The organism is Varibaculum sp. GTC20041, assembly GCF_055387755.1.
Map to the genome: position 1 here is coordinate 1958350 of NZ_AP041144.1, position 57671 is coordinate 2016020.

The 57671-nt window shown below is 51.3% G+C and carries 58 protein-coding genes (2 of these 58 only partly in view); 31 read left to right on the forward strand and 27 right to left on the reverse strand.

From position 1 onward, the window contains the following. The 10 genes from rplE to ACZ5BI_RS08565 all read right to left on the reverse strand — a co-directional run. Window positions 1-546, reverse strand: partial view of a 50S ribosomal protein L5 gene (rplE, locus tag ACZ5BI_RS08520; protein ID WP_425304310.1) — the 5' portion only. The gene continues 3 nt to the left of window position 1, outside the view; only the first 546 of its 549 coding nucleotides appear in the window; it begins with the start codon at window positions 544-546; its stop codon lies beyond the left edge, outside the window. A 17-nt stretch (window positions 547-563) separates the two neighbouring features. Continuing rightward, window positions 564-983 (reverse strand): 50S ribosomal protein L24, encoded by a 420-nt coding sequence (gene rplX / locus ACZ5BI_RS08525; protein WP_022864702.1) that lies wholly within the window; start codon window positions 981-983, stop codon window positions 564-566. Further along, on the reverse strand, window positions 984-1352 hold the full coding sequence (gene rplN, locus ACZ5BI_RS08530; RefSeq protein WP_122820090.1) for a 50S ribosomal protein L14: 369 nt from the start codon (window positions 1350-1352) through the stop codon (window positions 984-986). It lies immediately after the preceding gene. Between the two features lie 359 nt (window positions 1353-1711). Next, a complete protein-coding gene (locus ACZ5BI_RS08535; protein WP_278619239.1) occupies window positions 1712-1978 on the reverse strand; it encodes a type II toxin-antitoxin system RelE family toxin in 267 nt (88 codons plus the stop codon). Continuing rightward, window positions 1962-2171, reverse strand: coding sequence for a type II toxin-antitoxin system RelB family antitoxin (gene relB, locus ACZ5BI_RS08540; RefSeq protein WP_238128093.1), 210 nt, complete (start codon window positions 2169-2171; stop codon window positions 1962-1964). The genes ACZ5BI_RS08535 and relB overlap by 17 nt, the downstream gene beginning before the upstream one ends. Window positions 2172-2319: 148 nt before the next feature. After that, the gene (locus tag ACZ5BI_RS08545; RefSeq protein WP_316085863.1) at window positions 2320-3048 is read right to left on the reverse strand and encodes a sortase; all 729 of its coding nucleotides are present in this window, start codon (window positions 3046-3048) and stop codon (window positions 2320-2322) included. Beyond that, entirely contained in the window at window positions 3017-9670 is a 6654-nt protein-coding gene (locus ACZ5BI_RS08550; protein ID WP_412585277.1) for a prealbumin-like fold domain-containing protein, read from the reverse strand. Before ACZ5BI_RS08550 ends, ACZ5BI_RS08545 begins: the two co-directional genes overlap by 32 nt. Then, on the reverse strand, window positions 9670-10809 hold the full coding sequence (locus ACZ5BI_RS08555) for a Cna B-type domain-containing protein (protein ID WP_316087153.1): 1140 nt from the start codon (window positions 10807-10809) through the stop codon (window positions 9670-9672). The genes ACZ5BI_RS08550 and ACZ5BI_RS08555 overlap by 1 nt, the downstream gene beginning before the upstream one ends. Beyond that, window positions 10806-11819, reverse strand: a complete 1014-nt coding sequence (locus ACZ5BI_RS08560) for a class C sortase (RefSeq protein WP_464896172.1) — start codon at window positions 11817-11819, stop codon at window positions 10806-10808. Before ACZ5BI_RS08560 ends, ACZ5BI_RS08555 begins: the two co-directional genes overlap by 4 nt. 143 nt (window positions 11820-11962) lie before the next feature. Continuing rightward, on the reverse strand, window positions 11963-13558 hold the full coding sequence (locus ACZ5BI_RS08565) for an isopeptide-forming domain-containing fimbrial protein (protein ID WP_464896173.1): 1596 nt from the start codon (window positions 13556-13558) through the stop codon (window positions 11963-11965). A 425-nt stretch (window positions 13559-13983) separates the two neighbouring features. On the opposite strand from ACZ5BI_RS08565, the gene lepB reads away from it, so the two are divergent. The 4 genes from lepB to ACZ5BI_RS08585 all read left to right on the forward strand — a co-directional run bounded on the left by lepB (window position 13984) and on the right by ACZ5BI_RS08585 (window position 17933). Beyond that, window positions 13984-14913 (forward strand): signal peptidase I, encoded by a 930-nt coding sequence (gene lepB / locus ACZ5BI_RS08570; RefSeq protein ID WP_464896174.1) that lies wholly within the window; start codon window positions 13984-13986, stop codon window positions 14911-14913. Window positions 14914-15227: 314 nt separating this feature from the next. After that, on the forward strand, window positions 15228-16013 hold the full coding sequence (locus tag ACZ5BI_RS08575; protein ID WP_464896175.1) for an NYN domain-containing protein: 786 nt from the start codon (window positions 15228-15230) through the stop codon (window positions 16011-16013). A 233-nt stretch (window positions 16014-16246) separates the two neighbouring features. Then, window positions 16247-17116, forward strand: a complete 870-nt coding sequence (locus ACZ5BI_RS08580) for a DNA-processing protein DprA (RefSeq protein WP_464896176.1) — start codon at window positions 16247-16249, stop codon at window positions 17114-17116. 205 nt (window positions 17117-17321) lie between these two features. Continuing rightward, window positions 17322-17933, forward strand: a complete 612-nt coding sequence (locus ACZ5BI_RS08585) for a hypothetical protein (protein WP_464896177.1) — start codon at window positions 17322-17324, stop codon at window positions 17931-17933. Window positions 17934-18304: 371 nt separating this feature from the next. Here the strand turns inward: ACZ5BI_RS08585 and ACZ5BI_RS08590 are convergent, their stop codons facing one another. After that, window positions 18305-18520 carry a hypothetical protein gene (locus ACZ5BI_RS08590; RefSeq protein ID WP_464896178.1) on the reverse strand — a complete coding sequence of 72 codons (216 nt, stop codon included), beginning with the start codon at window positions 18518-18520 and terminating at the stop codon, window positions 18305-18307. 959 nt (window positions 18521-19479) lie between these two features. Here ACZ5BI_RS08590 and ACZ5BI_RS08595 point away from each other — a divergent pair. Then, window positions 19480-20337: a hypothetical protein gene (locus ACZ5BI_RS08595; protein WP_464896179.1), complete on the forward strand. Its 858-nt coding sequence runs from the start codon at window positions 19480-19482 to the stop codon at window positions 20335-20337. 173 nt (window positions 20338-20510) lie between these two features. Here ACZ5BI_RS08595 and ACZ5BI_RS08600 read toward each other — a convergent pair whose 3' ends face one another. Both ACZ5BI_RS08600 and ACZ5BI_RS08605 read right to left on the reverse strand, forming a co-directional pair. Continuing rightward, window positions 20511-20774, reverse strand: coding sequence for a Txe/YoeB family addiction module toxin (locus ACZ5BI_RS08600; RefSeq protein ID WP_464896180.1), 264 nt, complete (start codon window positions 20772-20774; stop codon window positions 20511-20513). Between the two features lie 4 nt (window positions 20775-20778). Continuing rightward, entirely contained in the window at window positions 20779-21045 is a 267-nt protein-coding gene (locus ACZ5BI_RS08605; protein WP_464896181.1) for a type II toxin-antitoxin system RelB/DinJ family antitoxin, read from the reverse strand. A 268-nt stretch (window positions 21046-21313) separates the two neighbouring features. Here ACZ5BI_RS08605 and ACZ5BI_RS08610 point away from each other — a divergent pair, with 268 nt between their 5' ends. Continuing rightward, window positions 21314-21496: a hypothetical protein gene (locus tag ACZ5BI_RS08610; protein ID WP_464896182.1), complete on the forward strand. Its 183-nt coding sequence runs from the start codon at window positions 21314-21316 to the stop codon at window positions 21494-21496. 26 nt (window positions 21497-21522) lie between these two features. On the opposite strand, the gene ACZ5BI_RS08615 is transcribed toward ACZ5BI_RS08610, so the two are convergent. Further along, window positions 21523-25497 (reverse strand): ZmpA/ZmpB/ZmpC family metallo-endopeptidase, encoded by a 3975-nt coding sequence (locus ACZ5BI_RS08615; RefSeq protein ID WP_464896183.1) that lies wholly within the window; start codon window positions 25495-25497, stop codon window positions 21523-21525. 549 nt (window positions 25498-26046) lie between these two features. Between ACZ5BI_RS08615 and ACZ5BI_RS08620 the strand changes: the two genes are divergently transcribed. The 10 genes from ACZ5BI_RS08620 to ACZ5BI_RS08665 all read left to right on the forward strand — a co-directional run bounded on the left by ACZ5BI_RS08620 (window position 26047) and on the right by ACZ5BI_RS08665 (window position 34460). Continuing rightward, entirely contained in the window at window positions 26047-26898 is an 852-nt protein-coding gene (locus ACZ5BI_RS08620) for a tyrosine-type recombinase/integrase (RefSeq protein WP_316690516.1), read from the forward strand. Beyond that, window positions 26895-27215, forward strand: a complete 321-nt coding sequence (locus tag ACZ5BI_RS08625) for a hypothetical protein (RefSeq protein ID WP_464896184.1) — start codon at window positions 26895-26897, stop codon at window positions 27213-27215. Before ACZ5BI_RS08620 ends, ACZ5BI_RS08625 begins: the two co-directional genes overlap by 4 nt. After that, window positions 27205-27561: a hypothetical protein gene (locus ACZ5BI_RS08630; protein WP_238128295.1), complete on the forward strand. Its 357-nt coding sequence runs from the start codon at window positions 27205-27207 to the stop codon at window positions 27559-27561. The genes ACZ5BI_RS08625 and ACZ5BI_RS08630 overlap by 11 nt, the downstream gene beginning before the upstream one ends. Next, the gene (locus ACZ5BI_RS08635) at window positions 27561-28352 is read left to right on the forward strand and encodes a ParA family protein (protein WP_464896185.1); all 792 of its coding nucleotides are present in this window, start codon (window positions 27561-27563) and stop codon (window positions 28350-28352) included. The genes ACZ5BI_RS08630 and ACZ5BI_RS08635 overlap by 1 nt, the downstream gene beginning before the upstream one ends. Beyond that, window positions 28345-28680 carry a hypothetical protein gene (locus ACZ5BI_RS08640; protein ID WP_024059775.1) on the forward strand — a complete coding sequence of 112 codons (336 nt, stop codon included), beginning with the start codon at window positions 28345-28347 and terminating at the stop codon, window positions 28678-28680. Before ACZ5BI_RS08635 ends, ACZ5BI_RS08640 begins: the two co-directional genes overlap by 8 nt. 17 nt (window positions 28681-28697) lie before the next feature. Next, window positions 28698-29210, forward strand: coding sequence for a hypothetical protein (locus ACZ5BI_RS08645; RefSeq protein WP_464896186.1), 513 nt, complete (start codon window positions 28698-28700; stop codon window positions 29208-29210). A 113-nt stretch (window positions 29211-29323) separates the two neighbouring features. Further along, window positions 29324-29797, forward strand: coding sequence for a hypothetical protein (locus ACZ5BI_RS08650; protein ID WP_464896187.1), 474 nt, complete (start codon window positions 29324-29326; stop codon window positions 29795-29797). Window positions 29798-29823: 26 nt separating this feature from the next. Then, on the forward strand, window positions 29824-30315 hold the full coding sequence (locus ACZ5BI_RS08655) for a hypothetical protein (protein ID WP_464896188.1): 492 nt from the start codon (window positions 29824-29826) through the stop codon (window positions 30313-30315). 375 nt (window positions 30316-30690) lie between these two features. Next, a complete protein-coding gene (locus ACZ5BI_RS08660; RefSeq protein WP_464896189.1) occupies window positions 30691-33522 on the forward strand; it encodes a VaFE repeat-containing surface-anchored protein in 2832 nt (943 codons plus the stop codon). A gap of 80 nt (window positions 33523-33602) precedes the next feature. Beyond that, window positions 33603-34460 carry a class E sortase gene (locus ACZ5BI_RS08665; RefSeq protein WP_464896190.1) on the forward strand — a complete coding sequence of 286 codons (858 nt, stop codon included), beginning with the start codon at window positions 33603-33605 and terminating at the stop codon, window positions 34458-34460. A gap of 47 nt (window positions 34461-34507) precedes the next feature. Here the strand turns inward: ACZ5BI_RS08665 and ACZ5BI_RS08670 are convergent, their stop codons facing one another. Continuing rightward, window positions 34508-34639, reverse strand: coding sequence for a hypothetical protein (locus ACZ5BI_RS08670; protein WP_464896191.1), 132 nt, complete (start codon window positions 34637-34639; stop codon window positions 34508-34510). 180 nt (window positions 34640-34819) lie between these two features. On the opposite strand from ACZ5BI_RS08670, the gene ACZ5BI_RS08675 reads away from it, so the two are divergent. The 10 genes from ACZ5BI_RS08675 to ACZ5BI_RS08720 all read left to right on the forward strand — a co-directional run bounded on the left by ACZ5BI_RS08675 (window position 34820) and on the right by ACZ5BI_RS08720 (window position 42238). Then, window positions 34820-36370 carry a peptidoglycan DD-metalloendopeptidase family protein gene (locus ACZ5BI_RS08675; RefSeq protein ID WP_464896192.1) on the forward strand — a complete coding sequence of 517 codons (1551 nt, stop codon included), beginning with the start codon at window positions 34820-34822 and terminating at the stop codon, window positions 36368-36370. Then, window positions 36370-37284: an RCC1 domain-containing protein gene (locus ACZ5BI_RS08680; RefSeq protein ID WP_464896193.1), complete on the forward strand. Its 915-nt coding sequence runs from the start codon at window positions 36370-36372 to the stop codon at window positions 37282-37284. Before ACZ5BI_RS08675 ends, ACZ5BI_RS08680 begins: the two co-directional genes overlap by 1 nt. 2 nt (window positions 37285-37286) lie before the next feature. After that, window positions 37287-37565 carry a hypothetical protein gene (locus ACZ5BI_RS08685; RefSeq protein WP_464896194.1) on the forward strand — a complete coding sequence of 93 codons (279 nt, stop codon included), beginning with the start codon at window positions 37287-37289 and terminating at the stop codon, window positions 37563-37565. A 103-nt stretch (window positions 37566-37668) separates the two neighbouring features. After that, a complete protein-coding gene (locus ACZ5BI_RS08690) occupies window positions 37669-38217 on the forward strand; it encodes a hypothetical protein (protein ID WP_464896195.1) in 549 nt (182 codons plus the stop codon). Window positions 38218-38225: 8 nt separating this feature from the next. Further along, on the forward strand, window positions 38226-38561 hold the full coding sequence (locus ACZ5BI_RS08695; RefSeq protein WP_464896196.1) for a helix-turn-helix domain-containing protein: 336 nt from the start codon (window positions 38226-38228) through the stop codon (window positions 38559-38561). Window positions 38562-38665: 104 nt separating this feature from the next. Next, the gene (locus ACZ5BI_RS08700) at window positions 38666-38926 is read left to right on the forward strand and encodes a hypothetical protein (protein WP_464896197.1); all 261 of its coding nucleotides are present in this window, start codon (window positions 38666-38668) and stop codon (window positions 38924-38926) included. Continuing rightward, window positions 38919-39752: a Fic/DOC family protein gene (locus ACZ5BI_RS08705; protein ID WP_464896198.1), complete on the forward strand. Its 834-nt coding sequence runs from the start codon at window positions 38919-38921 to the stop codon at window positions 39750-39752. Before ACZ5BI_RS08700 ends, ACZ5BI_RS08705 begins: the two co-directional genes overlap by 8 nt. Window positions 39753-40344: 592 nt before the next feature. Continuing rightward, window positions 40345-41211 (forward strand): hypothetical protein, encoded by an 867-nt coding sequence (locus tag ACZ5BI_RS08710; RefSeq protein WP_464896199.1) that lies wholly within the window; start codon window positions 40345-40347, stop codon window positions 41209-41211. A gap of 108 nt (window positions 41212-41319) precedes the next feature. Further along, entirely contained in the window at window positions 41320-41703 is a 384-nt protein-coding gene (locus tag ACZ5BI_RS08715; protein WP_464896200.1) for a single-stranded DNA-binding protein, read from the forward strand. A 55-nt stretch (window positions 41704-41758) separates the two neighbouring features. Continuing rightward, window positions 41759-42238 (forward strand): hypothetical protein, encoded by a 480-nt coding sequence (locus ACZ5BI_RS08720; protein ID WP_464896201.1) that lies wholly within the window; start codon window positions 41759-41761, stop codon window positions 42236-42238. Between the two features lie 231 nt (window positions 42239-42469). Here ACZ5BI_RS08720 and ACZ5BI_RS08725 read toward each other — a convergent pair whose 3' ends face one another. Together ACZ5BI_RS08725 and ACZ5BI_RS08730 are read right to left on the reverse strand one after the other, a co-directional pair. Beyond that, a complete protein-coding gene (locus tag ACZ5BI_RS08725) occupies window positions 42470-43030 on the reverse strand; it encodes a hypothetical protein (protein WP_464896202.1) in 561 nt (186 codons plus the stop codon). Window positions 43031-43043: 13 nt separating this feature from the next. Continuing rightward, entirely contained in the window at window positions 43044-43433 is a 390-nt protein-coding gene (locus ACZ5BI_RS08730; protein ID WP_464896203.1) for a hypothetical protein, read from the reverse strand. A gap of 763 nt (window positions 43434-44196) precedes the next feature. Here ACZ5BI_RS08730 and ACZ5BI_RS08735 point away from each other — a divergent pair. The 5 genes from ACZ5BI_RS08735 to ACZ5BI_RS08755 are packed head-to-tail and all read left to right on the forward strand — an operon-like array spanning window position 44197 to window position 48118. Further along, a complete protein-coding gene (locus tag ACZ5BI_RS08735) occupies window positions 44197-44577 on the forward strand; it encodes a plasmid mobilization protein (RefSeq protein WP_464896204.1) in 381 nt (126 codons plus the stop codon). After that, window positions 44574-46286 (forward strand): relaxase/mobilization nuclease domain-containing protein, encoded by a 1713-nt coding sequence (locus ACZ5BI_RS08740; protein ID WP_464896205.1) that lies wholly within the window; start codon window positions 44574-44576, stop codon window positions 46284-46286. Before ACZ5BI_RS08735 ends, ACZ5BI_RS08740 begins: the two co-directional genes overlap by 4 nt. A gap of 14 nt (window positions 46287-46300) precedes the next feature. Continuing rightward, window positions 46301-46672, forward strand: a complete 372-nt coding sequence (locus ACZ5BI_RS08745; protein ID WP_316690489.1) for a DUF4913 domain-containing protein — start codon at window positions 46301-46303, stop codon at window positions 46670-46672. A gap of 14 nt (window positions 46673-46686) precedes the next feature. Then, window positions 46687-46827, forward strand: coding sequence for a hypothetical protein (locus tag ACZ5BI_RS08750; RefSeq protein WP_316690487.1), 141 nt, complete (start codon window positions 46687-46689; stop codon window positions 46825-46827). Continuing rightward, window positions 46820-48118 (forward strand): hypothetical protein, encoded by a 1299-nt coding sequence (locus ACZ5BI_RS08755; protein WP_464896206.1) that lies wholly within the window; start codon window positions 46820-46822, stop codon window positions 48116-48118. The genes ACZ5BI_RS08750 and ACZ5BI_RS08755 overlap by 8 nt, the downstream gene beginning before the upstream one ends. Before the next feature lie 53 nt (window positions 48119-48171). On the opposite strand, the gene ACZ5BI_RS08760 is transcribed toward ACZ5BI_RS08755, so the two are convergent. The 10 genes from ACZ5BI_RS08760 to ACZ5BI_RS08805 form a co-directional block, all read right to left on the reverse strand. Further along, a complete protein-coding gene (locus ACZ5BI_RS08760) occupies window positions 48172-48870 on the reverse strand; it encodes a glutaredoxin domain-containing protein (protein WP_464896207.1) in 699 nt (232 codons plus the stop codon). A 13-nt stretch (window positions 48871-48883) separates the two neighbouring features. Beyond that, complete coding sequence (locus ACZ5BI_RS08765; protein WP_464896208.1) at window positions 48884-49405, reverse strand: hypothetical protein; 522 nt, start codon at window positions 49403-49405, stop codon at window positions 48884-48886. A gap of 85 nt (window positions 49406-49490) precedes the next feature. Continuing rightward, window positions 49491-50168: a hypothetical protein gene (locus ACZ5BI_RS08770; protein ID WP_464896209.1), complete on the reverse strand. Its 678-nt coding sequence runs from the start codon at window positions 50166-50168 to the stop codon at window positions 49491-49493. A 5-nt stretch (window positions 50169-50173) separates the two neighbouring features. Further along, on the reverse strand, window positions 50174-52072 hold the full coding sequence (locus tag ACZ5BI_RS08775) for a type IV secretory system conjugative DNA transfer family protein (protein WP_464896210.1): 1899 nt from the start codon (window positions 52070-52072) through the stop codon (window positions 50174-50176). Further along, window positions 52020-53495, reverse strand: a complete 1476-nt coding sequence (locus ACZ5BI_RS08780; protein WP_464896211.1) for an ATP/GTP-binding protein — start codon at window positions 53493-53495, stop codon at window positions 52020-52022. The genes ACZ5BI_RS08775 and ACZ5BI_RS08780 overlap by 53 nt, the downstream gene beginning before the upstream one ends. Before the next feature lie 2 nt (window positions 53496-53497). After that, window positions 53498-54997, reverse strand: a complete 1500-nt coding sequence (locus ACZ5BI_RS08785) for an SCO6880 family protein (protein ID WP_464896212.1) — start codon at window positions 54995-54997, stop codon at window positions 53498-53500. Continuing rightward, window positions 54994-56598, reverse strand: a complete 1605-nt coding sequence (locus tag ACZ5BI_RS08790) for a hypothetical protein (protein ID WP_464896213.1) — start codon at window positions 56596-56598, stop codon at window positions 54994-54996. Before ACZ5BI_RS08790 ends, ACZ5BI_RS08785 begins: the two co-directional genes overlap by 4 nt. Continuing rightward, entirely contained in the window at window positions 56598-57326 is a 729-nt protein-coding gene (locus tag ACZ5BI_RS08795) for a DUF8175 domain-containg protein (RefSeq protein ID WP_464896214.1), read from the reverse strand. The genes ACZ5BI_RS08790 and ACZ5BI_RS08795 overlap by 1 nt, the downstream gene beginning before the upstream one ends. A 10-nt stretch (window positions 57327-57336) precedes the next feature. Then, window positions 57337-57627, reverse strand: coding sequence for a hypothetical protein (locus tag ACZ5BI_RS08800; RefSeq protein WP_464896215.1), 291 nt, complete (start codon window positions 57625-57627; stop codon window positions 57337-57339). Further along, a protein-coding gene (locus ACZ5BI_RS08805; protein ID WP_464896216.1) for a hypothetical protein crosses the window boundary here: on the reverse strand, window positions 57624-57671 show its end. It continues 561 nt past the right edge of the window; only the last 48 of its 609 coding nucleotides appear in the window; its start codon lies off the right edge, out of view; it ends in the stop codon at window positions 57624-57626. The genes ACZ5BI_RS08800 and ACZ5BI_RS08805 overlap by 4 nt, the downstream gene beginning before the upstream one ends.

Consider the following 57671-nt stretch of genomic DNA (forward strand, 5'->3'; position numbering starts at 1 on the left):
ACGTTCCTCCTTAAACGGGAAGCCCAGCGCGCGCAGAAGTGCACGGCCTTCTTCATCACTGTTAGCAGTGGTAACCAGGGTAATATCCATGCCCCGTACGCGATCGATCGAGTCCTGATCGATTTCGTGGAACATGGCCTGTTCGGTTAAACCGAAAGTGTAGTTCCCGCGGCCATCGAACTGTTTGGGGCTTAGTCCCCTAAAGTCACGGATACGCGGCAGAGCGGTCGAGATCAGACGGTCTACAAACTCCCACATCCGGTCTCCGCGAATGGTCACATGTGCACCGATCGGCTGGCCGGCACGCAGTTTGAACTGTGCGATTGATTTGCGTGCCTTGGTGACTACCGGTTTTTGGCCGGTAATCGCGGTCAGGTCACGAATCGCACCCTCCATTAGTTTGGAGTCATGCGAGGCTTCGCCGACACCCATATTCACAACCACTTTTTCGAGGCCGGGAATCTGGTTTACGTTCTTGTATCCGAACTCTTTTTCTAAGGAGCTACGGATTTCTTCCTGGTAGCGCACCTTTAGGCGCGGAGCCACAGTTTTTGCTTCAGCCATTAGATGTCCTCCCCGGAACGCTTCGCGTAACGCACCCGAACCGTACGTAGACGGCCGCCACGTTCTGCCTGTTCCTCACGGAACCCAACTCGCGTAGGCTTCTTAGTCTTGGGGTCAACCAGCGCCACGTTGGAAACGTGAATCGGTGCCTCGCGGTATTCGATACCGCCGGTTACCTGTCCCTGCTGGTTTTGCCCCTGGCGAGAGTGGTGGGTACGAATGTTTACGCCCTCGACCAGTACCCGGTCGCTGGAGCGGTATACCTCTAGTACCCGACCTTGCTTGCCCTTGTCCCCCGGTTTGAGGGCGGGCAGGCCTTTTTCGGCGCGACGCTCGTTGCGCTTGGCCAATTTCTTTTCGTCACTGGTGCGGCCAGCAATGACCTCTACCAGATCGCCTTTCTTTATTTTCGCTCCCATTTACAGCACCTCCGGAGCCAGAGAGATAATGCGCATGAACTTCTTGTCACGCAGTTCCCGGCCGATGGGGCCGAAGATACGCGTGCCACGCGGTTCTCCACTAGGCTGCAAAATAACTGCGGCGTTTTCATCAAAGCGGATGTAGGAACCATCCTGGCGGCGACGCTCTTTACGAGTGCGCACGATTACCGCTTTAACAACTTCGCCTTTCTTGACATTGCCGCCGGGAATAGCGTCTTTTACAGTGGCAACAATGGTGTCACCGATACCTGCAAAACGCCGCCCGGAGCCGCCCAACACGCGAATGCAAAGCAGTTCCTTTGCGCCCGTGTTGTCGGCGACCTTCAGTCGCGACTCTTGTTGAATCATCGTGTTCTCCTAAAACTGGGCACAATGCACCCCTTAGGTTGTTTCTTCCTGTTGCCCGGCGAGGCCGGCTCCCCAGTTGGCCACGAAAGTGGCAGACTCAAAATGCTCTGCTTTTGCAGGTCACCAGGTCTCTGCCGTGACTTTCCAGGGCGGAACGCAACCCCTTCAGCTTAGTGCAAAGATGCAGGCAAATGAAAGTTCGTGCCCCTATTTGTGCTGTAAGTTTCCTCACCTGCCCGGGCGGCGTCCCTCCCTTTTCTTAAAAAATACCGCAGGGACGGGGGTCTCGCGTTTGCTCACAGCCCCTCGCAATACAACGACACTCGGGGCTTTTGCGGTTGCGCTACCTTGGGTTTCTCTTAGAGCTGGTAAATATTTCGGCGGTGCCCAAGATCGATCGCGTATATAGTTAGCTGCTTACTGCGAATATCGCAGATAACGCGATAATCTCCTACCCGATAGCGCCATAATCCTTGGAGGTTTCCCGTTAGCGCTTTGCCTCGACTGCGGGGGTTTTGTAACTGCGCGATTTCCTCTAAGGCACGCACTATATCTCGCGCAGGCTTACGGTCTAATTTCTTGAGGGTTTTCCGAGCCCGGGCGCTGAGCTCAATCTTCCAGGCCAAGTTCCGCCTTCACTTCCTCAAGGGAGTAAGTTTTCGCTTTACCAGCGCGAATTTCTTCGACTTCGTTTAGTAAGGTGTACTCATAGAGCAACTGGTCAATGGAGGATTCAATAGCCTCACGAAGATAATACGACTTTGAGCGTCCAGTTAGGCGCGATAACTTATCAAGCTTTTCTGCAGTCGTATCGCTCATGCGAACCGAAGTAGCGACCATTATTACCCCCCTCCTTCCGCCAGCATAGCAAAATGACTGCAAGTAGTCACCCCTTATTTTCCAGCTCATACCGAGGTAGCGTCCGGATATGCCCTTATCTAAGTTAACGTCCAGAGTTCGCAGTGGCCTAGTTATTTTCGGCTTTTACAAGGCGGGTTACTATTTGGTTGCGACCTGAAAAGTTGGGGGTAATGATTGCCGCGTCCCATCTTTCCCGGTGGCGGGAAATTGCGGATAACTTGCCGCTGGGAACAGTTTCTACGGTTGCTATTTGGTAGCGATATTCGCGTCCGGAAATATCGGTAAACACTACTTCGGATCCGTCAGGCAGATCCTTGAGCCGCGCAAACTGCTGGTTGTCGGCACCATCGGCAATCACCAGATCCCCGCTGGCGGGATTGCCCCCATAGATGCTCGGGATTTTCGCAGTCTTAGCCGCATCGCCGCTAGCGATAATCGGCCAGCTACGGTTCAGGTCAGGAATCTGCAGGATTCCGGTCACCTCGTACCCAGACAGATTCGCCGTCTCCAGGTAGGGGCTGGCACTGTCCGGGGCAGAGGTATCGGCAGTACCGCCCTGCCCCTTACCAGCCGCTTTCCCCGAGGACGCCCCGGATTCTTTCGCATTTTGCGGGGTTTGGGTAGCGATTACTCCCACCTGGCGGGAACTGGGGATAACCTCCTGGGTTTTAGTCAGGAGGTTATCTATTTCGCTATCACCGGTACGCCCCTGCCACCAGGAGTACCCCAGCAGCGCCACCAGCAGCAAGCTCAGCGCGATGCAAATGACTTGTATCCACCGCACCCAGCGAGCCCGGCGGGTTTTACCCGCGGCGGCGATACCGCATCCAGCCATATACTGCTGCCCCACAAATCATTAGACCGAACAGGGTGAAGGGCAGGGTACCGACGCCTCCCGCCTTCGGCAGTTCGTAGGGCTGATAGTTCTTGACCGTGACCGGATGCTCGGCACTGCCTGGCTGTTCACCAGCCACGCCGGGAGCCGGCTTTTGGAATAGCTGTCCGTTCCAGGTGGCGGTGTAGTTGTCGGGAGTTTTCAGTTCCTTTACGAAGTATTCCGCTTCACTTAAGTCCGGGAACACAACTTTGCCGTTGTCAGTAGTCTTAACTACGCGCGACAGGTAATAGGTCTTCTCTCCCTGCTTGACCGTCTTATCACTGTCAGCTAGGTCACCGAGGCCGGCCTCCTGCAGCTTGTCGGCGCTGATCTGCTGGGACTGATCCGGGGAATACAACCCGAATACCGCTCCAGCCAGCCCGCTTGTGCAGGCACCATCTTCGCCGCAGTTATCTCCATCTGCTTTAAACAGGTTGATTTCCCACTTGCTGCGGATGTTTATACCGGTAACGGTAAGGTTTTCGCCAGAGTTATAGCTGAAGGAATATTCTCCCTCGTGCTCAACCGGGTTCTCAGTGCTGCCCGTGGCCACCTGGTACTTAGAGAACTTCGTTCCATCGGTGGGAGGAAGCTCTGCCAGGGTGTAGCGCTCCCCGTCCTTCCACGTCCAGGTTCCCGAGGGACTGGCGGGTTTGCCTGCCAGGGAGGTCAGGGAAATCTTTTCCGAGGACGAGGCGCCTTTGGCTACCGGTACCTTCACCTCAATATAGCTACGTCCAGATTTCTTGAGGTTTTCGATCAAGGTTTTCTCGGTCATTTCTTCGGGGGTGAGTTTTTCCCCGGTGTAGACCACGAAGTTATATACCGTTGCCTTGCCTAGTTTCAAAGGCTCCTTATTTTCGTCCTGTACCTGCTTTAGCAATTGCATTTCGGCTGGTACTTTCACCCCTACTTTGAGCGGGATGGCCTCTAAGTCCAAGTCTCCGGCTCCGGGTGCACGGTAGTTGTAGCCGAAAGTGTTCCAGGCAATGTCGCCCGGCTTGGGGTTTGCCCCACCGGCGATCTTGGCGTCAAAGCGTACCCGCAGGGAAGCGCCTCCCTTGAGGATATCGGTGCTGTCCTTCAAATTAACGCGCAGGGAACGGGAACTTGCCTTTCGTTCAGTTCCCCAATCGCTAGTGGCACTACCGTTCCAATCTTTTTCGGTGAACCCGATAGCTTTATCGGAGTATTCCACCGTGTATTTACTGGGATCTACTGCTGTCCAGGTTCCATTCGCGTCCTTAACCTCTACCGTCAGATTGGGCTCATCCGCAAAACCTACCTTAAACTGTGATCCCCGCTCGGGGGCACCCGTAAAGGTGTAGTTATCGTTAGTTTGCGGCAGGTTATCGATCAGGGTGATACGCGGTATGGCGTCATCCGTATTGTTCTTCACCTCTAAGGTATAGGTGAATAATGAGCTTTGACCGGGCAGCGAAATATAGTTCTTCTCGTCCGTGGAAGTAACTTTGTTATCCGGCTTCGCCTTTTCTTCTACGCTCTTTATTGAGGAGGTATAGGCGTCTTGGGCAATCGGCACGAACGCGTCAGCCTGTACGCTGGGGAGATTAGTCTTGTTCTCGTTAGCGCACACGTAACTAATATCATTACTCTTCCAGCAATAATAGGGATTAACCGTAGAATCCGGCTGTCCGGCACTATTCTTGTTCGTACCTGTAGTAGTCGATAGCACCAAATCTTGGGTGGCGTTAGAGCCATGTTTGAGAGCGCGCTGATCGAAAGATTCGCCAATCGGAGTCACGTAGGCGTTGTTGAACACCATCCGATAATCACCGTTTTGCTTCGGATTCTTGCTAGAAAGCTGCAAGGTGGCGGTGCCTTCTGGCATTAGGGGATTGCCTGGAACTGCATAGCCCTGCCCGGGAGCCTTTTTCCCATCGGTACCGGGAACAGCCCGCACGTTAAGCTGCAGCTTGTCCTCGTTTAAAGTGAGGGACACGTGGAACACGGTTCTTCCCCCCAACACCGCCAAAGGCTGACCATTAACTTCCAAAGAGGTCGTGCTATTGAAATAAGCAGGATTCTTGTATGTTACAGTCACGCTCTGCGGTTTACCCTTCGCGTCATATTTCCAAGATCCATCGTCAAATTTGAGCAGTTGGTAGCGTGAACCGCCCCCGTCTGCCTGCTTTGGAGGATGCGAAACGTAGGTAACTGTCCCGGTAAAGACATAGTTGGGATCCAGACGGTCGCTGATTACATAGTCGGTGATCGGTTGCTTTCCGTCATTGTGGGCGGTTACTTCCCAAGTTAAAGTATCCGGGTATCCGGCGGCCTTGGGATCTTTAGTAGTGGTACCAGCCGCGTTCTTTTTAGCGACTAACTTCTTTGAGACTCCCGGCAAGATTGCTCCGCGAGTCAGATCCACTTGGGAAGATAGCCACTGGGTATTATCGTCTCCACCAACAAAACCCTTTTGGTTAGCGTTGTTGGTGTCAATTATCTGGCGATCCCCGTCATTTGCTGGTGCCTGCCCTAGGGGCTTTGAGGTAATCTCAATGTCGGGATTGACTTGTATTTTTTGCCCCTGCTGATTGTCATAGGGCATAGCGATCTGGTTACGACTTAAATCCTCAGTTTTGATTTTTTCGCCGACTGCTACCAGGTAGCTATACCCTACGGTTTCCCCGGGGTTCAAATAGTATTTATCCCGCTCGGCGTCATATCCCAGATTGGAACCTGCCTTAGAGTTATCCAGGCGGAAAGTTACATGGCGCGGGTTTTGCGCATCTACTATCGCCTGTAAAGAGGCTACTTTGGGTTTTTCTCCCGGGAAATCCACGGGAGTGTTTTCGGCACTGGATCGCCACATCTTCCGTACCGGTAACGTGCCTCCGCGAGCAGTATCCCCGGGAAAAACACCGTCATAATAGGTGTCGTCCCAGCTGTCCACCTGGATACCGATCCCTTCTGGTGCCGGTTTACCCGTATTAGGATCGTTACGAGTGGTGCAGATCTTTTTATCTCCATCTTGGTGGCACTGATTATTTTTCAAATTTGATTGATCATCAATGCCGGCGATGAAATGGAAGCCTTTAGGCAAGATATCTTGAATGTCATTAATATACAGGCGCGACTCGCCATCGTTATGCAAAACGTTGTAATAACGCACATACCTATAGTTCTTGGCACGATCGTCTTCCGCAGAGTTCGAGTATACGACCCTGCCGCTGGCGGTGTCATCTGGTCGCAGCACGGTGTAATCCTCTGTTGAGCTGCTGCTACCTTCGCCACCCCACGAATATATGGTTTTGGTTTCTACCTTGTAGGTTTCTTTCGCAACTACCCCGGTGTCAGCTACGCCTTTTTGCAGGGTAGCTCCCGCTTTTCCGCCCAGGTAGTGGCTTACCGAATAGGAGTCATTCTTTACATGCCAAGTGTTAAATAGGGTGTCTGACTGGTATTTCTTGCGATAGTTATCCCAGTCGGCTCCCTCAGGTAGCTGCCAGGTTACATACATATATACCGAGCCGGATACTTCCAGTTGCAGATCCTGATCCCAAACCAGGTATTGCTGGGTGTCACTGGAAGAGGCATCGGCCGGGTTCGTATCGGTAATCTTCCAGTTCTTGAGGTCGCCGGCAGTGACCTTTAGCCCGTTTTGCCCCTCTGGAATCTCCAGGGATAACTGGTCTTTGGTCCAGGGTTTACCCGGCAAACTGGGGGGCAGCGCATCATATATGTCCTTGCCAGTTACTATAAAAGGATCATCCCCAAACACTGACAGAGCCAGGCGATAGGTAACCTTCTTCCCGGCATTCAGGGGGCTTTGGCTTAGTAAAGAGTCTTCATCAAAAGTAGCGCCCCGCTTGGTGACTATCCGCTTGTCTGCCCCCAGCTTGGAGATACTCATCTCGGTCTTATCGGTAATGCTGTATTTCGGCGACTCGACTCCCCCAATATTTAGCGCATCGGGGTGCCCGTCTTTAACCTTGGTATATCCGGTCTTTTCCGGATCGGTGAGGGTCAGGTAGTCCACGCTAACCTTAGACGGGTTGGCAAAATCTTGGCTGGCCATATACCAATAGGTCGAGGTGGCGATACCCGCCCCGTTATCAAGTTTCTTCACTTCGATGCGGTCGGCAATGAAGTCTTTGCTTGAAGAGGAATCGCCTACCTTTTCGGTAGCACTGAAATGAACATTTTTATAAGTCCCTGGTTTATCTAACAGGTAATAATCTTGTCCGTCATAGTTGTATTTCTTCAGCCCTTGCAGATCCGGGTTAGTTGCGTTATCCCCTTTAACTGGCACTAACAGTACTTGCGCTCCCGAGAGCTTATCGGTAAAGGGCAGGGCGTTATATTCGGCTTTCCCGCCTTTACGTTCTAGGGAGAGTTGATATTTAACCACGGTTCCCACTGGAATTGGCTTTCCGTTTTGTTCTACCTTCTCATTTTTCACATAGGCGGCTTTTTTAACCTCGAAAGAGTTGACCGTAGTTACCGTATCTGGAACGTCTTGATCGTTCAGATTCACTTTGTTAGTGGTTTGCTGCTCGGTAAAATCTTTCCCGGCCATAAAGTCATCTTTAACGGTCGCCCTTACCACGTGTTTAATGCTGTCTCCACCGTAAATCACGTGGTTCGGTACTTCCCAAGCCACTTGATAGCGAGTAGCTTGCACTACTATCAAGTCTTTTAGGGCATCCTGCAAGGCGGCCGCAGTGCTATCAACTGTCTTAGTCGCTCCCGCCTGGGTAATCGCTATCTTCCCATCGGCTTGTTTCTCTAGTTTCAAATCTGCGGGCTTAGCCTTAGCGCAATCTAGATGCACCTGCCCCGTACCCTCTTTACCGCTGGTAGTGGTGTGTTTTGCGGGTACATAGTTTTCACAGATCTGGGCGCCGGTGATGTTAATCGTGAGGCCATCCCCGTCCTCACTAAACATTTTGGCCATTTGCGCGGGGGCAAGGTAGTAGGCTTCGGGCAGGTGATCGGCAATAATGCCTTCGTCATCCTTACCTTCTTTAATCTTCCAGGGGCCAGATCCCTTGTTAGTGGCAGTAATCGTAAAGTCAATGGGGTCGCCCCGATAGAAGCTTTGCCCTTTTCCGCCTTCGTGGGTCTTAGTTACCTCGGGAACCGGGCCTTGCATGGTCACCGGGTTGGTGACTGCTGCCTTAGATGAAGCGCGATCAGTGTGGGTGTACTCGGTGGTTGCCGCAAACTCATTGTGCAAATTGTAGGTTTGATTCGGCTTTGGATCCTTCACCAGCAAGAAGTTGTCACCAAACCGAATTTTTACATTTCGATCAACCAGATTTGGTTTATTCTGTCTTGCCCCCACATCGTAGGTAATTTTTAGAGTGCGCTTCGCAGGATCGAACTGGTAACTAAGGGAACTTAGGTAAATATTGGAACCGCGCAGGGCGAATAACGGGACTGTTTCACCATTATTATCAATATTTAAGGTTATATATTGGCCGTTGCTATCTTTGTCCCCTGGTCTGATTGTCCACCCTGGGATCTGGGTATACCAATCGCGAATTGAGCCAGTGTTCCCCACCTTCTTTAGGTATTCGGGGTTAAACTCCACCCCTTCGGGCAGGGTAAAAGTATCTACATAGGTAGAATCAACAGCGGGATCCTGACCAACTTTGGCTTTGGGCATTCCCTCGGTGGTTACCGGGGTATTGCGGAAAGTGTAACGCAGGTTCTTAATATAATAGTTTCCGCTTTGCTGGTCATAGGCAATACTGGGGTCAGTCGCCGATCCCCAAACCACGTCTGGTATCGGTTTATCCAACCAATCAAGCGGGTCTTTGTTGAGCAGCTCTTTCTTAGCTTCATATTTTTGCCGAATAGTATCCCAAGTACTTTCCTGTACCTGGCAGCTGGGTTCTTGGCCTTTCTTGCCCAGTGCTGCTTTATCCTCGGGAGTAAGTTCCTCGATCCAAACTTTCAGATCCCCACCGGCGGAAGTGGGAGAATCATGCTTGGCTTTCACCGGAAGTAAGAAAGCATCCCCGATATCGGAACCGGCAATCTCGATGTAATAGTAGCCGGGAATATCTTTACCGGTACTATCTTGTACCTGGTTAAAGGTGTAGGGGTTCTTATTTCCCTCCGCCTGATAGTAGGTCTTTCCTGCCTCCAGTTTGGCGGAGGCCTTCCCACCTAAAACATAGCCGGGAGCGGCAGGAGTTTTGTCGGTAAAGCGGAAATATACCCGATAAACTTTCGCTTTAGCGGCTGCCGTGTTGGAGATCCCGATGTTTTGGCTAAAGGCTTCCCCGGTCCAACGCTGGCTAATATTGCCCTTGTTAATCGCCTCGGCCTTTTCAGTCTCGGGATTTTCGGTCCCGGGCTGGGGATTTACTATCGCTACCTGTCCATCGCCGGCTTTTAACAGTTCAGTAGTTACCGTACCGGGTTCAACCTGGCAGGAGGTTGGCGCCCGCATCGGCCGCGAAACATTAGTTGCCCCCAGATTATTGGCCTCTTTAATCCCTAAAGAGTAGGAAGGAATCGCCAGAAGCAGCGTGGTTACCAGGAAAGAAAGCGCCGCCAGGATAGCTAGCAGCCGAGTGCGGTCTTTATAGAGTTGATTAAACACTATTTCGCCTCCCTATCTGCGCGGTTTTGCCTAGAGTTGGTCGCGCTTTCCGATTTGAAATCACTGCTGCCTGCCGTCGCTACTTGCCGGCGCCGCGCAGCAATCCCGCCTGCCCCTAAAACCATCAGCACGGGGGCTAGCCATAAGTAATTTAGATTCGCGCCCGTCCTTGATAACGGAGGACGCTTGGGGGGATTCTTGGGAACTAAAGTATTAGTCACGGTGAAAGCCTGGCCAACCTTTTCGTAGCTAACCGTGTAGGGGCTGTTGTCCAGCTGTTCGGCTACTGCCCAACGGTGTCCCTCACTGTCCTCCCAACGGTAGGTCCAGTTATTTGCGCTGTTTAACTCGATGGTTTGGAATAGTTTTTCGTCCCGTAGAATCTGTATTTTGACTGACTGCAGACGCGCGGTTTGGTTTCCGCCGTCCTGCCAGTGTTTAACCACCTGGTATTGCGCCGGCTTGGGAAGCACTTTTTCTAGCTTCGCCACTGCGTTTACGCCGTATTGCAGTTTTCCGTCAACTAGGCTCGGCACAGTAACTAGCGAGGGATTAAAAACATAGGTTTCCCCGCTGGCAGCCGTACTGGTAAAGGGATCAGTCAGCAGCAGATACACCCCTACCTTCAGGTTATTAAAGGTCGCTTTCCCATTGCTATCCGAGGTCGCCGTCGCCTCTGGCGCTACCTGATCGGCCTGGATATGGTTAGCGAGGTTGCCCGCGAAGTCCGCCCATTTACTGGCGTCAACGCTGCCCGCGGGAATCGCCCCGCTTTTATCTTGGAAGTCATTCCACTTTAATGCTTGTAAATACTGCTGATAGGCCGGCAGTGCAGGGAAATGCCGCTTCGCCTGCGCTATCCGATAGGCGGAGACTTTCACCCCCGCTAAAGGCGCGCCCTCGTAGTGAAAATCGAGAGTGATAGTGCCTTTCGCGTTTTGATCAATCTTTTCTAGATTTACTAAATCTAAAGAGGTAGTGCCAGAGGGCGCACTGGTTTCGCCAGGGGTCTGCGGGGAGTCAGCCGGGGGTGCGGCGTGCGCGGCGGCGGGAGTGAGCATCCCGATTCCCAGCAGCGTGGCCAAAATCGTCGCAGCCAGCGTCCCTAATAAGCGGTTGAAACTAATTGCTTTGCTCATAGTGCTTCCGTCTTTCCTCCCGCTTGATTTCGGCGACGCCGCAGATGCGTCACGGTGATCGCCACAATGATTCCTAACACCGGCACCGAGATGGCTAGCGAAACCATCACCGGATCCATAGCGACTGCATCGGCGGCCACATAGCCGGCGTCCCCTCCGTAGGGAACCCGGTGACCGCGTACCAGCAGCCGGTGGGTGTTAATCGCATAGGGCGTGCAGGTTACTAAAGTCGCGTAGTCTTGCCCAGGAATAATTTTTAGATTCGATAGTTCTTTAGGTTCGACTACCCGGATTTGGTCAACTTGATAAGCCAGGTCACGATCTAGTACGTGTAACACGAAGCGATCGCCCTCCTCTAGCTCGTCAAGATTGGTAAATAGTTTGGCGCTGGGCAATCCGCGATGCCCAGACAAAATCGTGTGGGTGCCTTCCCCGCCGGTAGGTAGCGAACTGCCGGGCACATGCCCTGCCCCTACCTGCAGTACCGAGTCCTCGGTGCCGTGGTAGATGGGTAGATCTACCCCTAGTTTTTCGATTTCGATATGCCCCATCATCCCGGTTTTCCCGATATCAAGTAAGGAAAGGTATCGCTGCATTTGCGAGTGGGACAGATGGTAGCGCGCCGGGTTGGACAGCAGTTCCTGGTTATAGGCTTCGGCCTCATCCCAGGTCTGCTGGAGTTCTCCGGGGCGCATCTTATTTACGGTTTGCGTGTATTCCGCGATTGCGCGGCCTTGTTGCAGGGTGTTCCAGTAGTTACTGATAGTGGGGTAAAAGAACACCAACATGCCGCCCACGAATACTGCTATGAAGGCAAGATCGGGGATTCTTGACCGCCTAGCGCCCGGCGCGCCGGTTGCTTGGCCAGATGCGGAGGCCGAGTCCTGGCGGCGCGAAGTTCCCTGATCATCCAGGTTCTGTTCTTTGGGGTCAGAATCGGATTTTAGGTGCCGCTGATCCAGGTCATCAGCGGCCGAAGCCACTTGCTGATCTACCGGGAGCGGTTGCACTTATTTTTCCTTTCCTAGCCCTGCCGGGGAGCCTTGGATGGGTTACGCACTAAAAAATGGAATTGGCGGTGGTCGTGTGACCAGAGAAAAGATTCTCTGGTCACACGACCATGCTTGCCTTCATGATCGGATGATTATGCTATTTAGCTGTTTTGCTTGCGCCGCCAGACGAATGCGCCTGCCGCGCCGGCCATAACTAGCAAACCAACTACCGTAAAGATGGCAGTACCGATACCGCCGGTTTCAGGCAGAGTGGAACCGGAGGTGTTAGTAATGTTCATCTCGACTTTACCGGTGGGAATATCACCATCGGCAGCCTGTCCTTTACCGGGGGTGATGGTCAGAGACTCGATCTTGCCTTTACCATCATCGCCCACAGTCAGGTTGGCAGCGATAACGAACTTGAAGTAGGCATCGTCCCCTGTCGGCAGGTTGTAGCCCGCAGGAGCCTTGATCTCTTTCAAGTAGTAGGTGTCGGCATCCAGACCAGCGATATTGAAGACGCCACCTTCGGGGGTGGTGATTACCGTGCCCGCGTCGCCGTCAACCCACTTAACAATCTTGTTATCCTTGATCTCGGCGCTCTTGGTCTTGTCGGAGTTGTACAGACGGAACTGCGCATCCTTTAGCTTGGTTTCGGGATTAGCAGAGTCAACCTTGGTGGTATCCAGCTGGTAGGTGAAAGCCCAAACTTCGTCTTCCGGGGTTTCTCCCAAGCCATCACCATCGGTAACGTCCTTTTGATAAACAACCAAGGACTTGTTGGGGTTACCCTTACCACCAATCACGGCCTGTTCGTTAACCTTCGCGGTGTATTCCACGGTGACTTCCGAGCTTGCGGTTAGGTCAACACCCGCGGCTTTCGCTGTGGCTTTCAGATCGGTGAACATAATTTCGATCTGCTTACCGCCGTTGTATTCAGCGCCGTGGGTATCATCGGTGATATCAGTTACCGTTACCGTATCCGGAGTTATTTCTTTATCTCCGATTTTTACGGTGAGATCTTTAGCGGCAAAGCCCTCGGGCAAAGTAAAGCCCTTAGAAATGAAGTCTTTAAAACCATATTTATAGGTAGTGAAGTCCGCAATGTTGCTGGGCATAGTACCGGTCAGTTTGAAGGGAGCTTCCTGTCCCACATCGAGATCAGCGGTATCGCCCCATTGATCAGTGGAGTCTTCCTTAATCTTCTTAGTAGAAGTAGGAACCGAGCCCTTAGCCTCAACGTTGACAGTACAACCCGCGACCTTCAGAATCGGGGAAGTGAGCGCTGCAGCCTTATTATCGGTATCTTTCACCAGGTAGTAGCCGTGATCAGCTTCGCCCAAGGTCGCTTTGTAGGAGAAAGGAGCAGCCTCACCAGATTTGGTAAAGGTTTTTGCAGTCCCCGTAACATGCTTCGTGGCGATCTTGGAGAACGCGATAACCTTGGAGCTCTCCAGCTTCGATAGCTTCTCTGCTAACTGCGGAGCAGTAGTTACCGCCTTCAGCTCGTCAATGGTGCTGGTTTTTAGCTCAGCCAGCAGGGCAGCAGAATCAATCCCGGTGCCCCATTTAATATCGGTTAGTTTTCCGCCGGAAACATTACCATCAAATAGTTGATAAGCGCCGTAAGTATGGTCGCCTTCTTGTGCGGTAATAGTAATTTCCGGGGCGCAGGTCTTATCAAGGTTTTTGCCGGCAGGACGCAGAGGAGATGCCGACGCTAACTGAGCAAAGGACAGCGACAACGCTGCAATCATGCCCAGTAGCAGGAAGAGGCCAGCAAAAAGTCTACTGAACCCCCCCCCCACGTGAATAATTTCTAATAGGAGTGCCCATTATTCCTCACTTCCCGTGCTTTCTGCACTTAAAATTTTCAAACAGGGACACAGCTGCATTAACCCTCTTAAATTAAAGCAACATGAACATGGTATCAGTTTAATATTTTTTTCGCATAGGAACCGAAGTCCCATTTGCGTGCCTCCCGCAATCTGCCAGGCTGCGCTGAACACGAATCAACTCTTGCAAGTAACTGTCAGGCTGTAAACTAAGAAATTCCTGCCCCCGCGACTAGCAATCCTTAAGTTTTAGGGGATATTGCAGAGGCAGCAGTAAAGATGCCATAGCATTACAGAAATAAGCGTTACAGTACACTAAGAGGCAGCAAAGCAAGCGGAGGTAATTAATGGGCGATTTTCAACCCGCTTCTGGCCTGCCAAAACGATCTGAACGCCGGAAACGTAGCGAAACTAGCGACATCGTTTCCTCCTACCTTAAAATCCCGACCGAGAACCCAGAGGAGAATCAAAGAGAGCCGCTGATAGAGGCAGAACCCCCAGCCAAACCCCGGCATTTTGAGCCGCGTCGCACCCTTAAGGAGGATCCCCGCAAGCTCTCAGATAGTGAGACTGCGGCGGTGAATCATAGCCGGAAGGGGCAGGAAAATAGCGAGGAAAAGGAATTATCTCCCGCCCCTCGTCCTCCTCAGGAAGATAAAGCCTCCCCGCAGACTGAGGCTAAGTCGACTGCTGCAAACCAGGGTCAGAGCGAAAAAATCGCCAACGCCACCTCTAAAATTAAAACCCAGTGGGAAAAGCTGCGTGCCCGCCCCGCCTTCCGGCTGCTGGTGCGGATAGCGGAAGTGATCATAGTCGTGAGCGCCATCGGGATCCTGGTCGCGACTTTCTTTATGTCGGTGCTGCAAATCCGGGGCGAATCCATGACCCCTACCCTGCGAGATGGGGATTTGGTGGTCGCCAGTCGCCATTCCAGCTTCCAAAGCGGCGACATTATCGCTTTTTACTACAACAACAAGGTGCTGTTGAAACGGGTAATCGGGCAACCCGGTGACTGGATAGATATGCGCGAGGACGGCACCATCGTGGTCAACAAGAAGCCCCTGCGGGAAAACTATGTCAAGGGCAGCAAAATCGGGAAAACCGATATTAAATTCCCTTACCAAGTTCCCGAACACCGCTACTTCGTGTTGGGCGATCACCGCTCCATTTCACTGGATTCCCGCACCAAAGCCATCGGTACCGTCTCCGAAGATCAGGTTGTTGGTAAAGCCATGCTAATCGTCTGGCCCCTATCCCACTTCGGCGGGGTTCGTTAGGGGTTCTGATCCAAAGACTGCCCGGCAAAAGAAACACAAAATGTTACTTAGCCCCGAAATAGCCCTTGGGGGCGTGCTTTAGGAATTGAAAAACCCCGTCACCGCTGGATCGCAACGAGGACGGGGTTTGACGCGCTCAAACTAAATGAGGCACCGAAAAACTTTCGCGCTCAAAATATGTAAGGTACGCCGCGTGGTTGACCTCAACCAAAAATGGCCATAAAATATCTACCAGATGCTCTGGCCGTTGACGCTCCGCTTATAAGGATGACGCCGATGACCAGAGCTTTATTTCAACATACAAAAGGAAAACCATGAACACTCGAAGCCGGAGAAATATCGAGCCAAAACCAAGCAAGCCTCAGATTGCGCGCCGTCCCATCGTCACCGCTATCCTCATAGACGGTGGTTTCTACAGAAAACGTTCCTACGCCCTGTTCGGTGATAAAACCTCCAAACAAAGAGCCGATGAATTACTCGAATATTGCCGAAGGCACATAATAAAATCCCAATCCAGCTTGTATCGAATTTTCTACTACGATTGTCCGCCATCAGAAAAAGTCCTGTATCACCCCTTGCTACAGCAGCAGATTAATCTAGCGAAGAGCGATCAATTCAAGTGGACGAACGAGTTCTTTAAACATCTGCTCAAGAAAAGAAAAGTCGCGCTACGCCGAGGGGAAGAACTAGAGACACAGCAAGGCTATGTTCTAAAGCAAGATCCACTAAAAAAACTTCTAGCCGGAACAATCAAGCTCCAAGATTTATGTGAAAACGATTTCCATCTTGACATTACACAAAAAGGCGTTGATATGCGGCTTGGTTTAGATATTTCAACCCTCGCTGAACGAAACCTAGTGAACCAAATTGTGATGATTTCTGGAGATTCCGACTTCGTACCGGCAGCAAAATATGCACGTCGAGCCGGGATTGATTTCATCCTCGATCCAATGTGGGCAAAAATAACCGATTCGTTAAGCGAACACATTGACGGAATTCGCGAATGTGTACTCCAACCGCCAGATAATCTCAACGATCCACTTCACGTGAATAATCTTCGGCAACAAAATGCTGATATTCAAGATGAAGAAGATCTTTAAAATTCCAGTTAATGTAATTTCAATACACAATATAGTTAACTGAACATAATAGCCACCCGGGACTAAAAGGTTCCAGGGTGTTTAGATTATGTTTTGTGCACCCTAGTACGCCCGATTGCAGATTAATTTATCAGCCCGAAATTCGTTTATCGAAATCTGGATACCTACCCTCTAAGTTGAGACGGTGTGCTAACGTCTTGATAACATTGGGATAAGGAAGGGGAGGTGATTGGATGTCTAATTCTGAGGAACTTGTCGCCTTGGTAGCTCTCCTGCGTTACGGATCTTTCCGAACTTCGCACATGGCATTAAGACAACGATTAATCGACGGTGATTCTCCCAGCCTAATTCTTGCCGAAGATCCCGATTCTGAGCTTATCTACAATAGAGCTGTCAGCGATGTCGATCAGTGGATCACCAGTGGTGAACGCCCACTATCCTGGCTAGACAGTGATTACCCCCAGCAACTGCGTGAGGTTCATGACTTCCCCCCCGTGATTTTCGTGCGCGGTAAACTTGCTCAGCCAGATAATGGCATATGCATAGTTGGCTCACGCAAAGCCGGTCAAGCCGCACTCGAAGCAGCAGCACAAATCGCACACCTCATTGTCGATAAAAACTGGACTGTTGTCAGCGGCCTGGCTGAAGGAATAGACACTGCCGCACATGTAGAAACCTTGAAACTTGGCGGGCGAACGGTTGCGGTAATCGGTAACGGCATCAATTATTACTATCCCCCCCAGAACCGGGGGCTTCAACACGCAATCGAAGATCGCGGGTTAGTTATTTCCCAGTTCTGGCCGGGCACTTCCCCAAAGAAGTACTCCTTCCCGATGCGTAATGCCGTAATGTCGGCATATGCGAGCGCCACCATCATCGTCTCAGCAAAAGAAAACTCAGGAACCCGACACCAAGCAAAGCAAGCAGCTGCACACGGTCGCCCGCTGGTTGTCTCCCGCGCTGTATATGAGAACACTACCTGGGCACGCAAGCTGGTTGACGATCCCAATGTTCTAGCGCGCGTTGCATATAGTGCCGAGGAATCAGTCTCCCTCGCAACGGAAATGGCTACCTTCACCATTTCTGACCTCACCTTATTGTAGGAACCTTATGGTTGGTCAAACTCTCGATCAGCGGCTAATGGCTCTTATTGGCCTCCATGCGAGAACCGTCCGGAGAGAATCCACCTTCCCTACTGGAGCATTAATTCCACAAGTGAGGGTGTGCTCGGTCTGCTGTGGCCCGGTGGAACCAAAGTATTCACGCTGCTACCCATGCAATGAGAGAACTAAACAATTCGGGGATGAGTTGGCCGATATTGTTGTCCCATTAAGCTACACGGTACGCGACCACCAGGATTTGCAACAGTTTTATTTAGACTTGCACCAGTATAAATCTAGACGGCCTTCAATCGTTGCTCAGCAGCGCCTCAAGGCGCTGCTGTACCTTTTCCGGTTGCATCACCAAAAATGCTTAGAAAACAAGATCGGTCAACCGGTTAATAGTGTTATCGCAGTGCCGTCTGGTCGGAACCGAGCCAGTCATCCCTTGCCCACTATCGCAAAGCTACTCTCCCATCCGGTATCCGGCCTTTCCGAGCCAGAGCTATTAACCGCTAAATTTGTAGGATCACCACGGGAGGAGAGAGCACAAAAGACTAACCCTAGCGACTTCGCTATTAACGGTTCTCTATCAGGTCACGTTGTAATCGTTGAAGACACTTGGGTGCAAGGACATAATGCCCAAGGACTTGCGATACAAGCACGCCAGAGCGGCGCAGATAAAGTCAGCATTGTCGTCCTCGCCCGAATGCTTGCCTACACCTACCCGCTAACAAAAACCATGGTGGATTGCTGGGGAAAAACCGAACACTTCGATCCCGCCATATGTCCAGTCACCGGGCAACAGCAGCAACTCTAATAAGCGCCCTTAACGTCACGATCTGGCCTGCCACTTAGAACCCCAAGAATTTTACCGACCCTTACGGGGCAGGGACGCCCGCTACGCGGGACGCTGCGCGGGGAAAACCTGCAGCACAATCACCGCCGCCTCTAACCCTGAAAACTGAACAAAAAGCCGTCCAACTTTCGGGGTTCAGTACATTCATGCCACCAGTTAGGCGGCATATTCTCTTGGACATAACTATTAAGATTTAACGGCAGCAGCAAGCACCCATAGCCAGGGTGAAAACTCATGGGTTTCACTGCAACCTATCACACTCACGCTTATGTATCAGGGTGTCATAGTGACCCCCTGATAACGCCAGCACTATGACTTCCCTCACATGACTGTTATGCGGCGGGAACCTGCCCGAGCCAGGTGGCAAGACCAGTTGCTTTTTCAGCACCATCGGGAACGAGTATTTTACTGCCCGCACCGCGCGCACCGACTACCAGTCGTATCCATTCCTCAGCCTGTTTTGGCATTACGCCCATACCGGCCAATAGTCGATCTTCTTTTACCTTTTGGTATCGGTGTGCTGGCTTATTCGCTGCCGCTATTTGCACTACCCTTAGCGTGCCTGAGCACGCCAAGGGGGCAGGCGTGCCGCTTTCTATTAAACCAGCACCAATGACGGCTCTAACTGCGGTAATACATGCATTCCCATACGTGAAACCGTGATTGATCCCTTGTAACCGGCAACCCAGGCTTGTGAAATCTCAAGTAAACCCGCGTTTTGTAGCCATAGCTAAGAAAGAGGCTAAGGCCAAGCAAAAAGCCAGCTCGAAGCAGGAAAGTAGCAGCCAGTAGGCACAACCTACCGGGCAAGTCGGCGCGGCCGCGCCAAGCGGGGGCAGCAGCAGTGGATACCAACTCCAACCAGGGGAAGTTTGGATTGATAAAAATAACATGGATCAGGACGGCTCTATTACATTAGGTGGCGATGAGGACGGAAACGTCTGGTAAATAGTTTGAGTTAATAGTTTCTATTCGGGAGCCAGTGCGCATTATTCGCGCCCTGGCTTCTTTTTGTTTGCCGGGGCTTCTTTATAGATACGGGAACGTGCTGGGTTCCACTAACTCCTTATTGACACAAGAACCTGTGTCCCCGGCCATTTGGACGGGGACACAAACCAGTAAGGAACAGTGCCTTGCCACGCTCCCATGGATCTATAAGTAGATAAAAGGAGTAACAGTGAACACTGGTACCAAAAAACGAAGCGCAATCATTGCGCTAATAGCCTTAATAGTAGGGCTAGTTATCCCGCTAACCAGCGCCACAGCCGTGCAAGCTCAAACGCCAACCAGCGAAAGACTAACAGCCCATTTTACGGGCATTGAATTTGTGTCCACCAAAGCCCTAATACTGCACTCACCTGCAGAAATAACACGCTTATCAACGACACACCTCCCGCGCCCTACATAGGAAGTGACGGACGAAGGTTATCTTTCCGATAATCCTGTGCCCGCCAGGCAAGGCAAACCGTCTTGCCTTAGGTAACGACCCTACGGAGGGATTATTAATATGTTTGTGGCATACAACAATGACAACATTGTGATTAAAGCAGATGAATGGAGCCGCCAAGGAACACCACAAATCCACTGCATAGGATTCTTGCCAAGCGGCAAACCCTGTAATCAAACATTGATAGCGAAATCCTATAAAAAGACCAACAAGAAAGCCCCTTACTTTGCCCATTTTCCCGGCCAGGGGAACGATTGCGATCAAGGCATGGGATTCTACGGATTAGCTCCGCGCTATTTAGGAAAACAGGGAGACAACAGCTGGGATACCTGGTACAAGAATGATGGGAACATTCCTTTGAAGCTGATACTTCCTGGCAACTCATCTGGCAAAACTCGAAACCAAACCGTTTCAAGAACACGTGAAAATACTAGCAGGAATACTGGGGTCTCTTATGGGGGCTCTAGTGGAGAACCTTCCGGAACGGTTCCAATAGGTCAACTTGAGCTCCTAAAAAGACAACTGTACCTACCTGCCCCCGACGAAACTGTTATCCATCAAGGGAGAATCTGTCCAATCATCAAAGTAAATGGCAAAAACAAATCCAAAGAAGAATTTAAGAAAAACGAACTGGCATTCTTTTATGGAAAAGTTAATGCAGTTGAGACTTCCAGTCCTGGCAACCTGTTCATCCGTTTCGAGAACAGCGACCTGTCCATAATGCTGCGCGAAGAAGACCAAGAACGCGCGAGTAACCAAGATAGTTTTAGGAAACTCAAAGGACGAGTATGCGCAATCTTTGGAATACCCCGCAAAAACAGAGGGGAGTACGGCTGGCGGGTTATTCCTTACCTCGAACCCAGTGAAATACATTTTACCGCCCTACCAGTAGGTATTTACTTTAGATATTCCTGGTAGGAACAGGGTTAATTAGCATTTGTAGAAGTTTTCAACCCGCAATGTAACAATTAGAAAAGTGAGGTTGCACTTGCAAATACCAACACCTTTAACGGATGATGAAAGTGGTCTTTCTTAGGAAGGGCTTCCAGGAGCCGGGGGTTGTCCCCCGCCATTTCCTGTATCCAGGAATCCTATTTATCGCGATAATGGGAACCGCATTGCCAAATTTCTAGTCGAGATTTATTGATTCTGAATACGATTCTATTTTTGTCGTCAATGCGGACACTCCAGTAACCCGATAAATAACCCTTAAGCGGTTCGGGTTTTCCGATGCAGCCGTACCCGTTACGCTTAATATCCGTTATAAGCCGATTTATCCGACGTAACGTCTTTTTGTCGCGAGCCTGCCAGGTAAGATAATCCTCCCAGTCTTCCTCGCTCCATACAATTTGCATGATTTTAGTCTTCAATCAGATCATGCGGAACCAGCTGTTTCCTGCCGGATTCGACCTCGTCAATCGCTTTCTTGAGACGGGTAAGATTCTCTTCAGAGTAAAAGGGATCAGCCGAAACCTCGAACGGAATTCGGCGCTCTCGACCAACTTTTTTAGCAAAAATCGTGAACGCTGCACTCATGGATAGCCCAAGTTCCCGGCAGGCGCTTTCCATCAGACGCTTATCGTCTGCCTTTAGTTTGAAATTGACATTAACGGTGTTTGTAGTCATCTGCATCCACCCCTTTCGCTAAACTACTCTAAGAATAAATAAATAAAATATCAAGAGATTTACTTGCGTATTTCTGGTGTTTTTATTTATATAACCAGACTTGAGGCTTGCTGTAGAAATTCGAAACCCCGTCACCACGGTATCGGAACCAGGTAAGGGAGATCACGAGGTCTGGACGAAAGGTCAGATAAAATCGGTAATCGTCAGCACCAAACAACTATCGCCGGGAGTGACAAGGAGCGCTCATAAAGCAACAGCAAGGAGCAAAATGAAAATCTCCGTTAAGGCAACTCCATGGGAGGACGGCTGGGAATTAAAAATAGCACCTGACCAGTACACTCAGGTCAAAAAACTAGCTGACGCGAAAAAGCAAGTTATTGACTACCTAGACACCATAGACCCAACCCAAAACCACTCAGATTGGGGAATTCAGCTTTCACCTAAGGAATGAACTCCCCCACCTAGTAGCGCAGCTGGTTACTGTTTCTCTGCAGATTTGCGTCTACGGCTAAGCAACAGCGCGCCTGCGGTGCTGAGGGAAGCGAGAAGCACTAACGCGACCAGACCCACAGAACCGGTATTAGATAATGCCGGTTTCTTCCCTGCCGTTGCCGGAGCGCTCTGACCCGGTTTAGGAGAGGAAGCACCCTCACCTGCAGGCTTAGTTTCCGGTTTACCGGTACCAGGGTCAGGGGTGGTTCCAGGCACATCTCCACCTGGCTTCGCACCAGGTTCAGTAGGATCGGTACCTGGTTGCTCGTCAGCCTTCACTATCACTTTCACCGTGATTTCTTCACTGCTGCCATCTTCATAAGTAACGGTGACCACTGCCGAAAGCTCTCCTGCTTCCTCAGTACTGGGCGCATCACCTTTCCACGCAAACTTGACTTTAGTTAAATCAGTTGGTGCCTGCCCTTTAAACGTAATTACCTTGCTTAGTTCCGGCAGTTTCTCACCTTTTTTAACCGTGATTGGATCGGCTTGCGGAGTATATAGGTCCTTATCGGGAACAGTCTCAGCTGGACCCAAATCCTCCCAGCAGAAATCGCCAGAGTCCTTCGCTACCCCAAAGTTGTGGGCACTCGTGTTATTTTCGAAAACATAGCCGTCTTTGGTTTTAGCTATCAGCTCTTTTGCTTGGTTGATTTCCCAAGTGACCTGCTCAGTATCATTGGGTTTAATCCAAGTTGCATTTGGCTGCACTTTCCCGTTAGCCACCCATTTATTGCAAGGGTCATTCACCTGAGGGGTTTGGGGAATCTTTACCTTAATCAAGGGTTTAGCATTAACGCTAATATCCACGGTGATTTCTTCACTGCTGCCATCAGCGTAAGTAACAGTGATGGTTCCCTTGATCTTACCGACTGTGTCCGTGCTAGGGGTCGGCGCTTTCCAGGCGAACTTCACTTTCGCTAAATCGGTAGGTGTCTGACCGGGAGTATCCGGGAACTTAACCACATCTTTAGGTAGCGGAAGCGTATCCCCCACTGTCAGGGAAATCGGGTCAGCGAACGGGTTGTATCGGTCTTTGTCGCTCACGCGGGTAAACCTAAACTCCCACGAGGACGTAGCGGAGGGTTTAAGGCTATAACCATCCTTTGCCCTGGCGGTTACGGTAACCGTGACCGGAGCGTTCACATCAGCCTGATTGGAACTGACATTTACCGTTCCAGTAACTACCTTCCCGTCTACCAGGTATTCAACGCCCTCTACCTCAGGTAACGTGTAGCTGCCGATATATTCATTCCTGCCTTCAGTAAAGTCTTCATCTAGACTGCTGGGGGCTTTCGGGGTCACATAGGCAGTGAAAGTCCAGGTACCAGTGACGGTTTCGTCTTTAGCTATGTTCGTGATGGTCTGAGGTTCCCAGCCCTTGAAGTCATAGATCCCCTTATCGGTAATCACTTGCTTCTTCCCTAGTTGAGCCAGGGTCACCGTGCTACCAGCAGCAATATCGGTTTGCGGGGTTGGTAGCAGCTTTTGCACGTCCTCGGGGAGGGCGTCGAAATCGTTAAAGCGGTAAGTGACCGTGTAGGTCTTGGGTGCGTCTTTATAGATGTTGGTAGCAAACTGATTGGTGTTTGTTTTATACGCTAAGAAAATTGCGCTCTTTAACTGTTCCACCTTTGTTCGCGTGGGCAGTTTGCTGTACCAGCCCGATTGCTGCAGGATATTATTTTTAAGGTCGTCCTCTACAGCCGCATCCATCAACTCTTTGAGCTGAGCGTAAGTGGTAATCTGCTGGGTCTTTCCCTCCCAATCAATAGTGATTGGTTTTAGGTTATCTTTCTTAGCAATCCGCTCGGCATATTGAGCTTTTTTGAAAGCCGCCATAGTGGGGTAAGTACCGCCACTCACCTTAGAAATAATCACGTCGTCGCTAAACTGAGTATTTTGCGCAACGTTGCCTGGTTTTAGCTGATTAGACAGGTAGGGAACCATGCCCTCGTAGTAGCCGTATGCCGCAAGCATCTCCCAGCTTAGGCGCTTAGTATGGATATCACCGCTCATCCCATTGGGATTATGGGGCGCTCCATAAATCGGGGTAAATAGGGGAATCGCATAGTAGCCGTTATATTTAGCGGTACCGGTTACCTTTTGCCCCTCAACCATAAGTCGATAGGCTACCGCGTTCATATCTACCAGATCATTGATTGTTTTAAGATTTTTTGCCTCATCGACAGTGATATTGTCAAACTTTTCGTCTCTGCCGGACAAGGAGGCTTTATTGAATAGCTTTGCTTTGGTGGCATCGTCCTTGGATAAAGCTACCTCAGCTTCTAGAAAATCTAAGGTATAGATTAAATCCATCTGGTTGCCGTAATAGGTTTTCAAATCATCGGCCGTCTGGAAACGTTCAGGGGTTTTATTGCCGTAAGGATTTTGATCGCTGCGATCAAAAATCTGGTTGAGGTCGAAGTTTGCCCCTTTATCAGTGGGATCGTTCTGATGCCACGGCTCGAACACGCCTCGAGTAATCAGTTCGGCACTCGCCCCGGAACGCTGACCATATCCCGCAAAATGAACTTGATTCGCCATTTGGTGCGTGTGTTCGTGAGCATAGGTAGTCAGCCCGCGATCATCTAGACCATTGGCTAACCAGTAGTGAATCTGTCCGCTATTAATGTCGGCCACTCCATCTGCCTGCGTGAAAGTAAAATAGTAGCCTAACGGTGTCATAAACTCTATAACTCCGCTGGCAACCCCCACACCCTGTTTAGGCGACCACCGTTTTGCAGCAGAATTCTCATTCGGATTCTTAATCTGCTGGTTGTCCCATACGCGGCGGTTACCTACAAGTTGGGCGCGTTTATCCTCTTTTGCTAGGCGATACCAAAAATCCAAATAGTCGGCTTGGCGTTCAGCGGCGTATTCGACCTTGTTTTCAAAAGCTTCTAGTTCTGCATGATAGGCATCGGGATCAGCGTCTTTGAGCGCGCGATTTACATAGGTATCGGTCAGACCGTACATGATGGATTCGACTGTCGAAGCGACATACAGAGAGTTCTCTGACACGTTCAATAGGGCAAGTAGCTCTGCCTGACCGTTGGGTTCGCTCTTGAGCTTATCGAATACCCGATAGGGAGCAGTAGGGTTTGCCTTTGACTTCTTTTCAAAAATTACTGCTTTAGAGGTTTTCCAGAACCAATCGGCAGGTTTTTGACCGGTCTTAGTCACCTGGTCATTGAGGAAAGTCCCTAAATCGGTTTGGTCAGCTATCTTCCCACCTAAAACCTCTTTAAACAGTTTAGGAGTAGACAGCATTTTGCGCTGGTCAGCGTTCTGCTGCCCAATAGTTTTGACTATATCCAGGGGCGCGTATTCTTTCCCGAAAGCATTATTTTCCGTCATCAGCTGGCGAGCAACCGTAGCACCCTCTTTTATGTTGAAACCATAGTTACGTTGCAGATAGGCAGCGCCAATCAGGAAACCAGCAGTATCGTTTTTAATCGCGTTCACATAGTAGGTGACGTCTTTATTCTTCCCCGCAGCAGCTACCTGGGAATCTGCTTTTAGCATTAGCGGGAGGATTGTTGGTAAATCCTTTTTGATTTGGTTAAATGCGCCCTCCATATCGGAAGCGAGTAAGTATTCTTCTTGTAGCGCCTGGAGTACTACCTCGTCCGGGACATCGTTAAGGGTAGGGTATTTATCTTTATTGTCCTTCCAAATCGCAACTTTTTTGTTTAGTTTCTCGGCTGCCGTGAAGTTGGTCTTTGCAAGTTTGTCCCTGATGGCTTTATCGCGAAAATCAACTTGCTGGAGGCCAGCGAGAACCTGCTGCCCTACTTGCTGAACCTGTTGATCCCCTAAAGCGTCTGCGGCATAAGCACGAGAAACAGTCACCGAACCCGCGATGGTGAGGGTTAAGGCGGTTGCTAAGGCTAAAGCCAATAGTTTAGCTATGCTCTGCCCGAGCATTCCACGGAATAGAACAGAATAATCCCTCATGTCTCCCCAATACTGTTCGACGTGACAATTTCAATCCATAAAGACTTTTTTACTTACGCAAGTATCCCCTAGCGACCTTAGGTGATGCAATAGATTGATGGACAAAAACCTAAAACTGTTAAAAACAGCTCACTGCCATGGATCTGAGCACTAAACAGTTTCTGGCATTAGGGCTAATACCCCAGATAACCACCCAATAATCACAGTCAGATAAAAGAAAATTGGAAAAACCCCGTCACCGCTGGATCACAACGAGGACGGGGTTTGGCGCGCTCGACAGGATTCGAACCTGCAACCTTCTGATCCCAAGTACCTGAACATATTAGCTGTTCACAGCGGGTTTGTCGTTGAAAAATCGACAAAAGTTCACATTTTTTTATCCCTATTGCCAGCAACTCTGGCACTGCCAGCTACGCCGGTACTGCCATCATTACCCGCCACGCCCGCAAAGCCAGTAACGCCTGTAACGCTGGTGTTGCTGTTCATTCTGGTTATTGCTGGTGCATCCACTTTCGGATGTACCCGTGGATACAGAAAGGGCTTTATCAAATGAGCGAGAAAATGATTTACGAGTGGGGCGTAACCATGAAGGCCGAAGGGCTATCACCGAGCACCGTAAAAGAACGTGTAAGGTTGCTGAATCAGTTTGAGCGGCAAACCGGAGCCTTAGTCGAAACCGCTACCGCGCAAGTAATAGTGCAATGGCTTGCCAGGTTTGAAGATCAAGGCACTAAAGCCTGCTACTTCACCCATCTTTACGCTTTCTATGAGCACCTTAAACGAATCAAGTTCAGGCTTGATTCGCCTACTGACCAGATTAAACGCCCGAAAGAGCCGCTAAAGCGTCCGGAGGCTATCACCCCGAATCAGTTAAAGCAGATACTTGACTACCCGCTGCGCACCGATACCCGCTCAAAGATTCTTTTCGCAGCCTATGCCGGGTTGCGGGTATCAGAAATCGCTAGGTTACACGAGAACTGGTTTAACTTTGCTGACGGGCTAATAACCATCCACGGAAAAGGCAATAAGACTGTTACTTTGCCGCTACATCCCATGCTGTTAGAGAGAGCGAAAATCCATGTAGGCAACGGATACTTCTTCCACCATCCCGATCATCCTGGCCAACCGCAAGACTCTCACGCCGTGTCCCGGTGTATCGCAACCAATATGCGCCGCGCCGGGGTAAACGCTACCGCTCACCAGCTACGACACTACTTCGCTACCCAGCTATTACAAACCGGTACCTCGATGTTCGTGATCCAAACCCTCATGCGCCACGAGTCAGCAAACACGACCGCCAGGTATATCCATGTTTCTCAAACAGACCAGGTAGAAGCCTTAAAAGCCCTAACCGCTACGCCTTTACAGGCCGATCAACTATTGAAAGAAGCAATCAAATGATCCGAATAGACAATAAAACCCATGACAATATTCAAACCCAAATCACCGCTTGGCTATCTAGTACAACCCGACAGAAAAAAGCTCAAGCCGCGCGCGACCTATATCAAGCCTTAACCTACGCCAAAGCAGCCAAAGCGGAGAGCACAACCGGTTGGGAAATATCAGCCAACCTGCTACAACAAGCGCTAACAAATAATCCCGCCAGGGCAGAAATGAAAGAAAGATTCGTAGCTGAGGCACGCCTAGTAAACGCTGCACGAAAAGTAATCGCAATATCCAAACCATCACCAAGGAGGAAACCACGAAATGACTACTAAAAAAATGGCTACTAAGAAAAAACTGATAGATGACGCGCTTTCCAACCTTTGGGGTATAGAAAGCTATCAGAACGAAATCATTTCTTGTCGCGAAGAATCCGATGTTGCCTTAGGCGAGCTAAAAGGCATTCTCGAAGATTTTCCTCGGGATTTTCAGACGGGCATAGAAAAATTAAACGCCTTGCTAGATGCGGCTTACAGACTGGAGGGCTGGGCGATAGCTCACTACCAGAATATCCGGCAGCTAGGCGCGATTTTGACGCAAATCGAGAATATCCAAAGCATCACCAAGGAGAAAACCAAACATGAAATCGAAAACGCCACACCGATTGGAGGACAACCGTAATGATTACTATCGCTATATGTAACCAGAAGGGCGGAGTCGGTAAATCTACCACCACGTTCCACCTGACCCGCACCGCTATTTTAGCTGGCAGCAGAGTGTTAGTGGTTGATTGTGACCCGCAAGGAAACCTAACCAGCGCCCTCACGCCAGACTTACTGGCTGAGGACACTATCGGCCTTGCAGACGCGCTTTCTACCCGCACCCCGCAGACCTTGCCCGAGGTCATCACCCGCACCATCTGGGAAGGTGCTGACCTGGTGCCCACAGTTGGGGACGCGCTAGGAGTAGTCAGAGATGAAATCCTGCTATCCCGGATCGGGGGTGAAAACCGGCTCCGCAAAGCCCTAGATAGCGTGCGCGAAAGGTACGACTTGTGTCTTATTGATTGCCCGCCATCCCTAGACTCCCTACTGATAAACGCCCTAGTAGCAGCTAGCACAGCCCTTATCGTGACGCACTCAAAGCAATGGTCTACTAACGGGCTTGCCAGCCTGCTAGAAACCATGAACGCGGTACGGGAAACCCAAAACCCCGGCCTCACCCTAGCGGGAGTGCTCATTAACCAGCACGAAGCTAGAACCAGAGCCGGAACCTATTGGGTGGACGCGCTACGGACAGCCTCCAAACAAGGCGGGTTTAAAATCCTGCAACCCCCAATCCCTAAACGAGCCGTCATATCCGACTGTGTGGAGTGCGGAGCAGGACTCGACCAATGGGCAGCAAACACAGCAGACCTACAAGAAAAGTACCAGGAAATATATCAACAAGTGAAAGGAGAACACCATGAATAACGCGCCCAGGCGATCTAAACTCGCTGGACTAACCCCCGCCAAACCGGGGCAGGCAGCCGAAATGCGCCGCACAGAACCGCAAGCCGCTAAAGCGGTCAGGCAAACCAAGATCACGGTGCGCCTAGATGCTGAAATCGTGGGACGGGCTAGGCAGGCGTGGCTGCAAACCCTGCCAATCCACCAGTTATCCTGGGCGAAATGGATTGAGACAGCTATTAAAACTCAAACAAACCAAGTAGAATTAGAACATAACAATGGAAGGGTTTATGAGCAGCTACCCCCAGGTAGTATTCCTCCCGGTCCCATAAACTCTGACCCGACCAAGTAAATAAAGGAAAGATAACCATGAAAACCAAGACCACTAAGCGTATCCTGGCGGCGCTGATCACGATCCCTATCGCGATCAGTCTAACCGGGTGCGGCGGTACAGACGCTAAAAAATCCGAACCTAAAAAACCTGCCGTAACCACTAGCCAAAGCGTTAAAACTCAGCAAGCGAAGGAAAAGGCGCAGGCTGAGGCAAAAGCCAAGCAAGAAGCTGAGGCCGCCGCTAAAGCACAAGCACCGGCAGCGCCCGCGCAGCAGCAAGCCGCCACCAATAGCGGGAATAAACCGGCAGCGCAGCAAGTGCAAAAGCCTGCCGCGCCCGCACCAGCTCGGCGCGCACCACAACGCCCTGCCCGCCAATACCAGGCACCCGCAAAACCTGCGCCAAAACCCAAAACCCATAGCGGTAACAACGGAGGCGGATACAAACTCCAACCCGGTGAGAGGGAGTTTGATAAGAATAGCATTGACAAGAATGGGAACATTACCGGTGGTGGTGATTCCGAGGGTAATGTTTGGGATAATTGGTGATGAAGAGGGCAACGTTATCAATACGTGGTGCTAGTCTTTAGCTGGGCTAACCGATACAGCAGACCCCTATCCTCTGAGGAGTATAAGTGATGTTGTCTAAGTTGAGTTGTCGTGTGCTTACCGGTGTTATTACTATCTCGGTGATGTTGGGGTTGGCTGCCTGTAATGGTCAGGACGTTAAGAAGTCTGAGCCGGTAAAACCTGCCGTAACCAGCAGCCAAAACGTTAAAGACGAGAAAGCTGCGAAGGAAAAAGCACAGGCTGAGGCAAAAGCCAAACAAGAAGCTGAGGCCGTCGCTAAAGCACAAGCACCGGCAGCGCCAGCACAGAAACAACCTGCCACCAATAGCGGGAATAAACCAGCAGTGCAGCAAGTGCAAAAGCCTGCCGCGCCCGCACCAGCTCGGCGCGCACCACAACGCCCTGCCCGCCAATACCGGGCACCCGCCAAACCAGCACCCAAAAAACCAGCCAAGAATAACTCCGGATACAAACTAAAACCTGGGGAAGTATGGATAGATAAGAACAAAATGGATAAAGACGTCTCTATAACCCTAGGCGGAGACGAGGACGGAAACGTATGGTAAATACTTCTTATTAAGGAAAAATAACCATGAAACCCAAGACCACTAAGCGTATCCTGGCGGCGCTAATTACGATCCCTATCGCGATCAGTCTAACCGGCTGCGGCGGGACAGATGCTAAAAAGTCCGAGCCAGTAAAACCTGCCGTAACCGACAGTCAAAGCGTTAAAGACGAGAAAGCTGCGAAGGAAAAAGCCCAGGCCGAGGCCAAGGCGAAGGCGGAGGCCGCCGCTAAGGCACAAGCTCCGGCCACGTCTGCATCGCAAAAACCTGCCGTGAAACAGGCGCAAAAACCGGCGGTGCAGCAAGCACGTATAGCTGCCCCATCGCGTTCCGTGGCGAAAAAACCGGCACGTCAATACCGGGCACCCGCCAAACCAGCACCCAAAAAACCCGCCAAGACTAACTCGGGATACAAACCGAAGCCTTACGAAAAGGAATTTGGGAAAAATGATGTTGGAAGTGACGGAACCATTACAGGTGGCGGTGACGAGGACGGCAACGTGTGGCACGGCTGGTAAACATAATTAAATAATCGTTACTGTAAGTGAGCCAGGGGATCATCCCCTGGCTCACTTCATTTATAGGCGAGCATTTTGCCAGGGCTTCTTTATAGATATGGGAACGTGAAGGGTTTCCACTGTCTCCTAATAGATACAAAAACCTGTACCCCCGGCCTTTTGGCCGGGGGTACAAAACCGCTAAGAGACAGATGCCTAGCCACGCTCCCTTGAATCTATCGGTAGATAAAAGGAGTAACAGTGAACACTGGTACCAAAAAACGAAGCGCAATCATAGCGCTACTAGCCCTAATCGTAGGGTTAGTAATACCCCTAACGAGTCCTACACCCGCCCATGCCGTAAAAACGGGGCCTGGTTATCTTGTGCCATCCACTATGGGAGAAGCACCCAAACATTGGTTAGGCGCACACGAATCAGTAACCGGAGATGGCAAGCTGGCTTGGTGCATCGAAATGGGGCCGCTGGGTATTGCCCCCGGCCAAACGGTGACCAAGGAAACCCTCACCGGAGCGGGCGCGATGACTAACTACGGTGGAGGCGATATCGACCTCACCAACGTTGCCCAAGTAGCATGGATTCTCGACAAATACGAAAACGTGAATACTAACGACTCCAGGGCAGCAATCTCCATGATTATCCACTTTAACCTGGAAAATAACAAAAACTCCGCAACAAGCAAAGCGGAAATTTACCGGGTATGGGGTTGGCTACAAGCCAACCATCCTGCCGCTGTTAACCTTGCCCGTAAATATGTGCAAGAAGCCAAAGCCTCCGGGGTACACTCTTACACCTCCACCACCCACACCGGCGAGGGAAAACGCGAGGGTACGATCAATAACATCGGAATCAAGAACGTATCCGGCAACCACATTGCAGGCATTCCTTACACGTTAACTCTTAAGGGGCCGGCAGTATTTACTGCCAGTGGTAAAAATACTCTTTCGGGTAAAACCGCAAATAAGCCGATCACGGTTAACTGGCGAGCCACCGGAAACGGGAAAGTCTCTTTCACCTACGCCTACACAGTACGAGACGCTTTAACCAAGCTCACCGGGCCAGCCGGAAAACAGCGCATGATTGCTAACCGAGCAGACCCAGAGGTGAGGAAAAACCCTGGTGGTTCTTGGGATGTTATCTTTGATTTCCAGCCTATGGCTACTTCGAAGGTAACTGAGCCTTCCGTGGCATCTAACAAGGGCGAGATCACTGACACTCTTAAGGCTTTCGCAGACCCGAAGTACGCTAACCCGGAATGGGTTAAAAATACTGAGGTGACCTATAAGGGCGCAGTCTACTACATGGGCGAAACCCTGCCCTCTAAAGCTCAAGCAGTACCTGCTGGCGCGAAGCCAGTAGCTACCACTAGCTTGACCTTCACCGCGCCTGGTGAGAAAACCGCGACCGTAAAAGCCGATAAGCCCGGGTTTTACACTTGGGTATGGTCAGTAGACAAGAAGGGGCAGAAAACTCCCGACTTGATTCACGCTAACTGGACTGACGGCTACACCGTGGCCGGGGAAACTCAGGTAAAACGCACTGTCGGGAAGATTACCTCAAAGAACAATGTAATCAAAGTCCACTCTGGATCGGATGCTAAGTTCTTCCTTAACGACTGGGTAAAGGTAGATGGGTTCCCCACCAACCACCCCACCTTCGCAGGTTACGGGGCTATCAAAGCCGACCATAAAACCATTGACCAGCACCTATACTGCGTACCTTCTACGACCAAGCTGGCCGAAGGTGTAACCCGGGATATGACTCCGGTTAAGTCTTGGACTATTCCCGCTAAGAACGGTGACTACCGGATCGCTGACTACTTCCCGGAGGCTCCCGGCGAGCATATCCAAGATATTGACTGCCGAGGCACTTTAGTGTTCGTATCCGAGTTTGCAGGCGATGACCGGGTAGAGCCGCTTCGTACTAGCGAGCTAGACCCGAACGAGTCTTTCGTACCGGATCAGCCTGGTATCCACACCACCGCTACCGACAAGGCAGACGGGGACAAGTTCCTACCCTTAACCGGAATGGTAACCATCACCGATAAGGTGACCTATCGCGAGCTAGCAGCAGGCAAGGAATACACCTTGCAGGCCACCCTAATGGACAAGGCCACCGGTAAGCCCTTCCAGGATTGCAACGATGTTGCAACCGTGACTGACTATTCCGGAAAAATCCAGAAGGTAGTCACCGATTTTGCTAACAAAATCAAAATCGATGGTACTTACGATTACCTAGTTAGGGACGGGAAAGTCTCATCTAAGGCTTTGAACTCTATTGTTCCTGGCTTTGGGGAAGGCCGCGAACTTAACAACATAATCGAAAACGCTGGATACAGCGTAGAAGATATTCTAGGTCTCGGCGCGGTCGTAGGCGCTAAATCTCATACCGGCGCTGGCGTGTCAGAAAGCCGAGGAGTTGTCTCGATGACCAGCCCGAAGAAAACCGTTGATGTGGAAAAACTGGCTAAAGCTATCTCTAGCGAACTGGTCAAGTACCTGAAAGATCATCCTCAAAAAACTGAGGGCAAGGATTGTAAGCCGGTGACCGCGACCAAGAAGTTCACCCCTACGCACCGTAACGGTGTAGTGGAGATTGATATTCCGGTACGCGCCGAACTACTAGCGGGTAAAACCACGGTTGTTTTCGAGGACGTGCTGCGCGAAGGTAAAGAACCTATCGTGCACCACGATATTACCGATAAAGACCAGACGGTTTACTCCCCGAAGGCTAAAACCACCGCTACTGATGGCAAAGATGGGGACAAGATCGTAAACGATGGCAACGTTAATATTAACGATGTTGTTGAATACACTTCTTTGATCCCTGGTGAAACCTACACCGTAACCGGCAAGCTCATGAACAAGGAAACCGGTGAAACCGTTGATTGCATGAAAGGCAAACCGGTCACCTTCAAAGCCGACAAGTCCGGTAACGGTAAAATTTCTGTATCGTTCTTCGGTAACTGCAAAGTCAAAGCAGATACTCACTGGGTAGTATTCGAGGATATTTACACTGGTAAAACCCCGAAAGGCACCCACGTTGTAGAACACCACGACATCAACGATGTAGATCAAACCGTAACCGTTGTGCCTACCCCGGTACTAGCAAAAACCGGTACCGCTAGCACCATTAGCCTGCTGTTCGCCCTGGCATTAACCGGAGCAGGAGCAGTAGCGCTTTACACCCGTAAACGCGCACGGCAATAAACACAAATAGGAACCTAGGCCGCGCCAAGAAAATCTCCCATTTTTCTTGGCGCGGCCACCCTCCAACAAGGCTGTTGCAAATGCATTACCCGCCAAGATCAAGCAACCGGGAACAACGCGCCGCCAGAGCCGCCCGAGCAAACCCTGAACCAGCAACGCCAGCAACACCAACCTGGCAAGCCATGCCAGCAACACCAGCACCACCGGCAGCGCCAGCAAAGCAAGCAGATGGTAAGGATCAGCAGCAACCGAAATTTGATTTAGTTACCGCTATCGGAGAACTGATTGTTATAGCTGGTATTTTCGTGGCCGCGTTTACGCTATGGAACCTGTACGTAACTGACCTGCAAGCAGAACGACAAACAGCGCAAGCGGTTGAAGATTTTAAAGCCCCCTGCCCTGACATAACCTCCCTCGATGAACGAACCAGCCCGCCACCCGAAATAGGGGCAGTAACTGCGGGGGAAGTGTTCGCAACCATGCACGTACCCGCCTGGCGCTATATGACCATCCCTATCAAAGAAGGAACCAGCCAGGCAGTGTTAAACACTGGCGCTGCCGGTCACTACCTTGGCACCGCTATGCCCGGGCAAATAGGAAACTTTTCCGTAGCCGCACACCGGCGCACCTACGGCTCGAACTTCCGCCGCGTAGACATTCTAAAACCTGGCGATCCGATCATTATTGAAACCAAAACTGCTTGGATCATCTACAAAGTAGAATCCACCAGGATTGTTAGCCCGAAAAATCTGGACGTTATCAAACCCAACCCGATAGATGACTCCAAACCATCCCAAGCGTACCTGACAATGACGACCTGCCACCCTGAATACGGCAACTCTGAACGCTTCATAGTCCACAACATTTTCGATCACTGGGTACCCAAAGACACGGGAATCCCGAAAGAACTAGCGGGGAAAAATCCATGCTCAAACTAATCTGGTCACGCCTGCCAGGCGGGCTAATCCTCAAATCGCTACAGACACTAATCCTGATAGCCATCATCGCTATCATCTGCCATTTCTGGCTCTTTCCTGCCATCTCCACCTATATCAGCCAGCCAGAAATCTAAAGGATGCACAATGCTTGACCCGATTAACCAAATCACCGACCTCATACCTAGCAGGAACTATGAGGACGCACGCTGGGTGTGGAACTGTCTTTGCCGCTTCGGCTACACCAGTAGCGACCTAGCCAGCGGGAAAATCCGTGTCGGCCTAATCCTCGATCTTGCCCAAAGCATAAGGAGCAAAAAATAATGAGCCTTCACAAAAAATATCCAATAAGCATGGCTACTATGCTCATTTTTTTCCTATCCTTTGCCGGAGCAATACCCGCCACAGCCGCTCAATACTGCCAAACCCAAAACGAAATCGGAGCAACTGGCAATGCTAGCGGGGCTATCGCGGGACAAACCCCCACCAAAGCGATCCCGTGGGTCAAAGCCGCCTACGAAGGCGCGGGACACCGCCTCCCCGCGAACTTCTTCGCCGGAATGATGTACTACGAATCAGACTTTAACCCCACCATCCGCAACTCCCTAGGATACATGGGGCTATGCCAAATCGGCACAGAAGAATGGCGACACCTAACCGGAGGAACACCCTCAAACCCCAACATTTACGAGCCTTTAACCCACGCTAAATACTGCGGGAAACTCTCAGCAGAAAACCTCGACAAAGTCTTAAAAGCCCGCGCAACAAACCTGCCAGCCAACCTGAAATCCCTACCCGATTGGCAGCTAGTCATCCTCGCCCACAACGCGGGACCGGCCTATCTAACCCCTAAAAAGAACGGACGAATCCCTAACGAAACTCGCCGCTCGATCGGGCGCATGATGCCCTACATGAACGCTACAACCACTAACAATAGTGTCACCGTAGCTAGCGGCACAGGGCTACGCGCGGGCGCGGCCACCAACCCCCGCGCCTTAAAAGCTGCCATCCAAAAAGCCATAAAACCCGCTGCTTGGGATGGTAAATTCGATGCTCCCGCACCCGGCAAACTTCACGTCACCAGTCCCTATGGACCGAGAAAACATCCCGTCACCGGCAAGATGCAATTCCTTCATGCTGGAACCGACTATTCCCAAGAGGCAGGAAAACCCCAATACGCTACCGCACCAGGCAACGTATTATCTACTAAATATGAAGGCACCGGTGGTAACACCGTGTGCATCAACCACGGCGAATACGCGGGGGCAACCTGGAAAACCTGTCACCGGCACCTTTCAAAGTTCTTGGTAAAGCCCGGCCAACAAGTCCAAAAAGGCACCCCCATAGGATTAACCGGGGCTACCGGGCGAGTGACCGGGGCACACATCCATTACGAGATTTACCAAAACGGCAAACCCATAAACCCTGAACCATTCATGAAAGGAGCAACCGCCACCCCCACCAGTGAAGCAGGCAGCGATCTAGGCGCTACTGGCGGTATTTGCTCTTATCTGCCCGGAGGCGGTGGCGGCGGCCTAGCAGGTGATGACGCGCCGCTTAACCCGTCAGGAAACAAAGTCGTTGAAGCCGCGCTACGCGAACGCGGAAAACCCTATGTTTGGGGAGCCGAGGGACCGGATAGTTTCGATTGCTCTGGCCTTGTCAAATGGTCATACGCGAAAGGAGCAGGAATCAACCTACCCCACCAAAGCGGCAAACAAGCTAACTCAGGCACCCAACTATCAGTAAGCGCTGCCCAACCAGGTGATGTGCTGTGGAAACCCGGCCACGTAGGAATCTTCATAGGCGAAGGGAAATTCGTACACGCCCCCCACCAAAATGACGTTGTAAAAGTAGCGGATATGAAATACGGGAAATGGCAAAAAGCCATCAGAATAACTAAGGGTAAATAATGGATCGGATAGAAATCTACGATAACGGACGAGCAGAAATCCACACCGGTGATGGTGTCATCACCGTTACCAGCCCCAACCAGGCAGGACTGCGCACAGCCGCGATCATAAAAGCCCGGGCACTAGGATACCGGCCAGTAACGCGAGGAAGGCTATCAAAGCTACCGATCAAACGTGTCCTTACAACCGCGCTAGTCCTGGCCGCTACCTGCGCGCTAGGCGCGGCAAGCGGGTGGATAGTACACGGAGCAACCCTCTCCAAACCGGCCACTCCGCCAAAAACGCCGGAACCGAAAATAATCACCCGCACTATCCATTCTTCTCACCTAGCCGGAGCTAACCTATTCACCTGCCGGACAGGAACAGACGGCAACGGCATCACCTGCACCGGACTAAACGATACTGGGCAACTAGGAACTCTCACGGCGGAAATAACAAGCTATGAAATAGAAGAGCTTAAGAACAAACCGATCAGCATCATCACTGCCGGGCGATCCACCAGCTGCGCCGCCACAGCAAACAGCGTGTACTGCTGGGGAAAAAATGATACCGGGCAAGCAACCGGTAAACCAAGCAATACGCCAGCCACCCCAACAGCCGTACTCACCGGCAAAGGCGAAATCACGGCCTTAACCATAGGTGCCGCCCACACCTGCGCCGCCACCGGCACTAGCATCTACTGCTGGGGAGATACCTCAAATGGGCAAATAAAAGATACTGGCCAAACCCTTACCCCCACCAAAATGAGCCTCCCTAAAAACATCAAAGGCCAGATCGTGACCCTGGAAAGCTCAGGTTACGTCACCTGGGCACAAACCAAAACCGGACAGTGGATCGCGTTCGGGAACAACCGGGCAGGAGAAATACCCGGAGCTGAAAAATCAAGTCACATCGCACCTACCGAAATCAAATAACCATGCGAAGAACACTAATCAAAATCGCGGTACTGATCCTGGCCGCCATGAGCCTATACACCATCGCCCGCCCCTACATACCAAACATTGCCCGCCACGAAACCCTACAAGCAGAAGTCTGTGCCAGGCTGCAAGAACAAGACCCCACCTTCAACTGTAAGAACCTAACCGAAAAAAGCGCCCGCCAAATCAACAACCTACTAACCCAAGGCAAAAGCCCCGCGCAAATAATCCAAGAAATCCAAAACCCCACCCCACTCGACCTACCCGAAGGAAAATAACCTAAAAATAGCTACGAAATAATAGGTAAAACCAGTTAATACCTGCTATAATGGTAGGAAAGGTCAGGGAAGAAGTCCCGGCCACCTGGTGTAAGGAATTAAAATGGCTGGATATTTTAATCATTCAATGAGCAACAATGCACTAGCTGCATATTCAGGCGGTTTACGCCCCATATCCAAATGGACTAAAAAAGACTTGATAAACCAAGTTCTAGGTTATGAAAATTGCGGATTCACACGCGCCGAGCTAGAAAGTTGCAGCCTTAAAGCGTTAAAACACTACCTACTACAATACGAGGAATGGCATCACACCTCTAAACATTTTAATCGCACCAGTTTCTACGGTGTCAACCTGGAAAACGCCGCAGACCAAACCATTTTAGAAGCGATGAAAGCCTTTATGCCTAGCGCGGCCACCAAACCGGCCAGTTACAAAGGCGAAATAAAATTCGAGGAATGGATCGGCACCAGAAATAACGGGCGTTTCCATACCCGTACAGCGTTAGCGATAGTAAAAAATAACTGGGCATACACCCTTAAAGGGAAAAAACTGGTCACAGGTAATCACGTTTTAGGTATTGAACGCTTCAAGCGCGCGCCGAAAGGCACCAGCACCGAATTTGCGGAAATTGCCAAGAAATACGATTTATAGGAGTATCCATGTTAGCTGACTTTTCTTTACAATCCTCACTACTAGGACTTAACGCCGCTGATCTGGCACGAAAGTTCGAAGTCCAAGAGCGCACCGCACGCAGGTGGCTAACAGGTAGAGCTATGCCACCAGAACCGGTAATCGAACAGGTACAAGAATCCTTTGAGTCCTTCCTTGAATCACTTGGCAGCATGATCGAACTACTTGATGACAATGAGGAAATATATGCCCACATCCTTGACCCGGAACAAGCAGAATACAAACACATGAGGCCACTTGTTCAAGCAATATATTTACTTTGCAGCCTTTACCAAATCGAAACAGAGATAACCTTCAAGCAATAAAAGTAGTCACGGCCGTGACTAATATAATTACCCGGAAACTAGCAGTAACCCCTGGTAAATACTATAATTAGTCATATATCGAACGAAGAGAATTAGGGAAAATTATGCAACTACAAGCCAGCGAAACTAAACCTAAATACCGTCCCGAAGATCAGCTCACACCATATGCCGAGGTGGCCAACGCCCCGACCCCAGCAGAAGCGGCGATAGCATTTGCTGACGTTGCTATGAATCTTGCTGATATGCCGGTAACTGATCCTAGAACCCGCGACATCGTGCGCCAGGTAGCGGAACAATCCCTCAGCGCCGATGAAGCAGTTAAAATTCGTTTATCTGAAATCCTGGGCAAGTGGCCAAGTGACTGAAACCAGTCAGTTCAAAACCTGGAATGACTACTACATACCTGGCACCGCTACACTCAAAAACAAGTTCACCAGCCCAGGTAATCCATACGGACAAACCGATCCAGACCTATTAGAAGAGGCTGAGCAAACGGCAACAAACATCCGTATCGCGCAACTGGCACGATCTCCAATTCCAGGCCATTTTAACTATGATCACATGAAACGTATACACCAGTATATCTTTCAAGATGTCTATGAGTGGGCAGGGCAAGAACGTGTAGCACCAACCAACGCTCACATGACGAAATCCTGGGCAGACGTTGTTCATTACCCGCTAGGCGATCCCGCCGCACCCAAAATCACTTATTTCTTCTATCCAGCAGGACAAGCCCTAACCGATGCGGCTAACGCACAATACGAAAAACTTGCCGCTAATAATTACTTGCGCGGACTCCCACGCGAACGCTTCATCACTGAACTAGCTGAAATATGGGGTGAAATTAATACCATTCATTCCTTTAGAGAAGGCAACACCCGTAGCCAATTTGTCTTTTTCTCCCAACTTGCATCTGAGGCAGGATGGGACATTAACACCATCGCATACATCAATGATCCCAGGGTAATGAACGAATTTAAGGCCGCACGGTTTTACAGTCAGGCAACCGGTTCCAACCACCGAATCGCAAACGTGATAGCAAAACACCTAACTCAAATCAAGAACACAGGACAACCAGCCACGCCAAAAATTCGCACGCAAAGCCCGCAGCCCCGCCGCCACCACCGGAACTATCAAGTACGACCACCCATAAATCCAAGAAGAAACAACCAGCAGGGCTACTCTTTATAAAACATTTATCAAAGTACCTAAGCTGTTTCTAAAGTAAAATGTTACGGCCGTAAACTGTATTGCCAAGCGTTAACTATATTTACGTAACATTTTAGCAATGAACCTCCCGCCACCTGGCCGCTAAAATAACGCTATCTTTTCTGCGCGCGGCTGGGTTTTGCGGGCAGGCCACAGCGCCCTTAACGGTACGATCTGGCCTGCCACTTAAAACCCCAAAACATACCACCCCTAACGGGGCAGGAAAACCCGCTACGCGGGATGCTGCGCGGCGAAACCCACGCAGCACAATGGCCGCCCTAAACGGGCGCTACTGGGCAGGCTTCACGCCGCTAACGCGCCTTAGAACCCCACCTGAACCGATATTTTTTCCTCACCGGGAACCCAATTATAACGTTCGCTACGCCTGGTCAAGCCGCGCAAAGCGCGGCCACCAGTACGTAAATATGCGCAAGGTCACCGCGCTACGCGCCCTGACCTTCCCCACATTTCCTCCCCTAAGCCCTACGGGTTGACAAGGCTGCGCTCTCGTTCACTGCTACGCAGTGCCCGGTGAGGCAAAAACAAAGTCAAAGTCCTACCTAAGGGAGACACCATGAGTAAGGAACTAGCAAAAGATTCTGATCTTTCATTAACCGCCGCGAAGCCTTTTACCCCACCCGATACCCCAAAGGGTTGCGAGCGCGGGAAAGTTTTTGTGGGGAAAGTGAAAAAATGTCACCCCTACCATCGGGGCAGCGCAGGGATCGAATACGAAGCCCCCAGCCATGACGAAATTCTAAATGGTGACTGGTGGCTGGTAGAAAAATGGGAGGCCATAGATAGCATAGTACTGAAATACTGCACACCCACCGGCTATGTATCCGAATTTTACGACAAGGACGGAATTCTTCGAGATCAAACCTTCCTAGATAAAAACTTAAGACCAATCCAAGACCTAGAGAACTGGGCTAACAAAGGCTGGCATCGTAACGGCAAAAAGTGGAGCCGCCAGAAAAACGTGATACCCGACAATGGAGAAAACCTTGATTACCTTAAGGATTATATTGAAGCAACTGGCGGAAAACTAACCGTTGATGAAGTGTTTGACGAGCAAGAACGACTGACTTGGGAACGCTACTTTCGGGTAAAGGATGGGGAATTCTTTGACGTAAGAGAAAGTCATCACCTGAGAGTACCTTACTGGCAAACAAACAACATGATCTCTTATAGCTTTGATGGCATTGATTGCGCCCCTGAAAACGAGCCTTGCTACTACGCTGCCAAGGACGGCGTTGTACAGGTAGCCAGATACAGAGTAAAACGTGGAAGTAATAGCGTTTATCACCGTACCGATGGACCAGCGATAATCGACAAAAACGCACCAAAGTGTAGGCAGGAGCGCTACTTCCTAGAGGGAGTCGAATACACCAAAGCCGCGTGGGAAAAGAACGTAAGGCAGCTACAGTCAGGACGAGCCTAAAGAACTCACCACATAAGCGATCGAAGCACGCCACCTGCCATCTATTCATGCCGCTAAATCTTAATAGAAGTGACCTAGAAAATTTACGTACTTTAAGGAGAAATAAAAATGAGTAAATATGGACCGAAAATTCAAACTTTATCTTTCCTAGCTAAAGACCCTGAAGTTCGCTATAAGCCGGACGGAACAAAAATTATTAACCTGCTTGTAAACGATACCCCGATAAGACCAGGAACCAGAGTCGGAGATAAGAACCATTACATTGGTGAGCAAATCTGGCTAGTAGCCGAAGCGTGGGCAGAAAAAGCCGAGCAGATCGAAGCGTTGAACCTGAAAAAGGGCGACTACGTTTCCATTACCGGAAGGCTTTACATTACCCGTTCAGAATACCGAGATAAGGACGGGCTAAAGCGGGTACGGTTTGAAAAACGGATCCGGTTTATTGAAGTCGAACTTAAAGACCCCGAAAACCCGCCAAACAAAGCAAGTTAGACCCGAAAAACCCAAAGCCCCAATCCAGCAACCCAACACCAAAAGGAGAAAATCAATGTACCAGGAACACCAGTTGCCAGAAAAAGCATGGCTAGCGGAAGTATTTACCGAAATAGCCGAAAAGGTTGAGAATACTTGGGCGACAACAGATGATGAAAATCCAGGCTATCCTAACGGGGCGGGCGTACAGGAAACAGAGTTAATCGACAAACTTGCTAATGGTGCCAGCGATGAAGACACCGCTATTAGTGACGCGATCACAACTATATTTAACCGCTTCGATAAACTCCTAAGTGTCACATTCCCTAGCGGTATTGATGATGATGTTTACTGCGACCTGTGCGACTGGCTAAAAGAAAACCTAGCGGCTGCCGGGGAATCCAGGCAACAACTTAAATGCGCCGAAATTATCAGAGAAGTCCAATATGAAACTGAAAACGTTTCTACCCCCGACGGACTCCTTAAAAATCTTGAGCGCTACGCCATGCGGGCAAGCCGGGACGAGGAACGCAAAAATGATTGGGAGGGAGCCTGAAAAGAATTGCCGATATAGGGAAGGCGGGCGCGATCCCAGGATAAGATCGCGCCCGCTGATTGTGTTCCCTTGTTCCATGAGTTTTATCGAATAATTTCGATGCACTCTTACCGGATCGTTACCCGTCCGGTAAGCCTATGTTTTCCCCTCCCCTGTCCCGGTATTACACCGGAACTTTAGGGGAGGGGATTAGCCGTTAAATATAGTCAGGGAGTAGCTTCATTTAACGGCTTATTTATCGCTGCCCACCCCAGGCGTAGAGGTTAGTTTTTCTGGAGTGTTTTTGCGAAGTTTCCGCACTAAAATTGTGCCGCCGCCACCAACTACCAACAGCAAGGCGCAAAGCCCACCAGTCATTGCGAGCGCGCCGGTCTTAGCTAGCTCGCCTTGACTCGAAACATTTTGAGTTTGGATAAAGCGTTTACTACTGCGAGGGCTGGAATAATTTCTAGCTTTGCTGACTGGTTTTTTCGCGCCAACCGAAGTGGTTTTACCGCTAGTGTTACCGGCAGGCTTGGTTGGAGTAGTTGGAGTTGTTTTTGTAGGCTTTGGTTCCGGCTTCGGATCAGGGTTAGGATCGGGCTTCGGTTCCGGTTCCGGATCAGGCTGCGGTTCGGGTTTCGGATCGGGTTTAGGATCAGGCTTTTCCGTGACTGTTGGTACTGGGTCAGGTGCCGGGTCAGTATCAGCCGCGAAAGCAGGCAATGCCGTTCCTACACAGCAAAGCGTGGCCGCGAATAAACCCGCGCATCCTTTACGCATCTCAGCATTAATAGTTTTTCGTTTACCCATTGGAAAATCCTCCCTAATTGTCGCCGTTATTTTCCAGGTTTGGTTGTCCATATTCAGTCGAAACTGTTACTGCAATTCCCGTTGGCTCAAGCTCGCGCGTAAACGGTGGTTTAATAAATCCAAGCGGCGTTAGAAGCCGCGCAGCGCCAGGAAAAGATTTCCAGATATGCAAGTAACGATTACTTGCCTCTACTAACGCGATTTCTGCCTCTTTTAATGCCCTAGTTGTTTGAGCTAGCTCTGTTGCAGTAAAGCTTTTCCTTGCCATACTCCAACCCTCACCCACTCGATAAAGCACGGTCAATAAATAAACGGCGCTCAGTCGCAAAAAGTTTCCGGTAAATCCCATAACCAGAACTGGTACATACCGGCAAACAAACACACCTGCCACATCATTGATCAATCGGCTTCACCGGACAGGGTAAATAATGAATACCGGATCTCTTCCCCATTTACTGTAGTGAAGATAACCAGAACGTCTTTCGGTTTTACTATCCGGCAGCAGTAGCCGGATAGTAAAACCGCCCTGAACGCGGCGCAGGCGTTGCCGGTAAAACTTCTCCCCCGCGCTGCCCTTACTCCCAGACTAAAAATTACGGGATAAAAACTCGAACTGTACGCCTCAGTTTGCCGCGAAATTTTCCGGAACTTTTCCCGGAAAATTTTCGGTACAAGAACGCAAACTTTTCTGCAAAAGTTTTGAAAAAATTTTGGGAAAATTTCTGGTACACGTACCCGAAATTGTTCCGGTACAAAATCTGATCACAAATCACGTCCTTAGAATCCTCTCATAACGTGACCTGCGTCATATTTTGGAAATTCGCCTCCGGGAGTCCCGGACGCAAGATGTGTTCCCATGTACCCATAGGAACCTTGTAGGACTTACGTCCTAAAGTGCGCTTCGCTGGGAAACTGTTTGTTACATGGCTTGTTACATGGTTTTGTACCGGGCTTAGTACCGGAAAATTTTCCGGTACAAGTATCCAAACTTTTGCTGAAAAGTTTCGAAAAAATTTTGGGAAAATTTCTGGTACACGTACCCGAAATTTTTCTTGAACTTTTCCGTGAACTTTTCACGTTCGCGGCAATGGTTTGCTTAGCGCTGGGGAGGGTTTGCCGGGCGGTCTTTATATAGGCGTGGAAGAAGATAAGAGCAAGGCCGTCCTATGAGCCGGAGACAGCCGAACGCGCGCGGTAGCTACACGCGGACAGTAAAAGCGAAAGTAACCCAAAGTGATTACGAAAAAATAACTAGCGCGGCTCAGCAAGCCGGTATGAGTATTGCGGCCTGGATAGTGCGCCGCGCGGCCACCAATCCGAACGCCTTAAAAACGATTGATGTTGAAGGGTTAGCTGATGCTGTAACTCAGCTTAGAATCCAGCAGAGAACACTAGCTGGAATGGCCAATAACTTGAACCAGTTAGCGCACTGGGCGAACGCTAACGAAAACTTCCCTGCAACCGCTATCCAGTTCACTCAAGTAATAGATACGCAACGCAAACGCTGCGCCGAAGTTGTAGAAAAAATCAGGGAGCTTTTGCCGTGATAATAAAGCTCATTCCTGCCAGAGATGCAACCAGTCTGTTTGAGTACCTGGCAGGGGAAGGAAAACACAACGAACACGTAGACCAACGAGTGATCTATAACAACCAAGTATCCCCTGCCGAAACGGTCACGCCGATCACGAAAAAGGACGCTAAAAATCTAGCTACCGATTTTGAAACCTATATCAAACAGTACGGGTCAACCCGCACGTTCAAATCCAACCGGAAAGAGGCAAAAAATAGCAGTAGGGACAAGCTAAACCTGTATCACGGGGTAATGTCCCTGGAACCGGATGAAACCCCGCCAAGTGATGAAACCTGGGCAAAAATAATAGACCGTTACTCAACCCTAATGGGATGGCAAGAAGCAGACGGAAACTATGCACCCGTAATCGCTATCACGCACGGCAAATCTGCCGGGGGAAGTCCTCACATTCATTTCGCGGTATCAACCGTAATGGCCAATGGGCAAATGATCCCGGACTCGAACTGGAAAAGACGCTCAATAAAAGCCAAAAGAAAAATCGAGGACGAGTTCGGTCTAAAACCAATCGAATCCGAGCGGGCAGGATACTCTAGGCGCGATTGGAAACAGCCAGAAGAAAAGCGCCGCAAAGTACGCGGACGCACCATAAAAGAATCCCGCTACCTACAACGCGCCGTAGCCTCCGCCGCACTAGCCGCGAACAATGAGGCAGAGTTCGCGGCACTACTAAGAGGCAGCGGGCTAGACATTAACCCGCGCTTTGGAAAAGGCGGGAAAGTAACCGGTTATTCAGTAAAAATAAAAGGCGATAACGAGTGCCCCTGGTATGCTGCCGGGAAACTCTCACGACACCTCACTTTGCCCGCGCTGCGGCAAGACCAAGGATGGGAAAAAACAACCAATACCGAAGCCTCACGGTTGCAATGGGAAAAAGGCTACGCAATCTCTTTCGGAGCGCCCCCACCGTTATCAAAAATAATGCCCGACTACGCTAGGCGCATACGTGCATTTTCTCGCACCGCGCCCACCTCACCGGCATGGGCTACGCGCGCGCGAGAAGCAGGCGCAGTTCTCGCAGCAATGAGCATGAGAATCGAGAAAAACCAACCCGGAAAATTATGGCAAGTAGCCCTGACCCTATACCGGGCAGGAGAAACCGCGCGTAGACAAAACCCAACCCAAGTAATGCGTGAATCAAAAATGCTTGCCCGCACCCTACTAATATCGTCCCGGCTCACCCGATCTAACACTTCCCGAATCCTCGCCGCCTCAATCATTATGGCCGGGCATTTACGCGCACAAAAACAGTTACAAGAACAACAACTTGCCGCCCAAAAAATCCATGAAGTAATCCGTCAAACCTTAACCGAACTACAAGCTAACCCACCCGAACCAGGCGCTCCCTTAACTGCCCGCCCGATAGCGGACTTAGTGCCGCAAAGCGAGCTAGATAAAGCAATAGATGCTGGAAGAATTATTTACACGAAAGGCAAGGACAAGTGGCTGATAAAAGGAAAGAACCTAAACCCTGGACAAATCGTTACCGTAACCCGAAACGATGGCGAACAAGAACAGGTACGAGTAGGCCAAGTAACCCGTACAAACAAGCACGGCCACAACTGGGCAACTTTCACCAACATTCCCGCCCCCGCTACGCCGCGCCCGGCAAGCACGGGGCAAGTAACACCAAAGCCCCGCGATACCTCTCACGATCTTGAAATCTAACGGAAGGAAAAATAATGGAAACTATCTTTGAAAACGCGGCAGATTTTACCGAACGCTACATCCGATACAACTGGGATCGGAACCTACGCGATGACACCTCTAGGCAATGGTGCCCGAAGTGGTGGTGCCACCCCGAAGCGTACACGCGAATAACCTTCCTGTGGGCATGGTACGAGTTCGCGTTTACTTCCGATTCTTATTCCGAAATGGCGCAATGGTTACAGTTCTTTGACTACGAGATGGATGCGCTCACCCAACCCGGCGGATGTTTCCGTCATTGCGTAGGAGGCCACAGTGATGCGGTAGCCTATCAGGCCGAAGAATTTCCTCTCACCCCCGCCATAGACGCACTCGCTTTCCAAAGCGAAGAAAACAAGCAACAGTAAAGGAAAAAATCACGATGAATGACATGAACCTTTTAATCGGGTCTTTAGCCGAAACCGTAGACCAACTTAAAGCCGACCTCGCCGGTGCTTTAAGCCGAATCAGTGTCCTTGAAAACCAACTCGCAACCCCCCTGGAAGAACCAGAAAATGAGTGAACCAATCTGGCAAACCTTATGTGCCCTGGATGACCAGGTAACCTGGGCGCAGCTATTAACCTCCCTGCCGCGCTTTTACCATTACTCCCCTGCTAACGCCTACCAGATCGCAGCCTGGCAGGCACAACTAGCGAAAACCAACGCGAGCCTAGCCGTAGGAGAACTAGCTCTTACTAGAGCAGGCTGGAACTATCTCACGGCAGGAGGCAGAGGCAGAGCAATCAAAAAAACTGCCAAGCCATTAACCTTGACTTTCCTAGACTTGGAAGGCCGAGAGCAAACCTGCCAAATCTACACCTACTCCCAAACCTACGGGCGAAAAATCCGTAAAGAAGCCCTACCCACACCGATAGCCGCGCCCGCACTCCAAGACCGGCTACACACCCTACTAGCCCGCCGCTCCCTGTCGGTAACCCGCACTCCCGCCGCGCCGTCTGGTGGCCGCCTAAGCGAGAATCAACACTCGATAGAATTACCTGAAAAACCACTCACCCCGCCCTTGATCCACGCGACCTGTCACATCATTGACCAAACCGGAAACCCGCAAATAAACCATGACGGTAGCGGGGAAATCGTGGCGCAAGCCGTCACCTACGCGCTTTGCAAGCACATAGGTGACCCGGACTCGCCGCCCCCACCAAGCCCGCCTGCCCGCTGGGCTGGCGGTGACCAAATCCTGGCCGCAGATATTTACTCCCGCGCCATATACGCAATCCGACAAATCCTATCCGGCCTTGAAGATGACCCCAGGCCGCTTTGGGGGAAAGCTGCACTACGCAGGATAGAAAACGCCAGGGTAGCCACCCTCACACCACCCACCAGCGAAGCAGGCAATGCTGACAATGCCAGCAATACTGGCATTGCCGATAATCCTGGCAACCCCGATCCCAGACCAATAATTCCAGTAGTACCCCTAAGCCTATTCACCCCTAACCAGGCAGGCCAAGACTTAAATCTCACCATTGCTGCCAACCCGCCAGATAACGAAGCAGAAAAACTCGCCTCCCGCCTACGCACCCTCAAAGTCGCCTTCGATACCTGCCGCCTAAACGAAAACCCTGACCTAGTACAAGCCGGGGAAAAAGCCGGATACAAAACCGGACCGATCCTTTTCGCCGGAACCACGGCGCTCATGGAAGGGGCAGGCTGGCATGACATTATGCGAGCCACCAAGAAAGCCCGCGCGTTGCTCCCCGTAGAAAAACGCCCAGACTCGCGCGTGCGAGGTCAAAAACCCTACCAGCTATCCAGGATACGAACGCGGCCTGAAACCGCGTTAAAACGCCAATAAACATGGTTAAGCGTGTACCCCCAGGTATTCTCTGGGGGTACACGCTTACTTACTTATATGCCCAGACCTGGCTGCGGTATTGGGCGTGGCCGCACCGGATTGGGTGGCCTATTCTTACGAACAGGAGGCGCACCCGAATAGATCATTTTGCCTTCGCTCCACGATTCGATATAGATCGCTTTACCGCGATTGTCGTAGCGCTCAACGCACCGCGCGCCATCGAGTACCCCGTTTTTGGTACGCCGAACTTCTTTCAACGCTCCATCACGGTGATACGCATATGATTCTTCCCGCCAGTTGTTATCATCATAAAACACCCGCTCATCCAGGACTCTTCCATGATGTACAAACTGTTCCTGATACAGTTTCCCGTTTCCATAGAATTGTTGAAAGGCGGCACCATCCGAGTTGTGTACTCTGCCCTGATTATCCTTCCAAATGCGAAAACGGGGCACACCTCCCGTCCAATACCATTCAGTAAGTACCGCGTCATTATCACTAGGCTTAAACAAGGGTGGCACAGATTTTAACTGGTCAGGCCGGTATCCGCTCCATGCCTTAATCTGGCCACCAGCCCCGTTTACCATCACTACCGGTACGGAGGAAAATCCCTGTGCCTTTAGCTGATCCACCGCGCGCCCCGCGTCCTCAGTTCTATACGGGATATTGTTCTTGTCCAGCCACCTAGTAGTCGATTTGCACTGCATACAGTCCGGCTTTGTGTAGACTACTACCTCAACATCATCACTCATTATCTGCACCTGCCTACGCCAGGCCATGGGCAGCGCTAGGTGTACTGCGCACAGCAGGCTTTACCCCACGATTTGCAGGATGACTGGCATCCGTGGCCGCGCCCTTACTAGCAGGCTTGGCGCTACGGGCAGTACCAAGAGCTTTATCCATGTCACGCAACCTGGCTTTTTCGCCCTCCGAAACCCCGCCCTGCGCGCCCGAATCTTTCCCATAATTGCGCGGCCACGACCTATCCGAATAATTCACGTACCTGCCGGTATCGCGTTCAAACTCCCTGTGCAACCGCCCATCACCGGTGCCACCCAGCAAATCTGCATCAATCACGTCATAGCCCAGCCCACCCTTAAAAGTGTGTTGGCCTGCACTATTAATCCGGTGGTCACGGATATGATCTGCCGGATTCAAGCCTCGATCATGATAAAACTTCTCCACCAACGGCCAATCCTTGCGGTGGATAGCAAACGTTCTCACCCCCGTCATCGGGTTCTCTCGAAGTATTTTCAGATGCATCCGGTCACGCCAGTAATCATCCATAAAAACTCACCACTCAATCATTTATAGAAACTGCACCCTCAACGGGGTCTTGCATCCCTATAAAGATTGAGTGGCAAACCAGTTACTATTTAGTCATCGATGTTCCCCGTTGACGGCGAGCCTGCCTCACCCGCACCCTCCTTACTGGTTTACCCTTCGGCTGCATCGGATCAGGGGTACGCCCGGCGATAGGTTTACCAAACGCGGCGTGCTGATCCGCAATGCCCGCCGCCTCACTCTTACTAGCACCGCTAGATTGGAGGCCATTAGCGAGTTCGCGTTTATGCTCACTCGACCCATACAGCACCTCACTAGATGAGGCCGCCTCCACGCTCTCAGTTTGAGCCTGCCGGGAATCAGCTTGAAGATCATCTACTAACTCCGAATCGGCTTCAATATCCCGTTCATCCTCATTAGCAATCACCTCGCGTGCCTGCTGATCCAGGCTATCCGCCACTTCACCGCGATCTATACCGGAATCTTTCAACCGATCAGCCTGCGCCTCTAACGCATTGGCTTCAGCAATCAGGGCTTCAAGCTCACTATCAGAAACCCCATCAATAATATTTCCCAACCGGACACTATCTCCACCGGATTGAGCCATCATTTTCTCAAAATTACCGGGCGACCAGCCCGCATACTGCCTCATAATAATCGTTTCTCTAGCAATATCGCTCACCCTAGCGGCCACCTGCCCAACCCTCTGCTTACCAGAATGGACAGCGCGAAGAACTTCTCCCCACGTTTCATCACTTTCGTGCATTAACCTCACCTTTCCTCAAATTGTTGCGTATCAACTGCGAAAACCTGCGTATTAACCTGGTCAGGATTGACTGGCTCTACCCAGTCCTCCACCTGCTCAGCGCTAAGCAAATGAATAGTTTTCATTTCCTCCAGCCCAGGCAAGGCAGGAACATAGTCGCGCCTCCAATAAGGAACCGGGTTAATCAGCACCGGACGCATACCCGCCCCCATAACCACAGCCCTACCCGTAGGAAGTGCCGCTAGATCAGCTACGGGTAAAATCTGTTCCCGCGATACCTGCCTAGACGTAGAAACCCCCGCACCCTTCCCATATGACGTGGATATGTGGGTTGTCCAATACTCACCCACCAGGTCTGATACCGCTTTAAGAAACTCTGTTTCCGATACCCCGCCCCCATAAATCTTGATCGTGGCGGCAGACCAAAGTTTTCGCATACCCTCTTTACCCCACACTGCTTCACCTTGGGAATAGGATTGCAAAATAGTGTCCACAATAATGCCGCGCGAACCATAGTGGGAATACATATCGGGTAGCCGAGACCATTTACAAACGTTCGCGGCCTCATCGAGCACCAGCATCATCGGTACAGCCAGCCTCCCGCGTGCCTGCCTTTCAGCTTCACGCTCCGCCGCCTGCGCCACCGCCACCGTTAACGCGGTAACCAGCGGACCTGCCGTGCCCTCGCCTTCCTTAGAAATCATGAACAGGCTTTGCCGATTCTCTTTCCCTCCCTGCCGGTTAGCCGCGCCCTCTTTATGCCATGTAGACACGAACTCGGCCACGTTAAACCGGCGGGCACCACCGCGCGGGGTAACCCACGCCATAGCGGCAGCATTTAGCATCACAGTGCAAAACCCGCGCGCGGTCTGTACATAACCGTCACGCTGTTTCGGGTTTACCGCATACATCCCCGCTATCAGCTCACCTAGCGCACTATCGCCGGGATGCTCCGATGCTTTCAGCACCGATACTGGGGATAAATCATTCGGGTTTTGCAGCCACGACCACACCTGCAAGATCGGGAACCCTCCCCTAGCTGCCGCCAGAAATAGGCCAGCAAGTAAATCCTGCCCGGCCGGGTCAAAGTGAGGATCAACCTTTGCATCAGCAGACCGGGTGGCAGACGCGAAAATTTCTGCTAGTTCTTTCGCTTTCACCGCGTCAGTAACGAACGTGAGCGGATCCCAATACCAAGTGGGGTTTTCGCCCACGATCCCTTGTGGGTCAAAAACCCACACCTTATCGCGCCTCGCCCGATACCGGCGGGTAATATCTACCAGGTCACGCTTGTTTGAAGTAGCGACCACCACGCCGGGGGCATCGCAAATAAGGGGTACTGCCCGTGCCGTAGTTTTCCCGCGCCGAGGACCCCAAATATCGACCATCACATCCTCGAACCCGGCATAAACACCACCAGCCCCGTCAACGGCGCGGCCAATAAGCAGCCCCGGCGTGGCCACGCCTAGTGCTTTCGAGGACTTACGGGTATTAGCTAGGCTCGCCCTACCTACCCCGCGCGGAGCCATCACCCGCGCCATATCATCGACCAGTTCCCGCTTACCGCGCCGGGCTTTACGCCAAAACAGAAACCCAACTATCAGGATAAACGTCACCACAAACAGGGCAGCGGTACATCCAATCTGAGCGTGCGTCCATGCCCGCTTACCTAGCAGGGTTTCGAGAAGCAGTTGGACTGGAAGAAACCCGCCCATACGGGAACCAGAAAATACCCCGCCTAGCTCATAGCCTGCCCAAACCAGCACAGCCAGGGCGAACCCGCCGCAAATAGCGACAATGAGTCCCCACTCGTGCCAAAATGTGGACGTGCCACGCGATCCGGTAGTGCTTTTATTCATCACCACCTGCCTCGTGCCGGTTAGCCCAAAGCTGGTTAGTGTCATTAAGCGCCAGCTCCCGGTTGGTAAGCTGTACCTTGATAGGGATACCAGGGCGCTCAGCAACCTTGATTAAGAATTTCCCTCGACCGGGGGGAGTCGGCTTTTGTCCAGCCCTAACATCCCACGAAGGGGGAGACTGCCAAGAAATAAGCATCGCTTTTTCCTGGCTCGAAAGCGGAATCACCCTCGCTACTTTCTCAGTTTCTTCCGCACTCAACCCCCCGCACAGCACGATCCCAGAGCGGGCAACAAATCCTTTAGCCTTGGCCACATCCTCCGGATTAGGCAAAGCCTCAAGGTCATTTAGGGTGTGAGTAATCATGGCCTGGCCAACCCCACGCGCCCGGTTAAGCCGGGTTAGTTCATCAATCCGGTTCACCATCCCCACGCCCGCGCGAAGAATACGCCACAGCTCATCCATCACAATGAAAAAATGACGGCGCGGAGTAAGACCAGCATTAGCTAACGCCTGGGCAACATTTACTTGCGCAAACCCATAAGACCAACAAGTCAGCAGTACCGCACCTTGAATATCCTGAGCAGCCCCATCCAAGTCGGAAACATCGAAAACAACCGGGCGATCCAGCCGCATCGCGGTCGTGGTAGCCTGCCCAAACACTTGACCCCACCTACCCACAGTAAGAGCCGTAAGTGAAGCCTCTAAATCCTCAGTCACCTGCTCATAACGCTGCTTATTACCCCTAGAAAGCGCCACCTGGTCAAGAGCATCAGGCATAGCACGAATAACCTCAAGCACATCCCCAATAACCGGAATCTTGCCAGGGTTATTCTCATCAAACACGCGCAACGCCTCCGACAAAATAGACTCATCACGAGCCTCGATACTGCCCCGCCTTACCAACTCGATAAGAGCACACACCATCTGCACCTGCCGTGCCCTCGCCTCCGAAGCAAGCAACGCACCCGCTTTACCGCCAATACGACCCGCAGCCTGCATAGCGCCTCCCGTATCGAGCGGGTTAATCAAATCCTTTCCCGCACCAATACTTATAACCTGCCCATCAAGAGCTTTAACCAACTCCACATAGTCCGGCTTAGTATCACCCAGCACCAAAGGGACAGTTCCCTGACCAGCCAGGCCAAGCGCCATACGGCGAATCAAAGTTGATTTACCCGTACCCGGATTAGCCAAGCAAAACACAGACGGATTAGAAATAAGACTCGCCCGCTCAAACCAGGAAATAGGGTCACAACAAACCGTAGACACGGTACGCAAATTAAGCCCTAACGGCACCCCGATCATCGGGGCAGACGTACCTGAACAAAAAGGATACAACCCGCACACCTGCACTGACGTTCCGCGCCATACGGGCAGTTGCGGAACACGCATCATGCGTCCAGAAAATTCCGCTGCCGGGGCACCCCACTTATCTAAGTTCTTTCCCCGCCGTTTCTTGCTCGCCAACGCTATCCCTCCATTACCGCAGGAAGAAGGGAATACTCACTGGGAACAATCCCAAGGGGCAGGCAAGCCGCGAAACCCGAATCCTGCAACCCCCAACACCGGCGAAGCCTAATCCTGGCCGCAGACGCGAGATTATCAACCACCGCCGCCACATCATCTACCGAACAATCCCAAGCACCAGTGGCAGTAACGAACATTCCAAATTCTTCCAGCCCAGCACCGCTCGCCTCCTCCGAGGCAGTTTGAGCCGCGTTCGCGGCCTCTAACGCCAAGCGCGCAGTCTCTTTTTTATTACCCTGCAAACGCTTATCAGCATTCCGCTTATCTTTATCAACCACCGTGGCAGTTTTACCTGCCGGGATAGGACGATAAACCAGAGTTACCCGCTTGCGACGAATCTGGGAAGAAGGCTCAAGCAGTGAGCTTAAAACATCCGATCTGACCACGCCACGCGGGGCATCACACATCGCCCACGTAATAGAGGTCGCACCCTCATGACGATACCGATCCCAATACGCCTTAGACGCACCGGGGCCGGCATCCTTCCACCTGATCTTGGGAGCCTCGCCAGCTTCATAAGCAGCACGCGAAAACACGTCCTGCGAGTCCGGGTCATAAGCCACCCTAACCAGCGCGGCCACCCCTGCACCATCCAACGGCCTGACATTACCCGCGCCCGCCCCCGAAAGCATTGAAGTTAAGCCCGGCAGTTGGCTTGACAGCTCGTGGCACATCTCTTTAACCCCGCGCGCCCGCGCGGTTGAACGCGCCTGCCCGGCGTAGGTTAAAGTCACGAAACCGGCTATCCTAGCCGCGCCCACCGGGTAAGAATCCGCCACCTCCTCAAGCATCGCCTTCGCTAAAGGGTGCGCATCCCTAGCCATATTCCCCTCAATTTCGGCGCGCAAACCAAATCCCGAATCCGGGGCAGTTTCTATACACGCCTGAGCCTGCACCAGACCCACTTGCTGACCAAGTTCAGCTAAAAACTGTCCCCACTGCGCCACCCAGTTATCAATCACATCCCTATCCACCAGCGCCATACCATCGGGGGATACCTCCAAGATCACCGAGTAATACCCGGTCTGCTGGTGATGCAAAACCGCAAACAAGCGGCCATAAGCATCCCGCGCCTCATACAAGGCAGAGGCCGCAAGAATCCCAGGAAGTCGATAAGAACCCCGCGAAGCAACATTAAGCAGACCCGAAACATACTTATCCGTACCAGCCCTACGGGAGCGAAAAAAACTCATCCTATCTCCTAATACGTCACCAACAGACCTGCCAGAGCGGCCACGAATCGAGAAAACCCCTAACGCGGTAGCACCTACCGCAAGCAGTGACCCACCAACACGAAGCGAGTTAGTAAACAAAATAATCAGCATACTTACCGCGAATAACACTACGAACGAATACGTAGTAAAAGCGGAAAACTTCCACACACCAGCCGAAGCTGGCCTGCGCCAGTTACCGTAACCAGGAACCTTGCGAACCTCGCTCACTTATACTCCACCGCACCCTCAGCAGAAGAACGGGTAGCATCAGCAGTCACGGCTGCAACTTTCTTAGCCCCTTTAGCAGCAGAACCCACAGCCGCGCCAGCAACAACTCCCACGGGACCGGCAGCAGCCCCGGCAGTAGCACCCGCAGTAGCACCACCAGCCGCGCCACCAGCGGCTCCTCCTGCGGCAGCGCCGCCCCCGGCAGCTGCGCCACCACTACCAGCAGCACCAGCCCCGCCAGCCTTGCTGGCACCGCTGGCCTTACCAGCATCACCGGCATTGCCAGAACCACTACCAGAGGAACCACCAGAGCCGCTGGCCTTACCAGCATTACCGGCGTTACCAGAACCACTACCAGAGGAACCACCAGAACCAGTAGCCGAGGAACCCATCATCTTTGACATCATCTTGAACTGAGCGATACTAGCTCCGCCGGCCAGGGTTGCACCAAACATTCCAGCAGCCATGCCACCGGCTGAAGAATCAGAAGAACCCAGCGCACTAGCCGTTGCGGGCATAACCAGTTTCATAAGCGCGGGCATCGCAAACACGCACCCGAGCAATAATGCTAGGGGAGTCAAAGCAAATGCTGTAACCGAGTTTGCATCATTTATATCTGTAATGGGCGTGTTACACAGCGTGAGGGCAGCAGACCAAATAAGCGCGCCCACCGGTTTAAACAGCATGAACGCTACCGTCCAGGCAACGATTTTTTGGCACCATTCCCAACCAATCTTGGTGGACGCAAAAGAGCCAGCAATCGGTCCCATACCAGCCAAAATAAGAAGAATCCCGCCGCGCAAAGCCAACTGGAACATTAAGATCAGCGAAATAATTAGGACGAAAATAATCAGCAGAAACGACATTAACCCGAAAGTGAGTGCTCCCCCGGGGCCATTACTGGCAGCTAAATACCCAACCATCTTTGCCAGCCCATCAGGCTTAACCGGACCGGCAATCCAACCAGCTAAAGCGTCCGTACCAGCAAGGCCAAGAACACACACAGATACCCAACCAGAGGACATTAGCACAAACGTGCCCAGGCCGCGCCCAATATCACGTAAAGGCTCCCCACGCTGAGTAATAACGATCTTCGCCGCGCCAATCATCAAAGAACAAACCATTAACAACCCAGCTAAAGCAGCAAATGAGCTAGTACTCTTGTTAGTTACTTTTGACCCCATCGCTGAATCCGGCAAGATCGGGGTAAAACTAATCCACATCTTTCCTAGCGTTGCTAACAGCCAAGAAAGCGGTTTAGTAATAATACCAATAACCCCATCAGCCGCCTGCGCCGCTAACTGCCCGAAACCATCCGTTAACGCATCCGTGACAGCACTAGCCATCATTTCAGGCAAAGACGTCTTTGGAAGCTTCGCAGCCCTCGTCGCCGCAGACGTGGTGGCGTTAATCGGATCGGCTAACGCTTCACCAGTAGCATTTTTAGTTTTGTCAACAAGATCTTGAACCGGTTTAGAAATAGCCTCCAGCTGTTTATCTTTATCATTAGCCGGGGCAGCATTAGCCGGGGCGGGCACGGCAAGACACCCCAGGACTAAAAGAAATAAACAAACAATGCCTACAACGCCACGCTTCATCATTAGTCGTAGTCTCCTTCACGTATAAACGTCCAGGAATCGTCCAAGTCAAGCTGATCTAAGACCTTCATGTGGGCATCATCGAACACCATGCGCCAATGCCAATCACCATTCGTGAACTCCATAGTCATCTTTATCCACATGGTCGTACCCATCGGAGTATCGGATAGCAACTCAACCGCACCGTTAACTTTGCCGTAACCAGTAACCCGATAAGCAAAGACCTTACTGCCCCCGCGCACCGCCAAATTATCCAGATCCGCTTTATCAAACTCCTTAGTAATCTGACGGGCTTGCGCCAAGTGAGGGCCGGAAATAGAAAACCTGACCACATCCGGACGCGCCGAGCTATCCCATGCTTGCCAAATATTAATCGCAGCCAGTCCCATCCCGGCGCGAGAACGCTCAAAACAACGCGGCGCGCCCGCCTTAGTAACCAGACCGGGACCGACATTCTTAACGAATCCAAGATCAGTACCAGAACTAACCGAACGCCAGTCAATCCCACTCCCAGAATCAAGAACCTCCCTATCAGAAGCACCCATCTTGCACGGAGAATCCGAGGCAGGAACCGTCACTGCCTGCCCAGATTGATCCTTCGACTCAGAAACCCCTGACAGATAGCTCCACGCGACTACCGCGACCGCAACCAACACCAGCCCAGCCAGGCCAAACGCCCACACCTGCCAGGATTTACGGCCAGAGTCAAGCCTCCTACTTCTTCTACCCACAACGCGCCCCCTACATGAGCGCGGAAACTATTTGCGTGGCCACACCAATAATCACGCAAGCCCCCATAGCAAGACCCAGACGCTTCGTAGCACCAGCAGACCTGTTCTCATCCTGCAAAGCCAACATCGCGCCCGCAATCAAGAAACCAATAACCGCAAGCAAAGTAACAATAGACTTAACCCACCCGCCAAGAGTTAAGAACTTATCCCAACCCGGAGGATTAACCGCCGGAACATCCGGAGCCGCAGCACCCAACACGCTCGCCACATGAGTAACCACGTTGATACCATCAACAATCATTTATTCTTCCTTTCAATCAAATGTTTGATCTTCAAAACCTTCTT

Bases quoted from the DNA above. Each gene is read 5' to 3' on its own strand.
- ACZ5BI_RS08605 (WP_464896181.1), bottom strand. From the start codon at position 21,045: ATGACTACAAACACCGTTAATGTCAATTTCAAACTAAAGGCAGACGAT.
- ACZ5BI_RS08720 (WP_464896201.1), top strand. From the start codon at position 41,759: ATGTACCAGGAACACCAGTTGCCAGAAAAAGCATGGCTAGCGGAAGTA.
- ACZ5BI_RS08715 (WP_464896200.1), top strand. From the start codon at position 41,320: ATGAGTAAATATGGACCGAAAATTCAAACTTTATCTTTCCTAGCTAAA.
- ACZ5BI_RS08690 (WP_464896195.1), top strand. From the start codon at position 37,669: ATGGCTGGATATTTTAATCATTCAATGAGCAACAATGCACTAGCTGCA.
- ACZ5BI_RS08725 (WP_464896202.1), bottom strand. From the start codon at position 43,030: ATGGGTAAACGAAAAACTATTAATGCTGAGATGCGTAAAGGATGCGCG.
- ACZ5BI_RS08695 (WP_464896196.1), top strand. From the start codon at position 38,226: ATGTTAGCTGACTTTTCTTTACAATCCTCACTACTAGGACTTAACGCC.
- ACZ5BI_RS08655 (WP_464896188.1), top strand. From the start codon at position 29,824: ATGAAACCCAAGACCACTAAGCGTATCCTGGCGGCGCTAATTACGATC.
- ACZ5BI_RS08580 (WP_464896176.1), top strand. From the start codon at position 16,247: ATGTCTAATTCTGAGGAACTTGTCGCCTTGGTAGCTCTCCTGCGTTAC.
- ACZ5BI_RS08670 (WP_464896191.1), bottom strand. From the start codon at position 34,639: ATGAGGTCGGTGATTTGGTTAATCGGGTCAAGCATTGTGCATCCTTTA.
- ACZ5BI_RS08635 (WP_464896185.1), top strand. From the start codon at position 27,561: ATGATTACTATCGCTATATGTAACCAGAAGGGCGGAGTCGGTAAATCT.
- ACZ5BI_RS08700 (WP_464896197.1), top strand. From the start codon at position 38,666: ATGCAACTACAAGCCAGCGAAACTAAACCTAAATACCGTCCCGAAGAT.
- ACZ5BI_RS08630 (WP_238128295.1), top strand. From the start codon at position 27,205: ATGACTACTAAAAAAATGGCTACTAAGAAAAAACTGATAGATGACGCG.
- ACZ5BI_RS08765 (WP_464896208.1), bottom strand. From the start codon at position 49,405: ATGGATGATTACTGGCGTGACCGGATGCATCTGAAAATACTTCGAGAG.
- ACZ5BI_RS08665 (WP_464896190.1), top strand. From the start codon at position 33,603: ATGCATTACCCGCCAAGATCAAGCAACCGGGAACAACGCGCCGCCAGA.
- ACZ5BI_RS08615 (WP_464896183.1), bottom strand. From the start codon at position 25,497: ATGAGGGATTATTCTGTTCTATTCCGTGGAATGCTCGGGCAGAGCATA.
- ACZ5BI_RS08675 (WP_464896192.1), top strand. From the start codon at position 34,820: ATGCTCATTTTTTTCCTATCCTTTGCCGGAGCAATACCCGCCACAGCC.
- ACZ5BI_RS08755 (WP_464896206.1), top strand. From the start codon at position 46,820: ATGAGTGAACCAATCTGGCAAACCTTATGTGCCCTGGATGACCAGGTA.
- ACZ5BI_RS08710 (WP_464896199.1), top strand. From the start codon at position 40,345: ATGAGTAAGGAACTAGCAAAAGATTCTGATCTTTCATTAACCGCCGCG.
- ACZ5BI_RS08600 (WP_464896180.1), bottom strand. From the start codon at position 20,774: ATGCAAATTGTATGGAGCGAGGAAGACTGGGAGGATTATCTTACCTGG.
- ACZ5BI_RS08595 (WP_464896179.1), top strand. From the start codon at position 19,480: ATGTTTGTGGCATACAACAATGACAACATTGTGATTAAAGCAGATGAA.
- ACZ5BI_RS08800 (WP_464896215.1), bottom strand. From the start codon at position 57,627: ATGATTGTTGATGGTATCAACGTGGTTACTCATGTGGCGAGCGTGTTG.
- relB (WP_238128093.1), bottom strand. From the start codon at position 2,171: ATGAGCGATACGACTGCAGAAAAGCTTGATAAGTTATCGCGCCTAACT.
- lepB (WP_464896174.1), top strand. From the start codon at position 13,984: ATGGGCGATTTTCAACCCGCTTCTGGCCTGCCAAAACGATCTGAACGC.
- ACZ5BI_RS08640 (WP_024059775.1), top strand. From the start codon at position 28,345: ATGAATAACGCGCCCAGGCGATCTAAACTCGCTGGACTAACCCCCGCC.
- ACZ5BI_RS08645 (WP_464896186.1), top strand. From the start codon at position 28,698: ATGAAAACCAAGACCACTAAGCGTATCCTGGCGGCGCTGATCACGATC.
- ACZ5BI_RS08545 (WP_316085863.1), bottom strand. From the start codon at position 3,048: ATGGCTGGATGCGGTATCGCCGCCGCGGGTAAAACCCGCCGGGCTCGC.
- ACZ5BI_RS08735 (WP_464896204.1), top strand. From the start codon at position 44,197: ATGAGCCGGAGACAGCCGAACGCGCGCGGTAGCTACACGCGGACAGTA.
- ACZ5BI_RS08565 (WP_464896173.1), bottom strand. From the start codon at position 13,558: ATGATTGCAGCGTTGTCGCTGTCCTTTGCTCAGTTAGCGTCGGCATCT.
- ACZ5BI_RS08555 (WP_316087153.1), bottom strand. From the start codon at position 10,809: ATGAGCAAAGCAATTAGTTTCAACCGCTTATTAGGGACGCTGGCTGCG.
- ACZ5BI_RS08685 (WP_464896194.1), top strand. From the start codon at position 37,287: ATGCGAAGAACACTAATCAAAATCGCGGTACTGATCCTGGCCGCCATG.
- ACZ5BI_RS08620 (WP_316690516.1), top strand. From the start codon at position 26,047: ATGAGCGAGAAAATGATTTACGAGTGGGGCGTAACCATGAAGGCCGAA.
- rplN (WP_122820090.1), bottom strand. From the start codon at position 1,352: ATGATTCAACAAGAGTCGCGACTGAAGGTCGCCGACAACACGGGCGCA.
- rplX (WP_022864702.1), bottom strand. From the start codon at position 983: ATGGGAGCGAAAATAAAGAAAGGCGATCTGGTAGAGGTCATTGCTGGC.
- ACZ5BI_RS08575 (WP_464896175.1), top strand. From the start codon at position 15,228: ATGAACACTCGAAGCCGGAGAAATATCGAGCCAAAACCAAGCAAGCCT.
- ACZ5BI_RS08610 (WP_464896182.1), top strand. From the start codon at position 21,314: ATGAAAATCTCCGTTAAGGCAACTCCATGGGAGGACGGCTGGGAATTA.
- ACZ5BI_RS08775 (WP_464896210.1), bottom strand. From the start codon at position 52,072: ATGACACTAACCAGCTTTGGGCTAACCGGCACGAGGCAGGTGGTGATG.
- ACZ5BI_RS08625 (WP_464896184.1), top strand. From the start codon at position 26,895: ATGATCCGAATAGACAATAAAACCCATGACAATATTCAAACCCAAATC.
- ACZ5BI_RS08790 (WP_464896213.1), bottom strand. From the start codon at position 56,598: ATGATGAAGCGTGGCGTTGTAGGCATTGTTTGTTTATTTCTTTTAGTC.
- ACZ5BI_RS08770 (WP_464896209.1), bottom strand. From the start codon at position 50,168: ATGCACGAAAGTGATGAAACGTGGGGAGAAGTTCTTCGCGCTGTCCAT.
- ACZ5BI_RS08745 (WP_316690489.1), top strand. From the start codon at position 46,301: ATGGAAACTATCTTTGAAAACGCGGCAGATTTTACCGAACGCTACATC.
- ACZ5BI_RS08660 (WP_464896189.1), top strand. From the start codon at position 30,691: ATGGGAGAAGCACCCAAACATTGGTTAGGCGCACACGAATCAGTAACC.
- ACZ5BI_RS08680 (WP_464896193.1), top strand. From the start codon at position 36,370: ATGGATCGGATAGAAATCTACGATAACGGACGAGCAGAAATCCACACC.
- ACZ5BI_RS08760 (WP_464896207.1), bottom strand. From the start codon at position 48,870: ATGAGTGATGATGTTGAGGTAGTAGTCTACACAAAGCCGGACTGTATG.
- ACZ5BI_RS08750 (WP_316690487.1), top strand. From the start codon at position 46,687: ATGAATGACATGAACCTTTTAATCGGGTCTTTAGCCGAAACCGTAGAC.